Source organism: Achromobacter ruhlandii (assembly GCF_902859695.1).
Classification (GTDB): domain Bacteria; phylum Pseudomonadota; class Gammaproteobacteria; order Burkholderiales; family Burkholderiaceae_B; genus Achromobacter; species Achromobacter ruhlandii.
The window spans coordinates 1-49069 of the sequence record NZ_CADIJL010000043.1 but is presented as its reverse complement, the minus strand read 5'-3'; the positions used below and the strand labels follow the sequence as shown (position 1 = coordinate 49069).

Annotated in this window: 48 protein-coding genes and 1 pseudogene; 26 read left to right on the top strand and 23 right to left on the bottom strand. The window is 69.1% G+C overall.

The window, feature by feature from the left end; translation table 11 throughout:
* The 5 genes from HV742_RS29185 to HV742_RS29165 all read left to right on the top strand — a co-directional run.
* Positions 1–654 (top strand): c-type cytochrome (locus tag HV742_RS29185; RefSeq protein WP_175147055.1); only part of this gene is annotated, 654 nt, incomplete at its 5' end.
* Between the two features lie 534 nt (positions 655–1188).
* Entirely contained in the window at positions 1189–1563 is a 375-nt protein-coding gene (locus HV742_RS29180) for a hypothetical protein (protein ID WP_175147054.1), read from the top strand.
* Positions 1564–1781: 218 nt separating this feature from the next.
* The gene (locus tag HV742_RS29175; protein ID WP_049073608.1) at positions 1782–2495 is read left to right on the top strand and encodes an MgtC/SapB family protein; all 714 of its coding nucleotides are present in this window, start codon (positions 1782–1784) and stop codon (positions 2493–2495) included.
* 79 nt (positions 2496–2574) lie between these two features.
* On the top strand, positions 2575–2979 hold the full coding sequence (locus HV742_RS29170; protein ID WP_175147053.1) for a DUF2946 family protein: 405 nt from the start codon (positions 2575–2577) through the stop codon (positions 2977–2979).
* Positions 2980–3028: 49 nt separating this feature from the next.
* Positions 3029–5188, top strand: coding sequence for a TonB-dependent receptor (locus HV742_RS29165; RefSeq protein WP_175147052.1), 2160 nt, complete (start codon positions 3029–3031; stop codon positions 5186–5188).
* 1 nt (position 5189) lies between these two features.
* Here HV742_RS29165 and HV742_RS29160 read toward each other — a convergent pair whose 3' ends face one another.
* From HV742_RS29160 to HV742_RS29150, 3 genes are all read right to left on the bottom strand, one after another.
* Positions 5190–6287: a DUF748 domain-containing protein gene (locus HV742_RS29160; RefSeq protein ID WP_175147051.1), complete on the bottom strand. Its 1098-nt coding sequence runs from the start codon at positions 6285–6287 to the stop codon at positions 5190–5192.
* A 290-nt stretch (positions 6288–6577) separates the two neighbouring features.
* A complete protein-coding gene (locus HV742_RS29155; RefSeq protein ID WP_054419605.1) occupies positions 6578–6760 on the bottom strand; it encodes a hypothetical protein in 183 nt (60 codons plus the stop codon).
* Positions 6761–6939: 179 nt separating this feature from the next.
* Positions 6940–7845 (bottom strand): EAL domain-containing protein, encoded by a 906-nt coding sequence (locus tag HV742_RS29150; RefSeq protein ID WP_054419603.1) that lies wholly within the window; start codon positions 7843–7845, stop codon positions 6940–6942.
* Between the two features lie 342 nt (positions 7846–8187).
* Between HV742_RS29150 and HV742_RS29145 the strand changes: the two genes are divergently transcribed.
* Together HV742_RS29145 and HV742_RS29140 are read left to right on the top strand one after the other, a co-directional pair.
* Positions 8188–10299: an FUSC family protein gene (locus HV742_RS29145; protein ID WP_175147050.1), complete on the top strand. Its 2112-nt coding sequence runs from the start codon at positions 8188–8190 to the stop codon at positions 10297–10299.
* 116 nt (positions 10300–10415) lie between these two features.
* Positions 10416–11252 carry a universal stress protein gene (locus HV742_RS29140; RefSeq protein WP_049077784.1) on the top strand — a complete coding sequence of 279 codons (837 nt, stop codon included), beginning with the start codon at positions 10416–10418 and terminating at the stop codon, positions 11250–11252.
* A gap of 10 nt (positions 11253–11262) precedes the next feature.
* Here HV742_RS29140 and HV742_RS29135 read toward each other — a convergent pair whose 3' ends face one another.
* A complete protein-coding gene (locus tag HV742_RS29135; RefSeq protein WP_175147049.1) occupies positions 11263–12204 on the bottom strand; it encodes a 2-hydroxyacid dehydrogenase in 942 nt (313 codons plus the stop codon).
* Between the two features lie 110 nt (positions 12205–12314).
* Here HV742_RS29135 and HV742_RS29130 point away from each other — a divergent pair, with 110 nt between their 5' ends.
* Positions 12315–13493: a PepSY-associated TM helix domain-containing protein gene (locus tag HV742_RS29130; RefSeq protein WP_049073602.1), complete on the top strand. Its 1179-nt coding sequence runs from the start codon at positions 12315–12317 to the stop codon at positions 13491–13493.
* Between the two features lie 30 nt (positions 13494–13523).
* On the opposite strand, the gene HV742_RS29125 is transcribed toward HV742_RS29130, so the two are convergent.
* From HV742_RS29125 to HV742_RS29115, 3 genes are all read right to left on the bottom strand, one after another.
* Positions 13524–13676 carry a DUF3309 family protein gene (locus HV742_RS29125; RefSeq protein ID WP_049073601.1) on the bottom strand — a complete coding sequence of 51 codons (153 nt, stop codon included), beginning with the start codon at positions 13674–13676 and terminating at the stop codon, positions 13524–13526.
* A 44-nt stretch (positions 13677–13720) separates the two neighbouring features.
* On the bottom strand, positions 13721–13882 hold the full coding sequence (locus HV742_RS29120; RefSeq protein WP_167352789.1) for a hypothetical protein: 162 nt from the start codon (positions 13880–13882) through the stop codon (positions 13721–13723).
* Positions 13883–14004: 122 nt separating this feature from the next.
* Positions 14005–14553: a type 1 glutamine amidotransferase domain-containing protein gene (locus tag HV742_RS29115; protein WP_049073600.1), complete on the bottom strand. Its 549-nt coding sequence runs from the start codon at positions 14551–14553 to the stop codon at positions 14005–14007.
* A gap of 130 nt (positions 14554–14683) precedes the next feature.
* On the opposite strand from HV742_RS29115, the gene HV742_RS29110 reads away from it, so the two are divergent.
* Entirely contained in the window at positions 14684–15715 is a 1032-nt protein-coding gene (locus HV742_RS29110; RefSeq protein ID WP_175147048.1) for a DNA topoisomerase IB, read from the top strand.
* Positions 15716–15733: 18 nt separating this feature from the next.
* Here the strand turns inward: HV742_RS29110 and HV742_RS29105 are convergent, their stop codons facing one another.
* On the bottom strand, positions 15734–15991 hold the full coding sequence (locus HV742_RS29105; RefSeq protein WP_063568946.1) for a hypothetical protein: 258 nt from the start codon (positions 15989–15991) through the stop codon (positions 15734–15736).
* 259 nt (positions 15992–16250) lie between these two features.
* Between HV742_RS29105 and HV742_RS29100 the strand changes: the two genes are divergently transcribed.
* Together HV742_RS29100 and HV742_RS29095 are read left to right on the top strand one after the other, a co-directional pair.
* Positions 16251–16592 carry an ElaB/YgaM/YqjD family protein gene (locus tag HV742_RS29100; RefSeq protein WP_049073597.1) on the top strand — a complete coding sequence of 114 codons (342 nt, stop codon included), beginning with the start codon at positions 16251–16253 and terminating at the stop codon, positions 16590–16592.
* Positions 16593–16700: 108 nt separating this feature from the next.
* Entirely contained in the window at positions 16701–17585 is an 885-nt protein-coding gene (locus tag HV742_RS29095; RefSeq protein WP_175147047.1) for an SDR family oxidoreductase, read from the top strand.
* 25 nt (positions 17586–17610) lie between these two features.
* On the opposite strand, the gene HV742_RS29090 is transcribed toward HV742_RS29095, so the two are convergent.
* A complete protein-coding gene (locus HV742_RS29090; protein WP_068950144.1) occupies positions 17611–18231 on the bottom strand; it encodes a DUF4142 domain-containing protein in 621 nt (206 codons plus the stop codon).
* Positions 18232–18259: 28 nt separating this feature from the next.
* Positions 18260–18853, bottom strand: a complete 594-nt coding sequence (locus tag HV742_RS29085) for a hypothetical protein (RefSeq protein WP_175147046.1) — start codon at positions 18851–18853, stop codon at positions 18260–18262.
* Positions 18854–18979: 126 nt separating this feature from the next.
* Between HV742_RS29085 and HV742_RS29080 the strand changes: the two genes are divergently transcribed.
* Positions 18980–19267, top strand: a complete 288-nt coding sequence (locus tag HV742_RS29080; RefSeq protein ID WP_049073593.1) for a DUF378 domain-containing protein — start codon at positions 18980–18982, stop codon at positions 19265–19267.
* 61 nt (positions 19268–19328) lie between these two features.
* On the opposite strand, the gene HV742_RS29075 is transcribed toward HV742_RS29080, so the two are convergent.
* Positions 19329–19607 (bottom strand): hypothetical protein, encoded by a 279-nt coding sequence (locus HV742_RS29075; protein ID WP_175147045.1) that lies wholly within the window; start codon positions 19605–19607, stop codon positions 19329–19331.
* 153 nt (positions 19608–19760) lie between these two features.
* Here HV742_RS29075 and HV742_RS29070 point away from each other — a divergent pair, with 153 nt between their 5' ends.
* Complete coding sequence (locus HV742_RS29070) at positions 19761–20156, top strand: hypothetical protein (protein WP_082878715.1); 396 nt, start codon at positions 19761–19763, stop codon at positions 20154–20156.
* 22 nt (positions 20157–20178) lie between these two features.
* Here the strand turns inward: HV742_RS29070 and HV742_RS29065 are convergent, their stop codons facing one another.
* Positions 20179–21549: a sigma-54-dependent transcriptional regulator gene (locus tag HV742_RS29065; RefSeq protein ID WP_068950142.1), complete on the bottom strand. Its 1371-nt coding sequence runs from the start codon at positions 21547–21549 to the stop codon at positions 20179–20181.
* 174 nt (positions 21550–21723) lie between these two features.
* On the opposite strand from HV742_RS29065, the gene HV742_RS29060 reads away from it, so the two are divergent.
* Positions 21724–22671 carry a sigma-54 interaction domain-containing protein gene (locus tag HV742_RS29060; RefSeq protein WP_257791506.1) on the top strand — a complete coding sequence of 316 codons (948 nt, stop codon included), beginning with the start codon at positions 21724–21726 and terminating at the stop codon, positions 22669–22671.
* Between the two features lie 327 nt (positions 22672–22998).
* Positions 22999–24438 carry an RNA polymerase factor sigma-54 gene (locus tag HV742_RS29055; protein ID WP_175147044.1) on the top strand — a complete coding sequence of 480 codons (1440 nt, stop codon included), beginning with the start codon at positions 22999–23001 and terminating at the stop codon, positions 24436–24438.
* Positions 24439–24518: 80 nt separating this feature from the next.
* Here HV742_RS29055 and HV742_RS29050 read toward each other — a convergent pair whose 3' ends face one another.
* The 3 genes from HV742_RS29050 to HV742_RS29040 form a co-directional block, all read right to left on the bottom strand.
* Positions 24519–24872: a hypothetical protein gene (locus HV742_RS29050; protein WP_175147043.1), complete on the bottom strand. Its 354-nt coding sequence runs from the start codon at positions 24870–24872 to the stop codon at positions 24519–24521.
* 125 nt (positions 24873–24997) lie between these two features.
* A complete protein-coding gene (locus HV742_RS29045) occupies positions 24998–28009 on the bottom strand; it encodes a PAS domain S-box protein (protein WP_175147042.1) in 3012 nt (1003 codons plus the stop codon).
* A gap of 132 nt (positions 28010–28141) precedes the next feature.
* Positions 28142–28858, bottom strand: coding sequence for a DUF2325 domain-containing protein (locus HV742_RS29040; protein WP_175147041.1), 717 nt, complete (start codon positions 28856–28858; stop codon positions 28142–28144).
* Between the two features lie 293 nt (positions 28859–29151).
* Here HV742_RS29040 and HV742_RS29035 point away from each other — a divergent pair, with 293 nt between their 5' ends.
* Positions 29152–29454: a flagellar transcriptional regulator FlhD gene (locus HV742_RS29035; protein ID WP_175147040.1), complete on the top strand. Its 303-nt coding sequence runs from the start codon at positions 29152–29154 to the stop codon at positions 29452–29454.
* On the opposite strand, the gene HV742_RS29030 is transcribed toward HV742_RS29035, so the two are convergent.
* Positions 29455–29877: a VOC family protein gene (locus HV742_RS29030; RefSeq protein ID WP_175147039.1), complete on the bottom strand. Its 423-nt coding sequence runs from the start codon at positions 29875–29877 to the stop codon at positions 29455–29457.
* A gap of 31 nt (positions 29878–29908) precedes the next feature.
* The gene (locus tag HV742_RS29025; RefSeq protein ID WP_175147038.1) at positions 29909–31195 is read right to left on the bottom strand and encodes an MFS transporter; all 1287 of its coding nucleotides are present in this window, start codon (positions 31193–31195) and stop codon (positions 29909–29911) included.
* A gap of 105 nt (positions 31196–31300) precedes the next feature.
* Here HV742_RS29025 and HV742_RS29020 point away from each other — a divergent pair, with 105 nt between their 5' ends.
* Positions 31301–32203 (top strand): LysR family transcriptional regulator, encoded by a 903-nt coding sequence (locus HV742_RS29020; RefSeq protein ID WP_049073583.1) that lies wholly within the window; start codon positions 31301–31303, stop codon positions 32201–32203.
* 169 nt (positions 32204–32372) lie between these two features.
* A complete protein-coding gene (locus HV742_RS29015; RefSeq protein ID WP_254601292.1) occupies positions 32373–34019 on the top strand; it encodes a mucoidy inhibitor MuiA family protein in 1647 nt (548 codons plus the stop codon).
* A 25-nt stretch (positions 34020–34044) separates the two neighbouring features.
* Here the strand turns inward: HV742_RS29015 and HV742_RS29010 are convergent, their stop codons facing one another.
* Positions 34045–35226 carry an EAL domain-containing response regulator gene (locus HV742_RS29010; protein ID WP_496350042.1) on the bottom strand — a complete coding sequence of 394 codons (1182 nt, stop codon included), beginning with the start codon at positions 35224–35226 and terminating at the stop codon, positions 34045–34047.
* Positions 35227–35469: 243 nt separating this feature from the next.
* Between HV742_RS29010 and HV742_RS29005 the strand changes: the two genes are divergently transcribed.
* On the top strand, positions 35470–36597 hold the full coding sequence (locus HV742_RS29005; protein ID WP_049073580.1) for a 3-deoxy-7-phosphoheptulonate synthase: 1128 nt from the start codon (positions 35470–35472) through the stop codon (positions 36595–36597).
* 64 nt (positions 36598–36661) lie between these two features.
* Here the strand turns inward: HV742_RS29005 and HV742_RS29000 are convergent, their stop codons facing one another.
* Positions 36662–37897, bottom strand: coding sequence for an NAD(P)/FAD-dependent oxidoreductase (locus tag HV742_RS29000; protein WP_068950138.1), 1236 nt, complete (start codon positions 37895–37897; stop codon positions 36662–36664).
* A 127-nt stretch (positions 37898–38024) separates the two neighbouring features.
* Here HV742_RS29000 and HV742_RS28995 point away from each other — a divergent pair, with 127 nt between their 5' ends.
* From HV742_RS28995 to asd, 7 genes are all read left to right on the top strand, one after another.
* Positions 38025–38627 (top strand): GNAT family N-acetyltransferase, encoded by a 603-nt coding sequence (locus tag HV742_RS28995; RefSeq protein ID WP_049073578.1) that lies wholly within the window; start codon positions 38025–38027, stop codon positions 38625–38627.
* Between the two features lie 127 nt (positions 38628–38754).
* Entirely contained in the window at positions 38755–39255 is a 501-nt protein-coding gene (locus HV742_RS28990; protein WP_049073577.1) for a hypothetical protein, read from the top strand.
* 378 nt (positions 39256–39633) lie between these two features.
* A complete protein-coding gene (locus HV742_RS28985; RefSeq protein WP_175147036.1) occupies positions 39634–40353 on the top strand; it encodes a response regulator transcription factor in 720 nt (239 codons plus the stop codon).
* A gap of 10 nt (positions 40354–40363) precedes the next feature.
* The gene (locus HV742_RS28980; RefSeq protein ID WP_175147035.1) at positions 40364–41248 is read left to right on the top strand and encodes an HpcH/HpaI aldolase/citrate lyase family protein; all 885 of its coding nucleotides are present in this window, start codon (positions 40364–40366) and stop codon (positions 41246–41248) included.
* Positions 41249–41508: 260 nt separating this feature from the next.
* Complete coding sequence (locus HV742_RS28975) at positions 41509–43143, top strand: ATP-binding cassette domain-containing protein (RefSeq protein ID WP_054419566.1); 1635 nt, start codon at positions 41509–41511, stop codon at positions 43141–43143.
* 108 nt (positions 43144–43251) lie between these two features.
* A complete protein-coding gene (locus tag HV742_RS28970; protein WP_175147034.1) occupies positions 43252–44220 on the top strand; it encodes a cupin domain-containing protein in 969 nt (322 codons plus the stop codon).
* 170 nt (positions 44221–44390) lie between these two features.
* On the top strand, positions 44391–45257 hold the full coding sequence (asd, locus tag HV742_RS28965) for an archaetidylserine decarboxylase (protein WP_049073572.1): 867 nt from the start codon (positions 44391–44393) through the stop codon (positions 45255–45257).
* On the opposite strand, the gene HV742_RS28960 is transcribed toward asd, so the two are convergent.
* The 4 genes and pseudogenes from HV742_RS28960 to HV742_RS28945 form a co-directional block, all read right to left on the bottom strand.
* Positions 45254–45829 carry a DUF3304 domain-containing protein gene (locus HV742_RS28960; protein WP_157810515.1) on the bottom strand — a complete coding sequence of 192 codons (576 nt, stop codon included), beginning with the start codon at positions 45827–45829 and terminating at the stop codon, positions 45254–45256. The genes asd and HV742_RS28960 overlap by 4 nt on opposite strands.
* Before the next feature lie 8 nt (positions 45830–45837).
* Positions 45838–47997 carry a T6SS phospholipase effector Tle1-like catalytic domain-containing protein gene (locus HV742_RS28955; protein ID WP_175147033.1) on the bottom strand — a complete coding sequence of 720 codons (2160 nt, stop codon included), beginning with the start codon at positions 47995–47997 and terminating at the stop codon, positions 45838–45840.
* Positions 47994–48860, bottom strand: coding sequence for a DUF4123 domain-containing protein (locus HV742_RS28950; protein ID WP_175147032.1), 867 nt, complete (start codon positions 48858–48860; stop codon positions 47994–47996). Before HV742_RS28950 ends, HV742_RS28955 begins: the two co-directional genes overlap by 4 nt.
* A pseudogene (locus HV742_RS28945) lies at positions 48853–49069 on the bottom strand (DUF2345 domain-containing protein); the annotation flags it as partial. The pseudogene HV742_RS28945 and the gene HV742_RS28950, both read right to left, overlap by 8 nt.

Sequence of the window (49069 nt, the reverse complement as noted above, 5' to 3'; positions counted from 1 at the left end):
ACGCCGGCCGCCGCCGCGCCCGTGCCCGGCCGCAGCGCCCAGGACTTCAGCGCCTCGCGGCCCGCCTGGGAAGGCTATCTGCAAGGCGCCGACCCCGCGCTGGGCAAGCAGCTCGCGGCCAGCGGCAAGCCGGCCGCCGGCGTGCAGGCGTGCGTCGCCTGTCACGGGCAGGCGGGCATCACGCCCACCGGCGGCATCTTCCCCAACCTGGCGGGGCTGACGCCGGAGTACATCGCCAAGCAACTGGCCGATTTCCGCCAGGGCACGCGCAAGCAGGCACTGATGAACACCGTCGCCCAAGGCCTGAGCGAGCAGGAAATCGGCCAATTGGCCGCCTACTACGGCTCCCTGGCCGGCCCGCCGCTGCACGTGGGCGAGACCGGCGGCGAGGCCGCCCGCAAGCTCGACCAGATCGGCGACGGCGCCCGCGCCCTGCCCGCCTGCGCCAACTGCCACGGCCTGCGCGGCCTGGGCGAAGGGCCGCTGCTGCCGCGCCTGGCGGGCCAGTCCAAGGAGTACTTCGCCGACCAGATCAACGCCTTCCGCAATGGTTCGCGCCAGAACGACGACGTGGGCGTGATGCGCGCCTTCGCGCAGCGCCTGACCGACAGCGAGGTCGAGGCCCTGGGCCAGTACTACGCCGGCCCGCGCTGAACGCCGCCCGCCCGGCCAACGTATTGGCCGGGCGGTTTTTTTGCCGCCGGGCCGCCCCAAGGCAAAAGGCGCCCCCTTGGGGGGCAGCGACCCGCGCAGCGGCGGAGCGTGGGGGCCTCCCTTTCCGCCAGGCCGCCCCAAGGCAAAAACGCCCCCTTGGGGGGCAGCGACCCACGCAGCGGCGGAGCGTGGGGGCCTTTCCTTGCGTCCTGTAATTTGTTCTTGGTGTTTTCCCTGATGCCTTTCTATAATTGCGGCACCTTCAACCACCCCGAGATCATTGTGGACAACGACGGATGTAGTCGATACACGACTGCTTGCGCCGCTTGACGCAGGATCCGCAGAGTTTTCTGCCGAGTCCTGCGTAAAGCCAGGACACGGCCATCCGGCTCCGGCAGCCCCGCTGCCCCGCCCCGGGCCTTACCCGATACCCGCTTTGCCGACGCGAACCGCGCGCCTTGTTGCGCCCGTGCCGTGCCGGATCGGCGGCGCATGCATGTGGACTTTTCCACCGTACTCCCCCTGGAGACGATCATGCGCATCAAGAAATTCCTCCCCTTCCTGGATGGCGCCGCCACCGTGCGCGGCGCCGGCGCGGCCCCGGTTGCCACCGCCCGCCCCGCCATCCCCACCTATCAGTTCACCATCGTCAGCGTCGCCGACACGCTCAACGCGCTGCGCAAACAGCTCTACCACGAGCTGCAGGCCCTGGACCTGCGCGTGCTGAACGTGCGCGTCTCGCGCCCGGATACCGGCGCGCTCGCCAGCACCACGGTCACGCTGCAGTGCCCGCCGCAAGTGCGCGGCCTGCTCAGCGCCATCGCCCTGCGGCTGGGCCAGAGCCCCGACGTGCGCCGCGTGCACTGGGAAAACGAAGACGGCGCCCGCATCGCGGTACTGCCGGCCTGACCGACGGAAAGGAGGCTGTCATGAAAGACCCGTACAAATGCCTGCTCGTCGCCCGGGTGGCGGCCTTGCTGCTGCTGTGGGTGCTGGCGTTCATCCTGACGGCGGCCTCGGTCTGGCAATTGCCCTGACGGCCGATCCGCCCCTGGCGGCGCCGCGTCCGGGCCAAGACCCGGCCGCCGGCGCGCCCCGCACAACACGCTGAACCCGAGAACAACAAGATGAAGAACTTCGAAAACATCCAGCTGCTGACGCTGGCCAATACCCTGATCAGCCTGGCCACGGCCTTCGTGCTCGGGTCCATCGTCGGCTTCGAGCGCCAGTACCGCCAACGCACCGCCGGACTGCGCACCAATGCACTGGTGGCGGTGGGCGCGGCCATCTTCGTCGACATGGCATTCCGCGTCGGCGGCCCCGACGGCGGCGCGCGCGTGATTTCCTATGTGGTGTCCGGCGTCGGCTTCCTGGGGGCCGGCGCCATCATGCGCGAGGGCGGCAGCATCCGCGGCCTGAACACCGCCGCCACGTTGTGGGGCTCGGCCGCCATCGGCGCCTGCGCCGGCGCCTCGCTGATCCTGGAGGCCCTGGCGGCGACGGCCTTCGTGCTCGCGGCCAATACGCTGCTGCGGCCGGTGGTCAGCTACATCAACCGCCAGCCGGTCGACGCGCAGACCACGGAAGTCACCACCGTGATCCACGTCATCGCCCACGTCGACCAGCGCCAGGCCGCCATGACCGTTCTCGAAGACGTGCTGGAGACCGAACAGTTGCCCCTGTCTGAATTGAAGATCGACCAGTTCGGCGAGCACGAGGTCGAGATCGAGGCGGCGCTGAGCGAGGCCTCGGTGGACGAGCTCGACCTGGACCGCGTGACCGCGCGCATCGCCGCCGCGCCGGGCGTGCGCACCGCCTTCTGGGCCGCGCGCACGGTATAGGCCGGCGCGCCGCCCACCCCCGGCCACCTCGGCGACGGGTTCCGTCCGGCGCCGATAGGCCCTAGAATGGGCGCCGATCATGCGCCGTCCCTTCCCCTTGCCCGCCCGCGACGCCGCCCGCCTCTGGCTGGTGCTGGCCTTGTTCGCGCTCAAGGCGCTGGTGCCGCCGGGCTTCATGCCCGCGACCCAGCAAAGCGGCACGCTGATCCAGTTGTGCTCGGCCGCCGGCCCCGTCTGGGTGGCCGGTCCCGCCAGGCACAGCGACGCCCCGGACGAACGCCATGCGGCGCAGGCAGCGGCCTGCCCCATGGGCGCGATGCTGGCGGCGGTGGCCCTGCCGCCGTCGCTCGCGCCCCTGCTCGCCCTGGGCGCGGTCATGGCCCATCCGCTGGCCGCGCGCGCCCCGCCGGCCGTCGCCGACGGTTTCCCGCCCGGCCCGCCGCTGGGGGCCCGCGCCCCGCCCCCCTTCCCGGTATCCCGCTGATCTCTGTGCCGCGCCCGCGCGCGGCTCCCTTGGCTTACCGAGAATATCCATGTTTCCTTCTTACGCCAGGACGCGCCGCGTCCTGCCGCGGCGCGCGGCCGTCTGGACCGCGCTCGCCTTCGCTCCCGCCCTGCACGCCCAGTCCGTTCCCGCCTCCGCCGCGCCCGCCGGCGTCGCCACCTTGCCCGCCATCGCCGTCTCCGGCGCCACCCCGCCGGCCACGCTGCTGGACCAGGCCAGCACCGGCACGCTGCTGGGCCTGGCGCCGCTGGACACCCCGGCCAGCATCGACATCCTGAGCAACGAACAACTGCGCGAGCGCGGCGCCGTCACCGTCACCGACGCCATCACGCAGGCGGCCGGCATCAGCACCCTGCGCCATCCCGGCAATGGCGGCTCGTCGCTGTCCTCGCGCGGCTTCACCGACTCCAATTCGGTGGCGATGCTGTACGACGGCGTGCGCCAGTTCGGCGGCGTCGGCCAGACCTTCATCTACGATCCCTGGGCCGTGGACCGCATTGAAGTCCTGCGCGGACCGGCCTCGGTGCTGTATGGCGAAGGCGCCATCGGCGGCGTGGTCAACGTGATTCCCAAGAAGCCCACCCGCGGCCCGATCGAGAACGAGATCCAGGCCACCGTCGGCAGCCACGACACGCAGCGGCTGGGCTTCGGCAGCGGCGGCGCGCTGGATGACAAATGGTCGTACCGGCTCGACCTGAGCGGCAACCACGGCGACTCGGGCATCAGCCTGGGCGACGCACGCGACCTGGCCGTCACGGCGGCGCTGCGCCTGGACGTGTCGCCCGAACTGAACTTCACGCTGACCCAGGCCTACGCCTGGCAAGAGCCGACGCGCTACTTCGGCACGCCGCTGGTCGATGGCGATATCGACTACCGCCTGCGCGGCAAGAACTACAACGTGGCCGACAGCAAGATCATCTACCGCGACAGCCGCACCGAGCTGAAAGCGGAATGGACGCCCAACCCCGCCACCCGCGTGCGCAGCCGCCTTTACTACATCGGCAGCGACCGCGACTACCGTGACGCCGAAAACTACACCTGGCAGCCCGCCAGCGGCCTGATCCAGCGCAGCGCCTACACCGACATCCGCCATGACCAGGAACAGGTCGGCAACGTCACCGACGCCAGCTTCGATGGCCGCCTGTTCGGCCTGGCCAACAAGGTGGCCGTGGGCGTCGAGCTGAACCGCGCCTCCCTCAAGCACACCAACAACTCGCCCTACTCGGGCACCTCGCTGGTCGATCCCCAAGACGTCGATCATGGCCGTTTCATCAACGTGGCCGGCACCACGCCGCGCTACCGCAACACCGCCGAGCAGTACGCGCTGTTCGCCGAGAACCGCCTGATGCTGACCAGCCGCTGGTCGGTGCTGGGCGGCGTGCGTTACGACCACATCGACCTGAAGCGGCGCGACCTGGTGGCGGACCGGACCGCGTTCGACACCACCTTCAACAACGTCGGCAGGCGCATCGGCACGGTCTACGAACTATTGCCGACGCTGTCCGTCTACGGCCAGTACGCCGAAGCCGCCGACCCCATCGGCAGCCTGTTGTTGCTGTCGCCCGCCAACAAGGACTTCGAGCTGTCCAAGGGCCGCCAGGTCGAGGTGGGCGTCAAGCAGACCTTCTGGGACAACAAGGGCCAGTGGACCCTGGCGGCGTATCACATCCGCAAAAACAACCTGGTGACGCGCGACCCGAACGACCCGTCGCTGCGCATCCAGGTGGGCGAGCAATCCTCGCGCGGCCTGGAGGCGACGCTGGCGGTCGAGCTGACGCCGGCGTGGCGTATCGACCTGAACGCCGCCGTGCTGCGGGCCCGCTATGACGACTTCAGCGAATCGGTCAACGGCGCGGCCGTGTCGCGCGCCGGCAATGTGCCCACCGACGTGCCGCAACGGCTGGCCAATGCCTGGGTCAGCTGGAAATTCGCGCCGCAATGGACGGCCAGCGCCGGGCTGCGTTATGTCGGCAAGCGCTACGCGGATGCCGCCAACCGGCTGGAAATGGCGGGGTACACCACCACCAACCTGGCCCTGCAATGGGAGCCGCGCCGCGACCTGACCCTGGCCTTGCGGGCATTCAACCTGTTCGACCGCAAATACGCCGAAACCGCCTACTACAACCAGACCCAATGGTTGCTGGGCGAAGGCCGGCGCGTCGAACTGAGCGCCAACTACCGCTTCTGATTCATTGGGTGAACAGATCGGAGATCGCGTCGCCCAGGTCTTTCACCGCGCCGGCCACGCCGCTGGCCGCGCCTTCGGCCCCCACGCCGATGGCGTGGCCGAAGCCGCGCGCGATATGGGCGGCGAATCCGCGCGAGGCCGAGAACTTGGGATTGTCGAGGCCGCCGGCAAGCTTGAATTCCATGCGCAGCGTGCCATGGCGGTCTTCCAGCGCCGCCAGCACTGCCTTGCGCGGCAGGGAGAACAGCGAGCCGTCGCCGCTGAACTTCAGGTCGCGCAGGGCCACCGTTCCCGAGGCGTTCAATTGCCGCTTGGCGATGGTGGTGCGCATGTCCAGGTCCATGGCGCCGCCCGCGAGCGAACCCGCGCCGTTCTCGGCCAGGTACGGGGCGGCGTAGCGGATATCCATGTTGCGCACCGCCACGGTCATGTCGGCATCGCTGCCGCCGACTTCGAGCGAGCCGGTGGCCAACACCGTGGCCGTGCCGACGCGGTTCTCGCGCACCGTGCCCTTGAACGTCATGTCGCTGCGCTGGCCATCGGCCGGCAATGCCAGGGGCCGCAGGCTGGCGGAGACGTTGTCGAACGGAATGCGATGGGGCGGCCGGGCGATGGCGGCATCGACGAATTCGAGACGGCCGCCGTCCAGAATGAGTTCATCGGCGCGAAACGGCGAGCGCGCGCCGGCTTCACCGCCATCGGCCTGGCGCAGTGCCGCTTGCAACGCGGGGGCAATCTGCATGTCGCCATCAGCGCCGCGCAGGACCGTGAAATCGAAATCCTCGACGGTGATGCGGCGGAACACGGCTTCGCGGCCCAACAGCGAGCGCCATTCCGGTTCGGCCACCACGCGCCGCGCGCTGGCCGGCTCCATGCCCTCGGCGCCGGTGATTTTCACGTCGCTCAACACCACTTCCTTGAATCCCAGGCTCACGTGTCCCACTTGCGCGCGCGGACCCAACAGGGCGGCGATACGCCGTTCCGCGACGTACTTGCCCGCGAATGCCAGCGCCGCCAGCAAGACAACGACCAGCACCAGGATCGCCGGCAACTTGCGTGCGAACGGACGCCGGCGAGACGCGGCGGGAGGGTTGACCATGGTGAGTCCCGAGAGAGAGAGTGGCCGGCGCGCGGTCACGCGCCAGGGGCCGCGCGTCCGAGCGGTAGCGCAGCGGGCCCTGCCTCGCACCATAGCGAGCGCAAAGCCCCGGCGCAAGCCATATGGCCTGACCGGTGCGCAGCCACCAGGACCGGCGCGCGCCAGGAACGTCGCGGGCGCGCATGCGACGATGCCCGCGCGGGGGGATCCGCGCGGGCATCGCCGCCACTCACCCCGCCCCTGCCGGCGCCGAGGCCGGAAAGGGGGCTGGGCGCGAGGCCGTCAACGCATCAGCGCTGCGTCTGCGGACGCTGGGCCTGCCCCGGCTGCTGGCCGGGATTGCGGTCCTTGTCCATCTGTTGGCCGCCGTGGCCGGGTTGTTGCTGACCCGGCTGGTTGCGATCCTTCGGGCTTTCCTGGGATTGCTGTTTTTGCGGCTGCTTTTGCTGATCGGGCTGATTCGGGTTTGCCATGGCAAGTCTCCTGATAAGCGGAACCATTCCGCAAGGAATGCCTTAGCAACCGCCGTGCCCGGGCCTGCGCTCGCCCGGGCGGCCGCGCGCGGCCGGCGGGCGGACCGTCCCGTCACCGGTAAATTCAGGACATGAAGGGTAGAAAGCGCCGCCCGCCGCGGGTGGCGGAGAGCCGGCCCTTACTGCGTAGTGACGTGGGCCGGCAGGCCGGTCTCCGCGTCCTGCGGATCGAAGGCATCCAGCCAGGCCGAGGCGTAACTGGCCGGCGCCGCCAGCGGTTCGCCGCGGTCGCGCTGGACCCGCAGGCGCATCAGCAGATCGTCCAGCGGCATGGGCCGACCCAGCGCGTAGCCCTGGCCGTAGCGGCAGCCCGCCGCGCGCAAGGCGGGGATATCCGCGACGTTCTCGACGCCTTCGGCCACCACGCGCCAGCCCATCCGGGTAGCCAGTTCGGCCGCGGTGCGCAAGACCTCGAACGCCACCGCGCTGCGGCGCATGCGGGTGACGAAATACTGGTCGATCTTGACTTCCGAGAGGGGAATGGCCGACAGCAATTTCAGGGACGCGTGACCGGTGCCGAAGTCGTCCAGGCTGACCTCGCACCCGGCCTCTTCCAGTTTCGCCAGCGTGGCGCGCAGGACGTCGAGCTCCTTGATCGGCTGATCCTCGGTCAGTTCGACGCGCAGCAGCGAGGCCGGCAGTTCGGCCGCATGGATGCGCGCCAGCAGGAAATCGACCGCGCGCTCATCCGACAGCGTCGAGGCCGGCGCATTGATGGCCACTGGAATCGCCATGCCGGCACGGCGCATGGTCTGCAGCATGTCGATGACGCGCTGCGCGACCCGCTCGAACAGGGTGCGATCCAACCCGAGCCGGTTGACGGTGGGAATGAACTCGGCGGGCATCACGATGCCCAGCCTGGGGTGTTGCCAGCGCGCAAGCGCCTCGGCCGATACGATGCGGCCGGTCATCAGGTCCACCTGCGGTTGCAGCAGCACGCGCAGGCCGTCTTTGCCGGTAATCATGGCGGCGACTTCATCGTCGCTCACCACCGAGCTTGTGGAAGCCTCGTGGGTTGGCGTCATGTCTTCGCTCCTGGCGTGCCCCGATTTACGGCCTGCGCTGTCCGGGCGCAGAGCGAGGCACAATGGACATGAGTATTCACATGCGGCCGCAAGAAAAAATGCATACTGCCTTGTGCACTACCCAGCTATTTGATCGCCAATGTTTTTTTATGCGATTTTGCGCATTTACTCCAGGCATTTATTCACCCTTGCGGCGCCAAAGTCACATATATGTAACCAGTAGTATTTATCGACGCGATTCCGCGAAAACCGCAATATTCGGACGCTAAAAAAAAATCGCCCGGTTTTCGCCTTGTCGACATGGTAGCGTTGCGACTTTTCCGCCCGTAGCCCCTTTTTCGCGTGACTACCCTGCTCTCCCGCTGGCGCCTTTCGCTGCGCCACGTCCTCTGGCTGGACGCCCTGCAAGCCGCCGCCATCAGCGCCGCGCCCGTCATTCTTGCCGTGCTGGCGCACGAGCCCCGCCTGGGCTGGACCGCCATCGCCGCCTTCTGGGCCTGCTTCGGCGACCCCGGCGGGCCGTTGCGCCAGCGCGCCGGCGCGATGCTGGCGCTGGGCCTGATCGGCGCCCTGTTCTGCTTGCTGGCCAGCGCCAGCGCCAATCACCTGTGGCTGCTGCTGCCGCTGACCTTCGCCTGCTGCACCTTCGGCGGCCTGTTGCGCGTGCTGGGGCCGGCCGCCGCCATCGTCGGCACCCTGCTGTCGGCCGGCTTCGTGGTGGCGGCGGAATTGCCGGCCCCGACCCTGGCGGCCAGCCTGTCGTATACGCTGTTTTTCGTGGCCGGCGCGCTCTGGGCGATCCTGATGACCGCGCTGGTGTGGCGCCGCCGCCCCTGGAAAGACGCGACCCACGCGGTGGCGCACTGCTACCGCGGGCTGGCCGATTTCGCCGACGCCCTGGCGCGCATGTACTCAGGCCTGGCGCCTGCCGCCGGCCCCCAGGCCTGGAGCGCCGTCACCCGGCCGCAGCGCAGCGGCGTGCGCGCCGCCCTGGAGGCCGCCCGCGTGCGTATCCGCGAGGTCCAGGACGCGCGGCCGTCGCGACGCGCGCGCGCGCAGCAATTGTTCTACCTGCTCGATAGCGCCGAAGACAGCTTCATCGCGCTGGTCGCGGCGGCCGACCTGCTCGAATCGAACGCGCCGCGCTGGCTCGGCCGCGCGGCCGGCGCCAACCTGTCGCACGCCTTGCACCGTTACGCCAGCGTGGCCAACGCCATCGCCAGCACCTCGGACGTCAGCGATGCGCGGCAGGCCGACTGCCTGCGCGAACGCCTGACGCACTTCGCCGCGGGCCTGCACGAATTGCGCGGCGCCGCCCTGGCCCATGCGCCCGACCTGGCCACCATGGTGCCGGTGCTGGACCGGCTGCAGCAGACCGCCCAGGCCGTCGGGCACGCGCTGTTCGACGAGGGCGCCGCCCCGGCCGCGCCGGCCCAGGCCACGCGCGTCGATTCTCCCATCCGGGCCGCCTGGCGCAGCCTGCGGCAGAACCTGCGATTCGAATCCGACGCCTTCCGCCACGCCCTGCGCGTCGGCATCGGCGCCACCATCGCGGTCGCGCTGTCGAAGACCTTTGCGGTCAACCACGGCTACTGGATGTCGCTGACGCTGGTGTTCATCCTGCAGCCCTACTTCGCCACCACCTGGCAGCGCACCATCGAGCGCGTGCTCGGCAGCGTCGCCGGCGCCATCGGCGCCTCGCTGCTGGGGCTGCTGCTGAGCACGCCGCTGTCGGTGGCGCTGGCGGTGCTGCCGATCGCGCTGGGCACCTTTGCCGCCCGCACCATCCACTACGCGCTGTTCACCTTTTTCCTGACCTCGCAGTTCGTGCTGGTCAGCCATATCCAGCAACCGGATATCTATGAACCCATGCTGGCGGCGCTGCGCGCGTTCAACAGCGTGCTGGGCGGCGTGCTGGCGCTGCTGGTGGGATTCCTGGTGTGGCCGGAAAAGGAACCGCGCCAGCTGGCGGGCGCGCTCAGCCGCGCACTGGAGCGGCATGCCGCCTACGCGCTGGCGCTGGCACGCGCCAAGAGCGGCGCCGGGGAAGACCTGGACATCGTCGGATTGCGCCGCCAGGCCTGCCTGTCGGCCGACAACGCGGAGGCCTCGCTGCAGCGCCTGCAGCAGAATCCGGTGCACCGCGACCGCAACGTGGACACCGCCGTGAACCTGCTGAACGCCATGCGCCGGGTCACCGCGGCCGGCACGGTGCTGGAGATCCAGCCCGCCCTGTCGCCGGACAGCGCGGCGGCGCCGGCCTTGCGCGACTATGGCCTGGCCCTGGCGCACGCGCTGCATCCGCAGGAGCCCGCGCCGGCGACCGACATCCGTCAGTGGGCGGTGCCGCCGGCGCTTGCCGCCGCCGCGCCCGAGCTGGCCGGGCCATTGGCGCGCATCGCGCAACAGGCGCGCCAGGTGCGCCAGTTACGCGACCGGGTGCAACAGGCCTGAAATGGCCGCGGGCTTGCGGCGACCCCGCCAAACCGCGGGGCGCTTGACGCGCATCAAGGGCGCCAGGCCTGGAACGCGCAACGATGGAGGCCTACCGCGCACAAAAGGAGGCCGCCATGTATCGCCGCATTTCCGTCCACCTGGACCACGGATTCGATTGCCCCCGCCGTACCCGCGTGGCGCTGGCCCTGGCCAGGCGCCACCAGGCCGAACTGGTCGGCATCTACGCCAGCTCGGCGCCGCCACAGTACTACTACGGCGAATCGGTGATGCTGTCGCGCACGCTCAACGTCATCCGCGACCTGCAGGCGCAGAATCGCAGCGCGGTGCAGAACGCCTTCCTGGAGGCGGCCGCCGCCCTCGACGTGCCGGCCTCGGTGCGCGCGGGCGAGGGTTCTCCCAGCGCCTGCGTGGCGCGGTTCGGCCGCACCAGCGACGTGCTGGTCGTGAGCCAGGAAAACCCCGAGGACGTGGAGGCCGCGCACGAGGTCGAGTTCGTCGAACAGACGCTGCTGACCGCCGGCCGGCCCGTGCTGGTGGTGCCTTCCAGCGGCGATTTCCCGACGCTCGGGGAGCGCGTGCTGTACTGCTGGGACGGCAGCCGCGAAGCCGCCCGCGCGCTGGCCGACGCGGCCCCGCTGCTGCGCACGGCCTCGCACCTGGTGGTGCTGACCATGGACGAAGGCGCCGCCTCGCGCAAGGAGGCCTCGGTGCCATTCGAAGACCTGGCCACCTATTGCATCGCCCAGGGCATGCCGGCGCCCGACCACGTGCGCCGCGACATCAAGGGGGTGGGCGTGGGCAGCACCATCCTGAACGCCGCGGCCGACCACAGCGCCGACCTGATCGTCATGGGCGCCTACGGCCACAGCAAACTGCGCGAATGGGCGATGGGCGGCGCCACCGCCTCGATCCTCAAGAGCATGACCGTGCCGATCATGTTCTCGCACTAAGGCCGGTTTTTCAGCCCTGCGGCACCGGCGTCAGCACCGACCTGCCGGAAAAATGCGCGGTGGCGTTGTCCAGGAACAGCGCCACCGTTGCCGCCACCGCCTCGGGCGAGCGGCCCGCGCTGTGCGGGGTCAACACCACGTTGTCCAGGCCGAGCAGCGCCGGCGGCACCACCGGCTCGCCCTCCACCACATCCAGACCGGCCCCGGCGATGCGGCGCTCCGCCAGCGCCGCGATCAGCGCGTCGGTATCGACCACGCTGCCGCGCGCGATGTTCACCAGATAGCCCTGCGGTCCGAGCGCTTCCAGCACCGGCGCGTCCACCAGGTGGCGCGTGCCGGCGCCGCCGGGCGTGGCCACCACCAGGAAATCGCTGGCGTCGGCCAGGGCGCGCGGGCTGTCGTAATACGCGTAGCCGCAATCGGCGCGCGGACGACGGTTGTAATAGCCCACCGTCATGCCAAAGCCGTTGGCGCCGCGCCGGGCGATCTCCAGGCCGATGGTGCCCAGCCCCAGGATGCCCAGGCGCTTGCCCGAAATCTGCGGCCCCATGAAACCGCTCCAGTGCCCCTGCCGCACCCAGGCATCGGCCTGCGGCAGATGGCGGGCCGCGCCCAGCAGCAGCGCCATGGCGTGATCGGCCACCGATGTGGCGTTGGCGCCCGGACCGTGCGTCACATGCAGGCCGCGCGCGCGGGCGGCGGCCACGTCGATGTTCTCGAAGCCGACGCCCAGCGAACAGATCAGCTCCAGCTTCGGCAGGGCCGCCATTTCGTCGGCATGAAAGCCGGTGGCGCCGCGCGTCAGCACCACGCGGATCTCGTTGGCATGGTAGCGGATCGCCTGGGCGCGGGCGGCGGGAGTGGTGGCAAGGATGCAGCGAAAGCCGCGGTCTTCGATCGCGGGCAGGAAATCGTGCACGCTGTCTATCAGTATCAGGAGGGGGATCGTCATGTTGCTGCGGACCGGATGCGGGAAAATGCGAGGCGCCAAAAAATACGCCGGCCGATCTTACGCCTCGGTACAATTGCGCGCCACCCGCCTCGCCCGCCGTCGACCATTCCATGAAAGCCAAGTTCCGCAAGTCCCTGCGCACCGCCGTGTCATTCCTGCACCGGTGGACGGGCCTGGTCCTGGGCCTGGTGCTGGTGCTGGCGGGATTGAGCGGCAGCCTGCTGGCCTTCGACCACGAGCTTGACGGCTGGCTGAACGCCCCGATGCTGCGCAACACGGCCGGACACTGCGCCGCGCCGTTGCCGCCCTCTGCCGCGGCCCGCGCCGTGCAACAGGCCTGGCCGGGCGCCACGGTCGGCGCCATCACGCTGCCGCAGGCGCCACGCGACAGCTACCGGGTGCAGTTCAAGCACGCGGAGACCACGGCCAATGAAGCGGGCGTGGACGCCTGCACCGGCCTGCTGCTGGCCAGCCGCGACCGCGACGCCGTCACGCTCGACCGCGCCCATCTCATGCCCTTGTTGTTGCGCTGGCACATGACCCTGCTGCAGGGCAAGACCGGTCGCGAAGTGCTGGGCTGGCTGGCGCTGGCCTGGGTGGCCCTGCTGCTCGGCGGCATCTACCTGGCCTGGCCGCGGCCGGGGCATTGGCGCCGTTCGCTGTCGGTGACGCGCGGCGTCAGCGCCTTCCGCACCAGCTACGAACTGCACCGCGCGGCCGGCCTGATCACCGCGCTGTTGCTGCTCGTGGTGGCCGGCACCGGCTTTTTCATGGGCCTGCCGCAACTGGGCCGGCAACTGGTCGCCAGCGTCGCGACCGTGCCGCCCGACGCGCGCGCCGCGGCCCTGGCGCCGCTGGCGCCCGGCGAAGCGGAAATCGGTTGGGATGGCGCCGCCGCGAAGGCGCGCGAACTGTCGCCGGCCGATGCCACCCTGGTGATGCTGCGACGCGATCCGGCGCGCGGCGTCTATCAGGCACGCATGCGCCGCGCCGACGACTGGCAGCCCGTCGGCACGCTGCGCTGGTTCATCGATATGCGCAACGGCGCGCGCCTGTCTGGCGCCGATCCCTTGTCCGGCACGCCCGCGCAGCGTTTCCTTGCGCTGATGTTCCCGCTGCATTCCGGCAGCCTGTACGGCTTGCCGACCCGCATCCTGACGGCCGTCCTGGGGCTGCTGCCGCTGCTGTTCTTCGTGACCGGGGTGATCTTCTGGATCAACCGGCGGCGCCTGCAGCATCGCGGGCGCGAAGCGGCACAGGCCCGCGCGCGAAGCGCGCGCCAGGCCTGAGCGTCGCCGCCTGCCCGGGATGAAGCGCCGCTACAGCCGTCCTGTCAGTAGCAGCACGATCAACACGATCAGCACGATCCCCAGCAGGCCGCTGGGGTAATAGCCCCAGCCGCGACTGTATGGCCACGCGGGCACGGCGCCGACGAGCAGCAGGATGAGGATGATCAGCAAAATGGTCGACATGATGACTCCTATTGTTCTTGATCGCGGGACGGTGTCGCCCCTTTTCAATGGACCTTTGTCACTTTTTCCTTGAAGGGCGGATCCAGCGGCGGCAGGTCCACCTCCGGTTCATCGGTGTCCGGATCGACCGGCAGGTCGCCGGGCGGCGAGCCCGGCGGAATCGGTTCCGGTTTGGGCGGGACATGCAGGTACAGATGCGCTGACATGGCGTTCTCCTGTAATGGCACTGCCTTTCGCGCGGCCGGGAGATTCCGGCTTCGCGCCCCTGCGCGCCATGGCGCCGAGGGGAATTTCGTGCGGGGGCGGCTGCGTCGCGGCCCGCTACACATTAGGGGCGCGCCAGCGCAAACACGCGCAACAGCTCGCGGTTGAAGGCGGGAATGTCATCCGGCTTGCGGCTGCTGATCCAGCGGCCATCAACCACCACTTCCTCGTCCACCCATTCGGCGCCGGCATTGCGCAGATCGTCCTGCAGCGAAGGCCAGCTGGTCATCTTGCGTCCCCTGACCAGGTCCGCCGAAATCAACAGCCAGGCGCCGTGACAGATCACCGCCAGGGGCTTGCCGGCCTCGTGCATGGCCCGCACGAAGGCGCGGGCTTCGGGGTGCAAGCGGATCTCGTCGGCATTGATCACGCCGCCGGGCAGCAGGACGGCGTCGAACAGTTCCTCGCGGGCCTCGGCGAAGATCAGGTCGGCCTCGACCCGCTCGCCCTTGTCGTGATGGCGCATGCCCTGCACCGGCCCGCGCCTTGCGGACACGATCGCCACGCGCGCGCCTTGCGCTCGCAGGGCGTCGCGCGGCTCGGTCAGCTCCACCTGCTCGAAGCCATCCACCACCAGGATGGCGACATTGAAGTCCTGCAGTGTCTTGGTCATGCAAAGCTCCCTGGTTACGTCAACAAGCCCCTCAGCAAGCGGCGTTCCCGCCGCAAGCCCGGCGAACGCCGCCAGGTCGGACTGACGGGCACGGCGCTTGCTCCGGGCCCGGCGACTGTCAGGAGAGGCAATGGCGAACCACGGTCAGGAGGCGGCGGCGCGCGACGTCGACGGGAATCTGGTCTACCTGGACGACACCCGGCCCGGCTACACCCGGGCGCGGGTAAACGGCACGACGTTTCACTATTTCGATACCGACGGCAAGCGCATCACGCACGCCGCCACGCTGGCGCGCATCCGCGCCCTGGCGATTCCGCCCGCTTACCAGGAGGTCTGGATCAGCCCGCTGGCGCACAGCCACCTGCAGGCCACCGGCCGAGATGCGCGCGGCCGCAAGCAGTATCGCTACCACGCCGACTGGGCGCGCCAGCGCGACGCCACCAAATACCAGAGCCTCGCCGAATTCGGCGCCCGGCTGCCGCGCATCCGCCGCCAGGCGGAACGCGACCTGCGCGCCGCCGGCCTGCCCCAGGCCAAGGTCATCGCCGTGGTGGTGCGCCTGCTCGAAGACACGCTGATCCGCATCGGCGCGCGTGAATATGCCCGCGCCAACCGTTCCTACGGCCTGACCACGCTGACGCGGCGCCACGCCACGCTGCGCGGCGACCAGTTGCGCCTGCGCTTCCGCGGCAAGAGTGGCGTGGCGCACGACGTGACGGTGCGAGACCGGCGCATCGCCCGTGTGGCCAAGCGCTGCCTGGACATCCCCGGGCAGGAATTGTTCCAGTACCTGGACGAGCGCGGCGAGCCCCACGGGGTCGATTCGGAAACGGTCAACGCCTATCTGCGCGCGGCCGGCGCCGGCGATTTCACCGCCAAGCACTACCGCACCTGGGCCGGCTCGGTCCTGGCCTACGCGGCCTTGCAGGGACGGCCTTACCAGGACGAACGGCAGGCGCGCCAGGAGGTGGTGGACGTGATCCGGCAGGTCGCGCGGCGCCTGGCCAACACGCCGGCCGTGTGCCGCGCCTGCTACGTGCACCCTGCGATCATCGAGACCTATCTGGCGGGCCGGCTGCCGCCACGGGCGGCCGCGCCGGCGGGGCCGCGCGGCCTGAGCGCCGACGAACGCCGGTTGCTGGCCTTCCTGCGCGACGCATGACGGCCAGGGACGCCGCGGCTACAGGATGGAAGAGCGGGCGTTCTTGGCGCGCGGCTGCGGCTTGGCGTTGTCGGCCCAGTTCGACTCGGTGCCATCGTCCGCCACCCGGCGGCCATCGCGCGCGGCCTCGTCGGGCGTGGCGGCGGTGGGCTTGGGCGGCTGACGGGGCACGTCGACGGGCGCGCGCGGCGGCAGGAGCTTGCCGCCCTCGGGCCTTTCGCTGGCCGTCGCGGATGGATGGGCAGGCTTGGGGTCGGGCCGTTTGCTGGCGGTCATGGCGTTTTCCGTTTGGTTGGGATGACACCATCCATGCTACGGCGCCGCCGCCCGCGCGAAAATCGATCCACCGCCCAAATTGCAAGCGGATGTGGCATTGCGCGCAGGGGCGGCCATTCCTGGGTAAAACGAACATTCACAACGAGATGCAATGCAAGACCCCGCGACGGGCCGATGCATGCCAGCCTTTTCCCATGCGCCGCGCCCGCAGCGGATCGCGGCCATGTTTTCGCCAACGCAGACTCCAGGAGGTACCCACATGGCCAATAACCATACTCCCCTGCCCTCGGACTTCCCCGAGAACGGTCCCGATGAACGCGGCCTGCGCCGCCGTCGTCGCCATCCGGAAAGCTGGATCGACGACCTGGAGGCCACGCTGAGCGATGCTTCCGCCACCGACCTGGAAGCGCTCAAGGCGCGCCTGGCCGAGCAGTTGCGCGACACGCGCCACAGCCTGCGTGAAGCGTCCGACAGCGCCCAGGACATGGTGCGCGAGACCATCGACTGCACCGAGCAGTACATCCATGCGCGTCCCTGGCAGGCCATTGGCCTGGTGGCTGGCGCCGCGTTCCTGTTCGGCGTGGTGGTGGGCCGGCAGTAATCCCCTGTCGGCCGCGCGCGATGCGGCGGGCGCCGCTTCGCGCGCGGGCATAGCAGTTGCTCGCGTCTGCCTGCGACGCATCCGCGTCGGTGACACAGGGAGATACGCATGTCCAAACCCAACCCGCCCACCGGAGCACGCCCCCATCCGGCGCCGCCCATGCCCGGCCAGCATCTGCAAAAACCTGGCGATGAGGGCGCGATGGCGTTGCCGCCGCAGTACCAGGCGCCCAATTACCGGGGCAGCGACAAGCTGGCCGGCATGGCCGCCATCGTCACGGGCGGAGATTCCGGCATCGGCCGCGCGGTCAGCGTGTTGTTCGCGCGCGAAGGCGCCGATGTCGCCATCGTCTATCTGAACGAACATGAAGATGCCCGTGAAACCGAGCGCGCGGTCCGCGCCGAGGGCCGCCGCTGCCTGCTCATTGCTGGCGACGTGCGCGACTCTGCCTTCTGCGACCAGGCGGTGGCCCAGGCGGCGCAGGCGTTTGGCCGACTCGACGTGCTGGTGAACAATGCCGCGTTCCAGGATCACGACGATGGCCTGCAGGCCATCAGCGATGAAAAATGGGACAAGACGCTGCGCACCAACATCTATGGTTATTTCTACATGGCGCGCGCGGTATTGCCACACCTGCGCGCCGGCGCCAGCATCATCAACACCGGCTCGGTCACCGGCCTGCGCGGCAGCGCCGGCCTGCTCGACTACTCCACCAGCAAGGGCGCCATCCATGCCTTCACCCGCTCGCTGGCGTCGAATCTGGCGGGCCAGGGCATCCGCGTCAACGCGGTGGCGCCCGGCCCGGTGTGGACGCCCTTGAATCCGGCTGATCGCGACGCCGAGGAAATCAAGTCGTTTGGCCAGGATACCGAACTGGGCCGGCCGGCCCAGCCGGAGGAAATCTCGCCGGCCTATGTGTTCCTGGCCGCGCCCGCCTGCTCCAGCTACATCACCGGCATCGTGCTGCCCATCACCGGCAGCGCCGGCGACTAAGGCGGCCGCCGCCGCTTCCCTACTTCTACTTCTGCGGAGCCACCGAAGCGGGCGCGTTGCGCTCGGCCGGAGACACCGCCGGCGGCTCGCCGCGCGTGGCCGGCGGAACCTGGGTCGGATTGGCCGCGGGGTCGCGCTTGAGCGCGCGCGCCAGCGCCAGGTGGTCGGCCAGCGCGGGCTGGTGGCGGGCGGCAAATGCCCGGATCTGGGCATCGGCGGCCTGGGTGGCCGCCGTGCGGTACAGCATTTCCGCCTGGACGTGCGCGGCCAGTGCGACCTGGTCGATGTAAAGCGCATCGAAGGCCGTGCCGGTCTTGCCCGCCAGGGCTTCCAGCGTGCGCTGGTCCGACGGCTCGGGCTTGGAAGGCAGCGGCACCTGCTTGTCCCCCGCCAGGCGCCTGAGATCGGCATCCAGCTCCTGGTGGCGCGCCTGCATCTTGCCCGCGAAGGTGCGCACCTCGGTGCTGCCTGCGCGTTTCTCGGCGGCTTGCGCGGCCAGCACCTGAAACGCATTGGCGGCGGCGGCGGCCTGCAGGAAATGGCTGTCCGCCGCGCTTGGCTGCGCGGCGCGGGCCGCCAGCGGCGCGGCCAGCAAAGCGAGCAGGCAGGCCGCCAACAGGCCGCGCCACAGCGTTTTCTTGTTCATGTCTGTCTCCCATCCCGCCCTGTCGGGGTCATTGCGCGCCGGAAGGCGCCTCGACGTGGCGCGGCGGCTTCAGGGGATCGAAGTCCTCCCACTTGCCATCCAGCCAACGGCCCTGGGCCCGCTCGATGTCGTGCCCGCCGGCATCGCGCAGGACCTGCCTGGCCGCGGCTTCACGGTCGGGCGGCACGGGCAGCGCCAGCATCACCCCGGCCTGCCGCAGCGGCGGGTGCGCGTCAGGGGCGGCGGGGACCCTCGACCGCGGCCTGCCCCGGCCCCGGCCCGCCACCCGCAAGGCGCCCGCCAGCGCGCCGATATAGGCGCCGGCGCCGGCGGCCACCACGATCACCAGCGTGGCCGCGCCAGCCCACAACGCCACCAGCCCGCCGACCAGGGCGAACAGCAAGCCCAGCAGCGACGCGCCCGCCAGGGCACCCAGGTGCGCGCCGCGCGCATCCGGGTCGGCGGCGCGGTCCCCGCCGAGCGGGAATCGGGCATGCTCGCCAGCGGTGTTGATGTAGAACGTGTGGATGTCGTCTTCGGAGAAGCCTTCGAGGCGCAGGCGCTGGGTGGCCTGCGTGGCTTCGTCGAACGTCTGGAAGCGCGCTGCGACAATCAGGGACATGACAATCTCCTATCGGCTTGGCCCGCCATCGGCCCTGCTCAACGGGCAGCAACTGCCATGCCCGCACGTGCCTCAAGGCACGGGGCTTGCTGAGGATTCAATGAGAACCGGGCCCCGGGAGGGAACATGCTGACCTATGACGAAGAAACCGAGATTGCCGTGCCGGCCAGCCCACCCTCCCTCGCGCCCCTGGGGCCGGAGGACCGGGTTGGCCTGCGCCCGCTCGATTGGGCGGCGCTGGTCGTGCTGGTTGCCGGCGGCCTGAACAGCGGCCTGATCGCCGCCGTCAACCTCGACGTGTTCGCGCTGATGCTGCCCGGCTTCGCGGGCGGCCGCATGGTCTATGGATTGGTCGGACTGGCGGCGCTGCATTGCGTCGTGCTGTTGTTCCGCCTCGCGGGCGACGAGACCTGAACCGGGCCGGCGAGCTTTAGCAAAAACACCCCGGCTCCGGACGGGTCCGCGCCAACGTGCGCTAGCGTCCCGCCGCGGGTTTGCGCGTGCCCGGATACTGGCCACCCTCTTCATACTCGGGGCCTTTCGGGTGCGGTCGATCGTCGGCGCCACGCCGAGGCTTGGCGGCGCGCTCGCGCTGCGGCTCATCCGCCCCGAACTTGCCGCTCTGGTACGCCGCGGCGGTATCGCTGCGCGGCGCGTTGGCCTGGCCGCCCGGTTCCGCGGTCGACTTCGCGGTTTCGTCGGCCGGCCGCCTGACGTTCGCGCGGGATTCGTGGGTGTCGGTCTTGTTGGTCATGTCGTCTCTCCCTGGGCATGGGCGCCGGCGGCGGCCCGTCTTCACGATGCGGCGCGGTCCGCCGCAATTGGCGTGCCCGATCGCCGGGCACGCCAATTGCTCCGGGCAAGCGTGTGACCATCCTCCGGTCACGCCAATCCAAAGGAGTCAGCCATGAATCTGTCCAAGATCCGCCTGTCCATGACGCTCGTTCCCGCTGCCGCCGTCTGCCTGGCGGCGCTCGCCCTGCCCGTTTCCGCGCAGACGTCCTCCGGCGCCGCGCCGGTGCGCAGCAATGAGCAGATCAACGATCAGTACAAAATGGACAAGAAGCAATGCGACGCCATGAAGGGCAACCAGAAAGATGTTTGCCAGAAACAGGCGGAGGCCAATCGCGACAAGGCCAAGGCAGACGCCAAGGCGGGCAAGGAAAAGGCCGAGGCCAACCATGACGCGGCCAAGGCCCGCAACGACGCCGATTACAAGGTGGGCAAGGAGAAGTGCGACGCCATGTCGGGCAATGCCAAGGACGCCTGCATGGCCGACCTGAAGACGCGCTACGGCAAGTAACCGGCCGGCGGCGGGTTTCCGGTCAGGGCGCGGCGTCCTGCCGCGCCTCGCCGGGCAGCACGTAGCCTGCCGCCGCGTACTCCTCGAGCCGGTTGTAGAGCGTCTTGGGGCTGATGCCGAGCACCGCCGCGGCCTGCTTCTTGACGCCCTTGCAGCGCTGCAGCGTCGCCAGGATCAAACGCCGGTCCGCTTCCGCCAGGGTTTCGCCGACAGGCAGGCTGACCTGTCCGCCGGCAATGTCGCCACTCGGCGACACCTGCGGCGCCAGCAGTTCGGCGTCCAGCTCATCGCCCTCGGCCATGATGAAGGCGCGGCGCACGAAATTCTTCAGTTCGCGGACATTGCCCGGCCACTCATACTGCGACAACGTCTGCGCCGCCCCGGGGGCGAAAGCCTTTGACCGTCCCGTCTCTTCGTTCTGCGCCTGCAGGAAGCGTTCGGCCAGGAACAGAACATCCTCGCCACGCTCGCGCAGCGGCGGCAGTTGCAGCGGAAATACATTGAGCCGGTAATAAAGATCCTCGCGCAGCTTGCCTTCCTGTACCGCCTGTTCAGGGTTGCGGTTGGTGGCGGCGACGATGCGGATGTCGCAGGCGATCTCTCGATTGGTGCCGACCCGCATGAACCGGCCGGTCTCCAGCACCCGCAACAGCTTGACCTGCAGGTCAAGCGGCATCTCGGTGACTTCATCCAGGAACAGCGTGCCGCCGTCGGCGCGCTCGAAGTAGCCCTTGTGCTGGCGGTCGGCGCCCGTGAAGCTGCCCCGTTCGTGGCCGAACATCTCGCTTTCGATCAGGTGTGGCGAGATCGCGCCGCAGTTCACGGCGATGAACGGCCGCTGGCGGCGCGCGCTCAATTCATGGATGGCGTGCGCGGCCAGTTCCTTGCCGGTGCCGCTTTCGCCGATCAGCAACACGGTGACGTCGGTGGGCGCCACGCGCCCGATCTGGCGATACAGCTCGCGCATGGGCGCCGAGGTGCCGTACATCTTGCCAAACCGCCCCGGTTCCTCGAACGGCAGGCCGGCGGGCTCGCCGCCGGAGTTGGACACGATGCGCGCCATGATCTCGTTCAGGCGCTCCATGCAGATCGGCTTGACCAGATAGTCGGTCGCGCCCAGGCGCAGGGCCTGCACCGCATTGTCCAGCGTACCGTGGCCGGTCATCACCACGACCTCGGCGCTGGCGGCCGCCACGTTCTTGAAAATGTCCATGCCGCTGCCTTCGGGCAGGCGCACGTCCGTCAGCACCAGGTCGGGCGCCTGGCGCTCGAGCTGGATCATGGCATCCTTGACGCTGGCGGCCAGCGCCACCGAGAAGCCGCTATCGCGGCCAATCTCGGCCAGGGTCTCACGGATCGCATCGTCGTCGTCGACGATCAGCAAGTGGGGCATGACATCTCCAGAACCGAGGGAACGAGCAGGGGCGCCCGTGCCTCTACGGCCACGCTTGAGCATAGCGAAGCTGGCGCGTTTTGACGTAAACATTCGATACGATGCACTAAAGATTGCGATTACTTGCAACTCGTCGCATCCGTGTCGCGCCACTCCCCCTACGATGACAACACTATGAATGTCTCAGGCTTGTCTTCCGTAATGCAAAAGCTGGCCACCCAGGTGCGCCTGGCCGCCGAGACCGACGCCAGCGTCTTCATCGTGGGAGAAAGCGGCGCGGGCAAGGAGGTGGTGGCGCGCGCCATCCACGAGGCCAGCGACCGCGCCAACCAGCCCTTTATCGCCGTCAACTGCGGCGCCATCAGCGGTTCGCTGGCCCACGCCGAACTGTTCGGCCACGAAAAAGGCAGCTTCACTGGCGCGGTGGCGCAGAACGCGGGCTACTTCGAGTCCGCCAGCGGCGGCACGCTGTTCCTGGACGAAGTCACCGAAATGCCGCCCGACATGCAGGTGCACTTCCTGCGAGTGCTGGAAACCGGCACTTACCAGCGGGTGGGCGGCACCGACCTGTTGCGGGCCAATGTGCGCATCCTGTGCGCCAGCAATCGCGACCCGGCCGCCTCGGTGGCCGACGGCCGCCTGCGCCAGGACTTCCTGCACCGCCTGCTGGTGATCCCGCTGCGCGTGCCGCCCTTGCGCGAGCGCGACGGCGACGCGACGGTGCTGGCGCGGCATTTCCTGGATGAATTGAACGGCCGCCACGCGACGCGCAAGACCATTTCGACCCGCATGCTGCAGGCCATCGCCCGCCATGACTGGCCGGGCAACGTGCGCGAACTGCGCAACGCGGTGCAACGCGCCTACATCCTGTGCGACGACGAGCTGGATGCCGAGCTGCCCCGCGCCCGCGCCGCGCCACGCGCCGAGTTCAAGGACGGCGCCCTGACCTTTCCCGTCGGCACGGCGCTGGGCAATGCGCAGCGCGACTTCATCCTGGCGACGTTGGCCCATCACGGCGGTGACAAGCGCCTGACGGCCGAGACCCTTGGGGTCAGCCTGAAAACCCTCTACAACCGGCTGGACGTCTACGAGAAAGACGCCGGCGGCCCGGCCGTCGCCTGACGGCCCGTGGCGGCCCGGCCGGGGGCAAGACCGCGCGCCAACGGCCCCGCCTGCCTGGGATCACTCGCCTGGGATCACTCGCCTGGGATCACTCGCCTGGGATCACTCGCCTGGGGTCACTCGCCTGGGATCACTCGCCCGGCATCACTCTCCTGCCAATACTCTCCCGGCAATATTTACCGCCGCCTTGTAATCCCGTCCGCCGCGCCGGGGCGACCGCCGCCTTCGCCGCCCCGCAATGCGTGGCGGGCATGGATTTTGCATGAGTACAAGGATGTGCCGCCTTTCCGGCGGCCGCCCCTGCGGGAGAATTTCTTGGGACACCCGATGCAAGAATTGCGCCTGCGGCAGCAGATGACGCTGGCGCCGAGGCTGCAGCAATCGGTCAAGCTGCTGCAGATGTCGGCGCTGGAGTTCACCACCGCGGTGGAACTGGCGCTGGCCAGCAATCCCTTCCTGGAGGAAGCGGAAGAGCAAGCCGCGGGCCCGGCCGATATCGCCGAAGGCCGCCCCGACATGGACAGCGCCAACCCCGCCGCCGAGGCGGCGCCCGCCCCCTCTTCGTCCACCCCGACCGAAGAGGCGCCGGCCGCCGCGTCCGAATACGGCGGTGACTACCCGTCTCCCGCCCGCGCCGACGGCGAAGACCGCGACCTGGGTCAATGGGCCAGCGCACCGGTCTCGATGCGGGAAAAGCTGTCGCTGGAGTTGGGCAGCTACCGGCTGGGCGCGCGTGACCGCCTGCTGGCGGAATTCATTATCGATTCGCTGGACGAGGATGGCTACCTGCGCACCCCGACCGCCAGCCTGTGCGACGATCTGAGCCCGGACTTCTCGCCGCCGCCCGACGACGCCGAATGGCTGACGGCGCTGCGACTGGTACAGCAGCTGGACGCGCCCGGCCTGGGCGCGCGAGACCTGCAGGAATGCCTGGCATTGCAGCTGGAAGCCGCGCCGGGACTGAGCGCTTCGCTGCGTGCGCTGGCGCTGCGCATCGTGCGCGAACAGATCGACCGGCTCGCCAAGAATGACAGCGCCGGCCTGCGACGCGCCCTCAATTGCTCGGATGACGAACTGCGCGACGCCTGCGCGTTGATCCGTGGCCTCGATCCCAAGCCCGGCCGCCGCTACGACGCCCAGGCGCCGGTCTACGTGGTGCCCGACGTGTTCGTCGACAAATGGCGTTCGCGCTGGCGCGTGGTGCCCAACCGGGGCGCCATGCCCCAGGCCCGCCTGCACCAGGTATACGCCGACCTGTTCCGGCGCGCGCGGCTGGACGACCGTAGCCCGATGGCGCAGGAACTGCAGGAGGCGCGTTGGCTGGTGCGCAACGTCGAACAGCGCTACACCACCATCCAGCGCGTGGCCGAGGCCATCGTCAAGCGCCAGCAGACGTTCTTCGAATATGGCGAAGTGGCGCTGCGGCCCCTGATGCTCAAGGAAGTCGCCGACGACCTGGACATGCACGAATCCACCGTCTCGCGCGCCACCGTCAGCAAGTACATGGTCACGCCGCGGGGCGTCTTCGAATTCCGCCACTTCTTCTCGCGCGAACTGCCCACCGATTCCGGCGGCACCTGCTCGGCCGCCGCGGTGCGGGCGCTGATCAAGGAACTGATCGAGGCCGAGGATCCCGCGATGCCCCTGTCCGACGTGGCGCTGGCCCAGCAATTGGCCAACAACGGCATCGTGCTGGCGCGTCGCACTGTCTCGAAGTACCGGGGCCAGCTGCGCCTGCCGCCGGCGGAATTGCGACGCGAACACTGAGCCCAAAAAAACAACTCCCTCCGGCGGCACAGGGAACGTCCGCCGGAGGGAGCGCAGGAGCGGGCGTCAGCCCGCGCCGATCACTTGCTGCCGCCCGTGTTGGGATAGCCCGGAGGCGGCGTGGCGCCGGCCGCCGGCGTGCGCGGCACATTGTCGTTGGCTTCTTTGTGACGGTTGGACATCTCGCCACTGCGCTTGTCCGACGACGGCGCATTGTGCTTGTCCAGATTGGGCGGCGTGCTCGGCATATTCGGCGCCGCATTGGGCGCCGGCGCGGCCTGGCCCGGCGGCACCGGACGGTTGGGTTGCACCGCCGTGCCATCATTGGGCGTCGTCGACGGAGCGGTGGGACTGGCGGATTGGGCCCAGGCGGCGCCGCTTCCGCCCAGGCTGGCGGCGACTACGATGGCATAGGTCAAGGCACGGATTTTCATGGGTACACTCCTTGTTGAGGTTGCCCTGCCATGACAGCAATCGCCGTGCCCGCGTCGCCTCGCCCCGCGCGCCCCGCCGCGCATCGGCAATATTTACCGCCCTTTGCAACCGGGGGCCAATCGGATCAGGACCGCGGCGCCGCGACCCGCGCGTCGTCGATGCCGATGCCGGCGGGCTCCAGCATCCGCAGCACGCGCTCGGCCAATGTGTCGAGCGCGAATGGCTTGACGATCAATTCCATGCCGCTGTCCAGGAAGCCCGAGCCGCGCGCCGCGCTTTCCGCATAGCCGGTCATCAACAGCACTTTCAGGCCAGGATGAATGGCGCGCGCGGCGTCCGCCAACTGGCGGCCGTTCAGGCCCGGCAGGCCGACGTCGGTCACCAGCAGATCGAGAGCGCCGACCGTGCGCAAGCGTTCCAGCCCGGCGTCGCCGTCGCTGGCCGTGAGCACCCGCATGCCCTGTTCGGCCAGGAACTCGCAGACCATCTCGCGCACATTGGCGTCGTCCTCCACGACCAGCACCACCGCCTCGCGCGCCGGCTCCGCGCGCGCGCCGGACGGCGGCGTGAGCACGGCGGTGCTGGCGGGCACCCCTTCATAGCGCGGCAGGAAGATCCTGACCGAGGTTCCTTGGCCAACCCGGCTGTCCAGCGTCACAACGCCGCCCGCCTGCTTGGCAAAGCCATAGATCATCGACAGGCCCAGGCCGGTGCCCTCGCCCAGCGGCTTGGTGGTGAAGAAGGGATCGAAGGCATGCGCCAGCACGTCGGGCGTCATGCCGCAGCCCGCGTCGGTCACGCGCACTTCCACGAAGGCGCCCGCCTGCACGCCCGGATACGGCCGCAGGAAGGCCGGATCCAGGCGCGCGTTCAGGGCCGCGATGGTCAACAGGCCGCCGTCGGGCATGGCATCGCAGGCGTTGATCACCAGGTTCAGCAAGGCATTCTCGAACTGGTTGCGGTCGCAGCGCACCGGCCACAATTCCGCCTCCAGGTCGAAGGCCAGCGACACGCCCTCGCCGGTGTAGCGATGGAACAGATCGATCATGGACTGCAGCGTGCTGGCGACTGAGAAAGGCTGCGGGTCGATCGGCTGGCGCCGCGAAAACGTCAAGAGACGCTGCGTCAGGTGCGCCGCGCGATTGGCCGAATCCATTGCCACGCCGACGAAGCGCACGGCCTGTTCCGGCACGCCCGCGGCCAGCTTGCGTTGGATCAGGTATAGCGCCCCGGTGATCCCTTGCAGCATGTTGTTGAAGTCATGCGCAATGCCTCCCGTCAGGCGCCCGACCGCCTCCATCTTCTGCGCCTGCCGCAAGGCGTTCTCGGTTTCCAGCAGTGTCTCGGCCTGCGACTTCAGGTCGGTGTCGTCGCGCCCGGCCATGTACAGGCTGTCCTGCGCCCACGACATGCTCCAGGTGATCCAGGCATAGCTGCCATCGCGCTTGAGGATGCGGTTCTCCAGGTGCCGCACGCCCTGCGGGCCTTCGGCGCGGCGGGCCTGCGCCAGGGCCTCGCGGGTGGCTTCGTAGTCGTCCGGATGGATCTGCTGACGCAGTCCCATGGCCAGGAACTGCTCCTGCGTCCAACCCAGGATCGCGCGCACGGCGGGATTGACGCTGGCATAGCGTCCCTTCGCGTCGACCACCGCCAGCAATTCGGGCGACAGGCGCCAGATGCGGTCGCGCTCGGCGATCGCGTGCTCGACCCGCTGTTCCAGCATGCGAGCGTACTGCGAACGCTCGACCGCGCCGCACAGGCGCTCGGCCACTTCTTCGATGCAGGCCACGTCACCGCGCTTGAGCCGGGAGCCGGCCGCCGGCCGCACCACCAGCGCCCCGTCCGGGCGGCCCCAGCGGGCCGTCGGCACCACGATCGCCGAAGGCAGGATGTCGCCATTGGCCCGTCCCAGCAACGGCTCCAGAAAGATCGTGCGGGCTTCCGACAGCGTCTCGCGGATGCGGCCCAGCAAGTCGGCATCCAGATCTTCGCCGCCGCCATTGCCCTGCGCCTGCCAACACGAGGAAACCTGCGGCCCGCTGTCCCCGCCTGGCCAATCCACCACCGCGACCAGGCCCAGCGCCAGATGCTGGCCCAGGCTTTCGCATGCCAGTTGTTCGATCGCCGCCTGCTGCTGCAATTCGCGCATGCGGTCGCCCAGCGCCAGCACGAAGTTCTTGCGGTGCTGGCCTTCCCACAATTCCGCCTCGGCGGTCTTGCGCGCCGTGACATCGAGGAACAGCGCCATCATCTGGTTTTCGCCTTCGCGCCGCGCGCGCGCCTCGTACCAGGCCGGCTGCGGCGATGGCACCGCGAATTCGAACTGCGCCGGCTCGCCGGTTTCGACCACCTGCGCGAACGTGTCAAGGATCTGGTCAGGCACCCCGGGAATCATCTCGCGCAGGGTGTGGCCGAGCGTATCGCCCTCCTTCATGCCACTTTGCCGCTCGAACGCGGGATTGACCTCGATGAACCGGAAATCGACGATGCGGCCCCGCGCGTCACGCAGGGCTTCGCTCAGGAAGAAGGCTTCCTGCATGCCGTCGAACATGGCGCGCCAGCGTTCGCCGCTGCGGCGCAGCGCCACTTCTGTCAGGTGGCGTTCGATCGCCAGCGCGGCGCTGCGCGTGACCACCGCGATGGCGTCGATATCGTCGGCCGACGGCGTGCGCGGCGCGCCGTAGTAATTCGAGAACACCCCAAGCAGGCGCCCATCGGGGGCCTTGATCGGCGTTGACCAGCAGGCCCGCAGGCCGTGCGACAGCGCCAGGTCGCGCCACGACGCCCAGGCCGGATGACTGGCAATGTCTTCGACGTAGACGGGACTGCCGGAATCCGCCGCCCTGCCCCACGAGGCCATGTCCGGGCCGATCGGCGCACGGTCGACAGCGCTATTGAAATCGTGCGGCAGGCTGGGCGCCGCGCCATGGCGCAGGACCTTGCCGCTGTCATCGACCAGCGCGATCGAGGCGCGCAGTTCGACGCTGGACTGGGCTTCTATGGCGTGCAGCATATGGCCCAGCACCTCGGCCAGCGGCACGCCGGCGGCAATGCGTTGCAACATCACGCGCTCGTCTTCGAGCCGCGCAAGCGTATCGGTCCAGGGGTGGGGTACACGGTCTCGCTGGGTCAGCATGGAATCTCCTGCAGGCTTCCCAGACTGTATTGCGGGCGCGGCGCGACAGCCGCAACCCTCGGTAACTCGGCATTACACCTTGCCGCCGGTTCCGAGGCCGTCCCGGGCTGACAGGCGTCGCCTGCCCGGAACTCAGCGCGGCACGTCGACGCTTTCGCGCGCCAGCCCCAACGCCGTCAGCGCCTCGGGCTTGTCCACCAGCACGCACTGCTTGCCGGTGCGGGTGCAGTGGTCCTTGACGCGCCAATAGGCGCCGTGACTGACGCAGCCGGTCTGGCAGATCACCAGGTCGGCCGCCACCAGGCTGGCTTCGAGCGTGTCGCCGTCGCTGCTTTCGCCGCCGCAATGGCCGAGGTAGCGTCCGCCAGCCATTTCCACCACCTTGCGCGTCAGCATCAGGGCCATGGCGTCCTCGCCCACGCACAACACCGATTTCTCGCGCAGCGTGGCCGCGGCGACGACGGCGGGCGCAACGGCCGGTTCGGCCGCGGAATCGAGCGGACGGTCGCGCGCCTGGACGGCGGCGCGGTCCTGCCACGCCAGGCGCTCGCGCATCAGGCCCTGCACCCGCTCCATCAACTGCGCCACGCGCCGCGCCAGCGCCACGCGCCTGGGCAGGCCGGGGATCGCGCCTTCGAGCGCGGCGCGGTCTTCACGCGCCCAGGCCAGCGCCGTATCGCGTTGGATCACCGCGGCGCGCAACTTGAATACCTCGGTTTCCAGGCACTGGATGCGTTGCGCCTGCGCGCTCAGGAGCCGGCTGCAGCGCGCCTGGGCCTGGCCGTAGGCGGCCAGCAGGGCCGCGTGCTCTCGGTGCAGTGAATTGGGGGCCTGGAAAGCTAGGGACATCGTGGGCCTCTCGGGATGGCGGGCAACGCGGCGCCCGCACGCGCGGGCACCGTTCGGCATGCGAGGCATTATAAATGAGAATGCGTCTGGTTACTTATGTATCGATATGCCCCGCCGAGGCTCCGGGAAATCCATTACTGACGGCCCCGGATCGCTTAAATATGGTCGACAGACCATACCGGCACACAAGCCCGCCCGGGCTTGATCAGACGCCCATTCAGGACGCTCGCGCCTTGCCTGTTCCTGGCCCGGCAGCCGCCTGGCCGCGGATTCAATGAAGTGAGGGGCACCCGATGCCGCAACCCACCGAACTTCTGCGCGATATCCACGAAACCAATCTCATGTATCTGCTGCTGCTGCAGCGGATGGCTCGCACCGGCAACCTGCCGGCGCTGGCCGGCATGCAGATATCGGCCCAGGCCTGCCGCTGGCTGGCCGACCTGAAACCCGACGACCTGGCAAGGCTGTCCCGATGCAGCGTGGTGCTGGCCCAGTTGACCCTGGACCCGCGCCTGCTGCTGGCGGCGCTCAGCCAGGGCATCGATGCGACCCTGGCGACCGAGGCGACGGCGCCGGCCTTCCGGACCCCGGCCTAGCTAGCTTCCGATGGCGGCGTGGCCGGCCCGCTCTCGGGCCGTATGGCAGACCACGCACAGCTTGTTGCCGTCGGGGTCGCGGAAATACGCGCCGTAGTAATCGGCGTGATAGCGCGGCCGCAGCCCCGGGGGGCCTTCGCAGCGGCCGCCGTGTGCCAGCGCCAACGCATGGCAGCGGTCCACGGTGGCGCGGTCAGCGGCCAGGAACGCTGTCATCTGGCCATTGCCCGACGTGGCGGGCGCGCCATCGAGTGGCGCGCCGATCACCAGCAGCGGTCGACCGCCGCCCGCCGGCTGCCAACCGGCCCAGGGCCGCTCGCGCTCGAAAAAGCGCGGCTCAAGCCCCAGCGCATCCGCCAGAGCGGAATAAAAGGCGTAGGCGCGATCGAAATCGCCGACGCCAAGGCAGACATGCGAGAACATCAGCGGCCTCCGCAGTGAATCACAGCCCCGATTATGACGCGCCCCGCCCCACCGCCGACGCCTGCGGCGGGCGCGCGGTGCGCCAGTACAGCGCCGCGCTGATCGCCAGCGCCAAGGCCAGCAGGCTGCCGGCCATCGCCGCCACGCCGGGCCAGCCGCCACCAGTCCAGAACTGGCCGCCCAGCGCCCCCAGCACACTGGAGCCAACGTAGTACACCAGCAGGTAGAGCGAGGCCGCCAGCGCCTTGTAGCCGCGCGACATCTGGCCGACCCAGCCGCTGGCCACCGCGTGCGCGGCGAAAAAGCCGAAGGTGAACACCACGATGCCGCCGATCAGCACGGGCAAGGCCTCCGACAGCGTCAGCAACAGCCCCGCCAGCGCCAGGCCGGTGGCCGCCGCCAGCATCGCGCCGCGTCCGTGCCGGTCCGCCAGGCGGCCGAAATAGGTCGAGGCGAAGATGCCCACCAGATACACCACGAAGATGAAGCCGATGAAGGTCTGGCTCAGCGAGAACGGCGGCGCCAGCAGGCGGAAGCCGACGTAGTTGTAGACCGTGACGAATGCGCCCATCAGCAGGCCGCCCATGGCGAACAGGCCGCACAGCGGGCCGTTGCGCAAGTGGGCGCCGATGCCCGCGCGCACGTCGCCCGCCACCCCGGCCCAGCCACGCGAGCGCCGCGGCGTGAAACGGCGCGACGCCGGCAGCAGCCACACAAACAGCAGCGCCGCGGCGATGCCCAGCAGGCCCAGCGTGCCGAGCGCCGCGCGCCAGCCGAAATGATCCGACACCAGGCCGGTGATCACCCGCCCCGACAGCCCGCCGAAGGCACTGCCGCTGATGTAGAGCCCCATCACGAAGCCGAGCGTGTCGGGCTCCACCTCTTCGGCCAGATAGGCCATGGCCACGGCCGGCACCCCGCCCATGGCCACGCCCTGCAAGGCCCGCAGCACCAGCAGGCTGTGCCAGTCGGGCGCCACCGCCGCCGCCGTGCCCAGCACGGCCGAGGCGAACAGCGATAGCGCCATGATGCGCTTGCGCGGGAGCGCCTGCGAGAACAACCCCACCAGGAAGATCGCCACGGCCAGCAGGCCGGTACAGAGCGACAGCACCAGGCTGCTCTGCGCCGGCGACACGCCGAAGCCGTGTGTGAACAGCGGCATCAACGGCTGCACGCAGTACAGCAGCGAAAAGGTGGAAAAGCCCGCGGCGAACAAGGCCCATTGGGCGCGACGCAACGCTGGCGTGCCGCGCGCCAGGTAGTCGGCCTGCGGCGCGGCGGTCGGGGCGGAGGGGGAAACGGCTGAGGCGGAAGACATCGGGATTCTCGAAAAAGCGGCGGGCAATGGCCCGTGCGACCAAGGTAGACTTTTCCCCTGCATATGTCCAATATATGAAACCGGCACTCGCTATATTTATTAACGATGGAACTGAGACACCTGCGCTATTTCACCGTGGTCGCCGACGAGCTGCATTTCACCCGCGCCGCCGCGCGGCTGGGCATCGGCCAGCCGCCGCTCAGCCAGCAGATCCAGCAGCTGGAGCGCGAGATCGGCACGCCGCTGTTCCTGCGCCTGCCGCGCGGCGTCGAATTGACAGAGGCCGGCGCCCAGTTCCTGGAGGACGCGCGCGCCATCCTGGCCAGCGCCGACCGCGCCATCGATACCGCGCGCCGTCTCGGGCGCGGCGAACATGGCGCCATCACCGTGGGATTCACCGCGTCGGCCGTGTTCCATCCGTATCTGCCGCGCGCCATCCGCGCTTTCCGCGACCGCTATCCCGACGTGCGCATCAGCCTGACCGAAAGCAATACCGTCAGCCTGCTGCGCGGGCTGCGCGAAAACCAGGTGGACGTGGCGTTCGTGCGGCCGCCCTACGTGCTGGACCCGGAGTTCGAAACCGAACGCGTGCTGGACGAGCCGATGCTTATCGCCCTGCCCCCCGACCATCCGCTCAGCCGCAAGCGCAGCGTGCCCATCGCGGCGCTGGCCGACCAGGATTTCGTGCTCTATCCCCGCCCCATCGGCGCCGGCCTGTACGATGCGATCCAGAACGCCTGCCTGCGCGCCGGTTTCTCGCCCCGCGTGATCCAGGAGGCGCCGCAGATGGCCTCCATCGTCAGCCTGGTGGCCGCCGGCGTCGGCATCTCGATCGTGCCCGCGGCCATGCGCCACATGGGCGCCCAGGGCATCGAGTACCGGCCCATCAAGGGCGACGCGCCGCATGCCCTGCTGGATATGGCCTACCGCCGCCACGACCGATCCATCGCCGCGCGCAACGCGGTCCAGATGCTGCGCGCGCTGGCCCATCCGGAAGCGGCGGGATGACAGGTGCAAGCCCCGGCCCCGAGCGGGAAAAGGGCCTGGTATCGGCCTGTCGCGTTTGTCACCTTCTGTAAACCCGACGGCTGCCGCCGCCTGTAAATTGTCGCGCTATCGCCTCGCCACTCCCCCGCGAAAGGGGGACGGCCGGCGCAACCCGCTCAAAGGTGCACACGTGCAACGTACTCTCCTGGCTGTGGCCATCGCCACGCTTCCCGGTCTGGCCGCGGCCGCCGGACTGGCCTCCTCCATCAACGCCGTCACGGTCTACCAGGATCGCGCCGTGGTCACCCGCGCCGCCAGCAGCGAACTGGCGGCCGGCGAGCACGAACTGGTGCTGGAAAAGCTGCCGGCCAGCCTGCAGGAGAACTCGCTGCAGGTCTCGGCCAAAAGCAGCGGCCAGGCCACCTTGCTGGACGTGCGGGTGCGCGACGCTTTCCAGGCCGATACGGCCAACGACCGCGTCAAGCAGCTGGAAGAACAGATCCGCAAGCTCCAAGGCCAGCAATCCGCGCTCGAGGACGAGGCGGCGGTGCTGGACAACCAGCGCGAACTGGTGGCGATGATGCAGCGAGGCGCCACCGAACCGGCCAAGGACGGCCCGCGCCCGACGCTGGAAGAACTGAAGGCGATCCAGTCGCTCAGCGCCGACACGCTCAGCCGCGTGCTGGCCGGCCTGCGGCATGTCGCCGAGCAGCGCGAGGACCTGGAGCGCCAGTTGTCGGCCGCGCAGGGCGAATTGGGCCGGTTGCAGGGCCAGATCAATCGCCGCACCAAGACCGTGACGCTGCGCGTCAACCTGGCGCGCGCCGGCAAGCTCGACCTGAACGTTTCGTACGCGGTGGCCGGGGCGCGCTGGACGCCCGCCTACGACGCGCGCCTGCGCCCCGCCGATCGCAGCGTCGACCTGGGCTACTTCGGCGTCATCCGCCAGAACAGCGGCGAGGACTGGAACAACGTCAAGCTGACGCTGTCGACCGCACGCCCGGCCCTGGGCGGCGGCGCGCCCAAGCTGACTCCGTGGATCATCGACGTGGCGGCCCCGCCGTCACCCATCATGCCGATGCCGGCAGCGGCGCCAGCGCCGGTCGCACGCAGCGATTCGCGTGTGCGCATGAGCCCGAAAGCCAGCGCCGAAATGGCAGCCGGCGACGCGGCGTATGCGCTGGAGGACGTGAAGGAATCGACCGCCGCCGTGCAGGCCGAGGCCACCAGCGCTTCGTTCCAGATCCGCGCGCCGGCCACGCTGCCGTCGGACAACAGCGCGCAGCGCGTCGCCATCACCACCGCCAAGCTGCCCGCCACGCTGCAATACCAATCGACGCCGGCGCTGCGCGAGGCCGCTTTCCTGACCGCCCTGGCCAGCAACGGCACCGACTACCCGTTCCTGGCGGGCACGCTCAACACCTTCCTGGATGACGCCTTCGTCGCCGCCTCTTCCATGAAGACGGTGATGCCCGGCGAAAAACTCGAACTGGCGCTGGGCGCGGACGACGGCATCTCGATCAAGCGCCAGCTGGTCAATCGCTTTACCGAAAGCACCGGCTTCTCCGGCAACGGCAAGCGCGTGACCTACGAGTACAAGATCACCGTCAAGAACAACAAGACCACCAAGGAGCAGGTCACCTTCAAGGACCGCCTGCCGATCTCGCGCAACGAGAAGATCGAGGTCAAGCTGCTGTCGCCCGCCGAGCGCGACATCAAGCGCGAGGATGACGGCGTGCTGGTCTGGAATTGGGACATGGAACCCGGCAAGTCGCGCGACGTGGTGCTGAAGTTCTCGATCGACTATCCGGGCAATATCGACGTGTCCGGCATCTGACGCATCGCCCTGCCGCCGGCTGGCCTCACTGCCGGCGGCAGAAGGCGATGAACTCGTCCGGCGATAGCGGCATCGAGATGCCGTAGCCTTGCGCCACGGTGCACCCCAGCTCGCGCAGCAGCTGGATATCGCGTTCCTGCTCGACCCCTTCGGCCACCACGCGCCGGCCCAGCGCGCGGCCCATTTCGATGGCCGCGGCCACCACCGCGCGCGACGCCGGCTCGCGATGCATGTGGACGATGAAATCGCGGTCGATCTTCAACTCGGTGAACGGCATCGCCGAGAACAGGCGCATCGAGGCGATGCCCGCGCCGAAGTCGTCCATGGCCAGCTCGAATCCCCGCACCCGCAACAGGTTCAGCGCCGACGACAAGGCCAGCCAGTCGGTCACCGGCTCGTCCTCGGTCAGCTCCACTTTGACCAGGCGCGCCGGCAGGCCGGCCCGGGCCACGCGCTGCTCCAGGTCGCCCGGCAGGCCGGGCGCGCACAGCGTCGAGGCCGACGCGTTGATGGCGATCGGGACCGCGATGCCCTCCGCATGCATGCGCACCTGGACTTCGATCACACAATCCGCGACGCGGTTGAACAGAATCTGGTCCATGCCCAGCCGATGCGCCGCCGGGACGAAATCGACGGCGGGGATGGCGCCCAGCTTCGGATGATGCCAACGCGACAGCGCCTCGGCCGCCACCGCGCGCCGCGAGTCCAGGTCCACCTGCGGTTGCAGGACCACGCTCATGCCCTCGCCCGACGTCAGCGCATGGCCGAGTACGGCCTCGATTTCGTCGCGCCGCACGACCGTCTGGCGCGGCGAGGCCGTGTCGTCGTCCAGGCTGTGCAGGGCCGCCTTGATGGCATGCTGCATGGCCGAGCGCGACACCGGCTTGGACAGGGCCTGCGCCGACGGGCAGCCGCCCTGCAACGCCAGCCGCACGTGCGACTGCAGCAGTTCATCGGAAAGGCTGCTGATCCAGATGATGGGCGGCATGCGCTTGAGGCGGCCGGCGTCCACCATCTGGCGCAATTCGTTGGGCAGGCGGGTGCCGTCGCCCTCGCCCATGACAATGTCGCTGATCACCACGTCATAGGATTGACGCGCCAGCGCGCCCACCGCCTCGGTGCTGCTGCCCACGCCCGCCACCCGCCGGTAGCCCAGCGCCAGCAGCAGGTTCTGCAGGTAGGCCCGTTCCACGGGGTGGTCTTCCACGAGAAGGATCCGTCGACTGGCACCGGCATCGGTTTTGGGCATCGTGCGCGTCCTCGGGGTGTCGGCATGTAGCTCAATGCTAAGGCATGTTCCCCCGACTGTACGCCACCCAGGACGGGCTAGGCCCGATTTCGGCGGGGCTGCCGCCGATCGGCCTAGGGCCCGGGGGACATCGCCCGGACGGACGAGGCGCGCCGGTGCGATAATGGCGGTCTTTCCCGAATCCATGGCACGGAGCTTCCCTTGACCCGCATTGACGATCCCCTGCACGACCGCGAGGTCGGCGCGGCCGACGCCACCCAGGACAACACCCGCACGGACGATACCCGCATCAGCGCGGTGCGGCCCCTGATTTCGCCCGCCCTGCTGCAGGACGAACTGCCCGTCTCGGCCGAGATCCAGACGCTGGTCGAAGACAGCCGCGCCCGCATCGCCGACGTGCTGCATGGCCGCGACGACCGCCTGGTGCTGGTGGTCGGCCCCTGCTCCATCCACGACCATGGCCAGGCCATGGAATACGCGCGCCAGCTGCGCGCCGCCGCCGACCAGTACCGCGACGACCTGCTGATCGTGATGCGCGTGTATTTCGAGAAGCCGCGCACCACCGTGGGCTGGAAGGGCTACATCAACGACCCGCGCCTGGACGGCAGCTTCCGCATCAACGAAGGCCTGCGCCGCGCCCGCGAACTGCTGCTGGACATCAGCGGCCTGGGCCTGCCGATCGCCACCGAATTCCTCGACCTGCTCAGCCCGCAGTACATCGCCGACCTGATCGCCTGGGGCGCCATCGGCGCGCGCACCACCGAAAGCCCCAGCCACCGCCAGCTCAGCTCCGGCCTGAGCTGCCCGCTGGGTTTCAAGAACGGCACCGACGGCGGCGTGCAGATCGCGGCCGACGCCATCGTCGCCGCCAGCGCCAGGCACGCCTTCATGGGCATGACCAAGATGGGCATGGCCGCCATCTTCGAAACCCGCGGCAATGCGGACACCCACGTGATCCTGCGCGGCGGCAAGCAAGGCCCCAACTACGACGCGGCCAGCGTCGACGCCTGTTGCGCGGTGCTGCGCGCCGCCGGCCAGCGCGAGCAGGTCATGATCGACTGCTCGCACGCCAACTCCAACAAATCGCACCTGCGCCAGGTCGACGTGGCGCGCGACATCGCCGCCCAGTTGTCCCAGGGCGACACGCGCATCACCGGCGTGATGATCGAGAGCCATCTCGAAGAAGGCCGCCAGGACCTCAAACCCGGCCAGCCGCTGCGCCATGGCGTGTCGATCACCGACGCCTGCCTGGGCTGGGCCCAGACCCTGCCGGTGCTCGACATGCTGGCCCAGGCGGTGCGCCAGCGCCGCGCCAGGAACGGCGCCTGATGCCGTTCCCCGCCGCCGGCCGCCTGCCCGGGACGCCGGCGCGCACCGCTCCCCGGCGGTTCAGCTAGCGGTTCAGCGCATAAGGCGCCGGATCCATGTCCGGCGTCTCTCCCGTCACCAGGCAGGCCAGCAGCCTGCCCGTCACCGGCCCCAGCGTGAAGCCATGATGCGCGTGGCCAAAAGCCAGCCACAGGCCGGGATGGCGCGGCGCCGGGCCGATCACGGGACGCATGTCCGGCATGCACGGCCGGCAGCCCATCCACGGCGTTCTCTCGACCGCCGCGCCCAGTGGCAGCAACTGCCCGGCAAGCGCTCGCGTGCGCGCCACCTGCACCGGCGATGGCGGCGCGTCGCGCGCGGCGAACTCGGCGCCCGTGGTCAGGCGCAGGCCCAGCGTCATGGGCGACACCACGAAACCGCTGTCGATATCGGCCACCGGCCGCGACAACGCCGCGCCGTCCTCCAGCGCGAAATGCTGGTGGTAGCCGCGCTTGACCGCCATCGGCACGCGGTAGCCCAGCGGCCGCAGCACGTCGGGCGACCACGGCCCCAACGCCACCACCGCCTCGCGCGCCTCGATCGGCCCGGTCACGCCGCGCACGCGCCAGCCGCCGGCCACCGCCTCGAGGCTGCGCGCATCGCCCCGCGCCAGCGTGCCGCCACGCCGCTGGAACAGCGCCGCGTAGCCGCGCGCCACCGCGCCCGGATCCGACACGTTGACCGGATCGCGCCAGTGGATCGCGCCCACCAGGCGCGGCGACAGCGACGGTTCCAGGGCCGCCAGCGCCTGGCGGTCCAGCACCTGGTAGTCCAATCCATAATCCCCCAGCGCGGCGGCGTCGGCCGCGGCGCGGTCCAGGCTCTGCTGGCTGCGCATGCCGTCGATCCAGCCGTTGCGGCGGAACAGGTGGCCGATGCCGGCGGCGTCCTTGAGCGCGTCGTGTTCCGCCACGCTGCGCTCGATCAGCGGCAACATGGCGGCGGCCGCGCGCGCCAGGCGCGAAGGCGCCGAATGCCACCAATAGCGCAACAACCACGGCGCGATGCGCGGCAGGAAGCGCGGGTGGTAGCGCACGTCCGGGGCGCGGTTGCCGGCGTAGCGCAACAGGCTGCGCCAATCGCGCGGAAAGGCATAGGGAATGACGCTGGCGCGTTCGATCAGCCCGGCGTTGCCGTAGCTGGTTTCCTCGCCCGGGCCGCGCCGGTCCAGCAGCGTCACCGAGCGCCCGCGCGCCTGCAGGTGCAGCGCCGCGCTCACCCCGATGATGCCCGCGCCCAGGACGACCACGTCTGTTTTCATGCGCCGCATTCTGCGCCCGCGGATCGGGTTCGGCAAGCACCCGAGGCGGGCGTAGAATCTGTCGGCGCCCAAGGCCGGCCGATGGCGGCCCGCGCCCGACCGCGGCGCACTCGCGGAGCCTCGTCCCATGCCTGCCCTCGCCCCCCTGCAACCCGTCACCCTGGAAGGCGCGATCGTACGCCTGGAACCCTTGTCGGCGGCCCACGCCGGCCCGCTGGCCGAGGTCGGCCTGCATCCCGAACTGTGGCGGCTGCAACCCGAGCCGGTCGACAGCGCCGACGACATGCGCCGCTATGTCGAGCGCGCGCTGGCCGGCCAGGCGGCGGGCGCCTGCCTGCCCTTTGCCATCGTGCGGCGCGATGACGGCCAGGTAATCGGCACCACGCGTTATATGGATATCGCGTTGGCACACAGGCGGCTGGAGATCGGCGCCACCTGGCTCACCCCCGCCAGCCAGCGCAGCGGCGCCAACACCGAGGCGAAATTCCTTTTATTGCAGCACGCCTTTGAAACAATTGGTATCATGCGAGTCGTGTTCAAGACGGAGGCGGCCAATCTGCAATCGCGCCAGGCCATTCTCCGCATCGGCGGCGTCGAGGAAGGCGTGTTCCGCAAACACTTGATCGCGCAGTCCGGACGCACCCGCGACATGGTCTATTTCGCCATCCTCGACGAGGATTGGCCCACCGCCAAGGCGCGCCTGCTGGCGCGGCTGCGGCGCGCGCCCTGATCCGGCGCGGCGTTCGTTCTTTTTGTTTTCATCATGGCCGGCGCTCAAGTTCCCGCAACTGGAGGCCGTTAATGCGGTATCCGGGGCAAGCCCGCCATCGGCCCGCCCCGCTCATTTCAAGTCAGGTATGGATCGTTCTCCCCTCGCCCCGCCCGCGCCGGTCGGGCACAAGCGCCCCAGCATCTTCATCTACACCGAAGAACAACGGGGCAACCAACTGGTCGAATCGCCGGTCATCGGCATGCTGTCGGACGTGTCGGGCTCCGACAAGCTCGTCGTGGCGCAGGATCCCTTCAGCGGCATCAAGTTCATCTATCGCGTCGACCACGAAAGCAGCAACCTTGATGCCGCGGCGATCACCGAGCAGGACGAGTCCGCTTTCAATGGCAAGAACTCGGTCCAGATCAACGCCATCTCCTACAAGTTGGGAACCGCCGAGAACGCGATGAAGCTGCTGCGGGGCAAGAGCCAATGGATCCAGGACAAGGGCGCGGTGCTGTCGGTGCTGTTGCAGAACGCGGCAGCGCGCAAGACGCGCTTCGCCCCGCCCCGCATCGAGCGCGACCGCGTGCGCAAGGTGCCGCCGGGCGTGCCGGTGGAGTATTTGGAGACCGCGCCGGCGCCCTGATATCCGGCAAACGGTGCACAACTTTCGAAGCAATTTCTTATCCACAGTTTCTGTGGATAAGAAATCGGCAGACACACGATTGCTGGCCTTCGTGGCGCCATGACAGAGGCTGATCAATTTTTGATCAGGCCGCCATCCGTCACCCGCGGAGCGGCTGGCCGATTTCCTGGCATCACGCATTGCCGCGCCGCCGCAACGGCGATAATGATATTCTCCGCGAAAGCGCCGCGAGGGGATCACACTGCGGATGCAGCGTCCGGCCCCGCGCTTGCGCCAGGCGGACTCCTCCACACCAATAAGAAGCCTTAGCATGAAAGGAGCGGAAAGCGTGTTTGCCCTTGGAGCGCCTCGCGCGCAACCGCCAGCTCGTCCGGCCCCGTGACCATCATCATCGTCGACGATCACGGGGACTGGCGCGACACCATTGCCGAATTCATCCATGACCTCGGCCTGGGCGAGGCCATCCTCACAGCCGGCTCGCTGTCCGAACTGGATCAACTGCTGCTCAACGTCACGCCCGGCATCCTCGTGCTGGACGCCATGCTGCCCGATGGCGACGGCCTGGCGCGGGTCTCGCACCTGCGCACCACCTACCCCTCGATGGGCATCATCATGCTCACCGGCCGCCTCTTGAGCGAAGACAAGGTATCCGGATTGAGCCTGGGCGCCGACCACTACCTGACCAAGCCAGTCAACCTGGCCGAACTGGGCGCGACCCTGGTGGCGCTGTCGCGGCGCCTGCGCGTCGTGCCGGCCGCCGATCCGGCCGCGCCGGCGGCGGAAATCTGGCGCTTCGATCCCGCCCGCCGCCTGCTGGTGTCGCCCAAACGCATCCAGGTGGACATCACCGATACCGAAAGCCGCCTGATCGGCGCGCTGGTCCAGGCCGCGCCGCTGCCCTTGTCGCGCGGCCGGCTGGTCGAGGCCCTGGGGGCCAGCGCCGAGGCCTACGACACCCATCGGCTGGATGCCCACATGCACCGCCTGCGCCGCAAGCTGCGCGCGCAAGCCGGCGGCGACATGGGCATCCGCACCGTCTATGGTGTCGGCTACGTCTGCACCATGCCAGTGCAGATCGTCGGCAACACCAAGCATTGAACCGATTGCCATGGCCCTGACCGTTCCCCGTCCTCGCCGTTCCGTCCTCTACATACCCGGCGCCAACGCGCGCGCGCTCGACAAGGCCCGTGGCCTCGATGCCGACACGCTGATCCTCGACCTGGAAGACGCCGTCGCGCCCGATGCCAAGGCGCTGGCGCGCGATCAGGTGGCGGCGGCGCTGCGCGCCGGCGGCTATGGCGGGCGCGAATGCGTGGTGCGCATCAACGCGCTGGACACTGCCTGGGGCCTGGACGACGTGCGCGCCATCGCGCGCGCGGGCGCCGACGCGGTGCTGCTGCCCAAGGTGCAGTCCGCGGCCGAGCTCGAATCGCTGGCGCGGGCGCTGGACGCGGCCGGCGCGCCCGCCGCGCTGCCCTTGTGGGCGATGGCCGAAACGCCGCTGGGCTTTCTGCGGCTGGACGCCATCGCCGGCGGTCATCCGCGGCTGGCCGCCATCGTGGTAGGCACCTCCGATCTGGTCAAGGACCTGCACGCGCGCCACACGCCCGAGCGCCACGAAACCCTGCTGGCGCGCTCGATGGCGGTGCTGGCGGCGCGCGCCCACGGCCTGGCGGTGCTGGACGGCGTACACCTGGACCTGGACGACGAGGCCGGCCTTGCCGCCGCCTGCCGCCAGGGACGCGACCAGGGCTTCGACGGCAAGACACTGATCCACCCCAGGCAGATCGCCGCCGCCAACGCGGCCTTCGCGCCCACCGAAAGCGAACTGGCCAGCGCGCGCAAGCGCCTGGACGCCTGGCGCGAGGCGCAGGCGGCCGGCCAGGGCGTGGCCGTGGTGGATGGCGCGCTGGTCGAAAACCTGCACGCGCGCGAGGCCGAGCGCCTGCTGGCGCTGGCCGCCGCCATCGCGGCGCGATCGGCCCCCGGCTGAACGTCGCCGCGCGCGGACGCCGGCCGGATCGCGGCGCGAGGCGGGCAGTGACGCGCGCGTCCAGCTACAATAGCGGCCGCGATCGGTTGGGCATCCGCCCCATCCGCCTGCCGCGCCCGGCGCGGTCCGCGTGTCGCGCCGCCGGCGCGTCGCCTCTCCGGTTCCTCTTTTTTGGCCGCAACCTGTGGCGGGAGCCTTGTCGCGCGTACGTCGCGCATCCCTTCGCGCGCCCCTGTCGCGCCACCCCAGCCACACGATTCATGATCCGCTTCCAACAAGTTTCACTCATGCGCGGCGTCAAGCCCTTGTTCGACAAGGTCGACCTGCTGCTGAACCCCGGCGACAAGATCGGCCTGATCGGCGCCAATGGCGCCGGCAAGTCGAGCCTGTTCGGCCTGCTGCGCGGCACGCTGCACGCCGACCAGGGCGACCTGGACTATCCCGCCAGCTGGCGCATGGCTTACGTGGCGCAGGAAACGCCGGCCCTGGACCGCCCCGCCATCGAGTACGCCATTGACGGCGATGTCACGCTGCGCAAGCTCGAAGCCGAACTGGCCGCGCTGGAAGCGGAGCCCGAGAGCGCCGAGAACGGCCTGCGCATGGCCGACATCTACGCCGCGCTGGCCGACGCCGACGCCTACACCGTGCATTCGCGCGCCGAACAGCTGCTGACCGGCCTGGGCTTCACGCAGGCGCAGATGCAGCTGCCGCTGACCAGTTTCTCGGGCGGCTGGCGCATGCGCCTGAACCTGGCCCAGGCCCTGATGTGCCCGTCCGACCTGCTGCTGCTGGACGAACCCACCAACCACCTGGATCTGGACGCCATCATCTGGCTGGAAGACTGGCTCAAGCGCTATCCGGGCACGCTCATCGTGATCTCGCACGACCGCGACTTCCTGGACGGCGTGGTCAACGTCATCGTCCACATCGACGAGCGCAAGCTCAAGCGCTACTCGGGCAACTACTCGTCGTTCGAGCGCCAGCGCGCCGCCCAGCTGGAACTGGCGCAGGGCATGATGGAAAAGCAGATGCGCCAGCGCGCGCACCTGCAGTCGTTCATCGACCGCTTCAAGGCCCAGGCCAGCAAGGCGCGCCAGGCGCAGAGCCGCATCAAGGCGCTGGCCCGCATGGAAGAAGTGGCGCCGCTGCGCGCCGCCGCCGAGTTCTCGTTCGAATTCCGCGAACCGCTGCGCGCGCCCAATCCGCTCCTGACGATGGACAAGGTCAGCGCCGGCTACCGCAACACCGACGAGGATAGTGGCGTCACGTCCGACAAGATCATCGTGTCGGGCATCGACTTCTCGCTGCAGGCGGGCCAGCGCCTGGGCCTGCTGGGCATCAACGGCGCCGGCAAGTCGACCTTCATCAAGACCATCGCCGGCGAGCTGCAATCGCTGGCGGGCGAGACGCAGTTCAACAAGGGTCTGTCGATCGGCTACTTCGCCCAGCACCAGGTCGAGATGCTGCGCCATGACGAATCGCCGCTGTGGCACATGACCAAGATCGCGCCCACGGTGCGCGAGCAGGAACTGCGCAATTTCCTGGGCAGCTTCAATTTCAACGGCGCCATGGCCACCAGTTCGATCGCGCCGTTCTCGGGCGGCGAGAAAGCGCGCCTGGCGCTGGCGCTGATCGTCTGGCAGCGCCCCAACCTGCTGCTGCTGGACGAGCCCACCAACCACCTGGACCTGGAAACCCGCGAGGCGCTGACCACCGCGCTGGCGCAGTTCGAAGGCACGCTGGTGCTGGTGTCGCACGACCGCCACCTGCTGCGCGCCACCACCGACCAGTTCATCATCGTGGCCGACGGCCGCTTCAGTCCGTTCGACGGCGACCTGGACGACTACAAGGACTGGCTCTACAAGACCAAGCTGTCGGCCAAGGCCGCGGCCTGACCGCGCGCGCCGAACCGGCATAGAATCTCAGGCATGTCCCGCCGCGCCGGCGGCGGCGCTCAGTGGGGCGGCCCTTGCGGGCGGCCCGCCCTCCTTCCCTGGGAGCCCATGGACAGTCTCAGCCAGCTTCTGTCGGCCGTCGAACCCGCGGGCACGGTGGACCTGCTGTGCCGCTACGGCGGCCGTTGGCGCGCCGATCATCCGCAGGCGCCGGCCGGCCACGTGCCTTATCACGTCATTCTGCAAGGCGAAGGCGTGGCCCGCGTCGGCCGCGACGAACTGGCGCTGCGGACCGGCGACATCCTGCTGCTGCCGCACGGCGCCTCGCACCTGCTGCGCGGCATCGACGAGCGCGCGCCGACCGCCGCCGCGCCGCCCGACATCCGCCACAACGGCGTCCTGACCGAACTGACCCAGGAGGGCGCGGGTCCGGGCCTGGAAATGCTGTGCGGCGTGTTCACGCTGGGCCGCGCCGGCAGCCTGCTGCTGATGGCGCTGCCGCAGGCGATGGTGCTGCGCGCCGCCACCCTGGGCGACAACACCGCGCTGGCCGCGCTGCTGGCGCTGATGCGGGCCGAGGCCGGACAGCCCCGGCTGGGCGGCGCGGCCATCATCAACCAGCTATCGACCGCCCTCTTCACGCTGGTGCTGCGCGCGCTGGTGCACGACGGCCGGCAGACGCGCGGCCTGCTGGCGCTGATGGCCGATCCCAGGCTGGCGCCGGCCGTGCAATCCATGCTGCGGTCCCCCTGCGAACCGTGGACACTGGCGACGCTGGCCCAACGCTGCCATTTGTCGCGCGCGACCTTCGCCCGCCAGTTCGTGCGCGCCAGCGGCCTGACACCGCTGCGTCTGCTGACCGCGATTCGCATGGAGCATGCGGCGCGCCAGCTGGAGCGGCTGAAGGAATCCGTGGCGCGCGTTGCCGCCGGCATCGGCTACCAATCGGAGGCCGCCTTTGCCCGCGCCTTCAAGCAGCACTTCGGGGTTGGGCCGGGCACGTATCGGCGCCATGGCGCCGCGCCGGCAGGCGCGCCCGCCGCCATTGCCGACCCGCCGGCCCGGGCGCGCGCCTAGCGGGGCAAGATAGCGGTCGGCGCCGTGGTCCATTGGCGGCCGGACGCGTTACAATCCCGCGAATTGCACGTCCGGGCGCGATCTTCGACGCCACCTTCAACGGCACCCCGGGCGCGACAACCTCCAACCACGTCCCGCTGCAGGCGGGACGCGTTTTTTAGCGCTCCTAGATGCCGATCAAAGACCAACTTTTCCTCGCCAGCCAGTACCTTGCGCCGCATCACCTGGTGTCGCGTTTCTTCGGATACGCCTCGGACTGCCGGGAACCCGCGGTCAAGAACTGGATGATCTCGCGCTTCGTGCGCAAGTATGGCGTGGACATGCGCGAAGCCGAGCAGGAAGACGCGCTGGCCTATGATTGCTTCAACGATTTTTTCACCCGCGCCCTCAAGCCGGACGCCCGGCCGCTGGACGATGAACCCGGCGGCGTGCTGTGCCCGGCGGACGGCGCCATCAGCCAGATGGGCGCCATCGAGCATGGCCGCATCTTCCAGGCCAAGGGCCACAGCTATGGCCTGGCCGACCTGCTGGGCGGCGACAGCGAGCGCGCCGCGCCGTTCCAGGGCGGCGAATTCGCCACCATCTACCTGTCGCCCAAGGACTACCACCGTGTGCACATGCCGGTGGCAGGCACATTGCGCGAAATGATCCACGTGCCGGGCCGCCTGTTCTCGGTCAATCCGCTGACGGCGCGCAACGTGCCGCGCCTGTTCGCCCGCAACGAACGCGTGGTCTGCATTTTCGACACCGAGCACGGCCCCATGGCCCTGGTGCTGGTCGGCGCCATGATCGTCGCCTCGATCGAAACCGTCTGGGCCGGGCTGGTCACGCCGTACAAGCGGCGCGTCAAGGCCGTGCGCTACGACGACGCGGCGCGCGCGCCGATCCAGCTCGCCAAGGGCGCCGAGATGGGCCGCTTCAAGCTGGGCTCGACCGCCATCGTGCTGTTTGGCCCGGGCAAGGTGCGCTGGGCCGATACGCCCTCGGTGCGCGGCCCGGTGCGCATGGGCGAATTGCTGGCGTTGCCACGCGGCTAGCGCGGCGGCGCCACGGCCGGTTGCGGCGGGTTCTTTTCGACGAAGCGCCGCAGATCGGCCGCTGTCTCCTGGCCAGGCGGCGGCAACCCCTGCAGGAACCCTTCGGCGCCCGGGCGCGCCGCGGACGGTTGCAGATACACTTCGCCGCCGGGCAGGAACACCGCCCAGATGTAGCCGTCGTGGAATGGCTCGAAAGGCAGGATGGGCGCATCGCGGCTGATCATCTGCTTCTCACCGCGCTCAAACATGGTGTCCGTGCGCCATTCAACCCGCATCGTCATGCCCGGCTTCCACTGCGTAGGGATTGACACGCAGCAGGTGCCCGACGTGTAGGCGTGCCCCCGGACGCCGGCGGCCCAGCCTTGATTGATATACACGGGCGCCACGCCTTCACTCAGGTAATTGATGATACCGAGCCGCACACCCAGCGTCTCGGGAATGGGCTCGGCGTGGGCCCTTGCGCAAGTGGCCGCCAGCAACGGGGCCAGCAGAAAAAGACCCAGGATCAGGCGGCCGCCTGATCGAAGCCGGTCAGCAAGCATGAACAGGCCGGAGCGCGGATTCGTTGACATTCGCATGGCTAAAACCGGGGCAAGGCGTTGAAATTCATTGGCATGTTCTGCAAGGCCCGCTGCGTTTCCTCGCGTTCCTTCTGCGCTTCGCGTTGTGCCCGCACCTGGGGATTGGCGTAGACCGACCGCCAACGCAGATAGCCCCACTGCCAATAGAACTCCCGCCCGTCCGATTGCAGCACCAGATCATTCGCATTGGCACGGTAGCGCGCCAATTCGGCCTGTTCCTGTTTGTTGGGCCGCGCGATCAGGGCCAGGTCCGGCCGGCCGATGGCGACATATTCTTCCGCCTCTTTCTCGCGCTTTTCCAGCTGCTTGATACGGTCCTGTTGAATCGCGATCCAGACATCATCGTCCTTGCCCAGTGGCTTGAACCAGGCCCGGGAATCATGCACGAAGTTATCCAGCAAATCGATTACCGCGGCGGCGGGCCTGCCCGGCAGGTTCCAGACCGTGCGAAGCTGCTCGAGCCACATCTTCTCCTTGTTCCCCCGCAGCATCATCATGATGCCGTCATAAATGCGGGCCCCTTCGCCACCCGGAGCGGACATGGTCATCGGCGTCGTGGCGCGCTCCAAGGCATTGTCCATGGTCAGCTTGCGAACTTCCAGCAGGAGTTCATCATTGGCCCTTACCAGGTCTTCGTAGTCCTGCGGGTAGTTTGCCCTGGCCCGCAGCGCGCTGGGCGTGGCGCCGATCCACTCGGGACCGCGCTCGGCGCGCAGACGCCGCCAGCGCAAATACTGCACATAGTGGTTGTACAGGATGCGCGTGGAAGATGTCTGCTTCAGTGAAATTTCGCGGGTTGCCTCCACGTAGGCATTAAAAGCCGCCCGCAGTTCGGCCGACACCTGGAATTGGCTTTGGAATTCGGCGGGGGCAAGGTGCAGCCGCAACGGAACACCCGCCTGCACCGCCTCTCGATACATATCGCACAATGGAATCTGAGACAGCTTGTCGCTGTCCTTGGTGCCGCGTCCTTGCTCCCCCGGCTTGTAGCCGCCGCCGACGTCCGAGTGCACGCCCGGGTAGACGATTTCCTCGTAGTTCGCCCCATCGATCAGATCCAGCGGAAAGGACCCGCGCACCTCGTGCGCGCCGACCATATGGACGCAGCGCGATACTGCGTTGGGGATCTCCATGTCCTTCTTGCGCGCCCAGGCGCCGTGTCCGTCCCACACCTGCTCGCTCACGCTCTGCGCGATGCCGGCGGACGCGACCGTGTCGAAAATTCCCATGAAATCAAGGTCCACCTTGATGCCCGCCAGGCGCAGCACGCCATCGCCGCGGGGGGAATAGAACGATATGCCCTCCGGTGGATCGCAGGCGTCCTTGAGCCAGTTGGCGAACACCCGCGCCTCGGCCGCGCCTCGCGAAAAGCCGAAGATGGAGACCCGAATGCGCTCGATCTTCGGATTGGTGTCCAGGTAGCCGGTCAGCAGCGTCCGCAGATCCCGGTTGCGCCTTGACAGCACCGTGTAGCGGGCCACGTCCTTCGGTTCGGTGTTGTTGACCTTGCGCACCCGCAAAAGGGTATCCACGAAACCTTGCGTGCGCCGGGCCAGCACATCGGCCGTATCGCCTGGCTTCATTCCGGTATACGCGGCCAGCGGGATCTTGGCCGCCTTCGCCAGCTCTTCGATCTGCAGGCCTGACAACGATATGTCCGCGCTCATTTCCCGCACCAGCGTCGTCGCGCGCTGGCCCAGCGCATCGGTCAACGTCCTATTGGGTACGAAATGGCTATACAGATTATTCTGGAACTCCAGCAAGGCCCAGTTGATGCGCGCTTCCCCTCCCCAGCCGGCGGCGGCGCCGGCCTGCGCATGGGCCCCCGTGCCCGGGTCGCCCACCTTTTCGACGCAAGGCGTGCCCACCCCTTCGACATAGGTACGGAAACGGTGTTGCCGCGCGCTGTAGCTGGGATCGATCGTGTCGTCGAACACGGAATACAGGCGCGCCACATTGGTCTGCGTGTGATTGCCGGCCTTCTCCGACATATACATGTTGTTGCGCGTGCCATCGAAGAAGAAGCCGAAAAACAATTCGATCGAACAATCGGTGCCGGCCTTTTCACCCATGCGCTGGCAGGCCTTGCGTTGTTCGCGGAAATCCAGCTCCGAGGGAATCGGACGACAAGGCCCGGCGAATCGGAATTTGAAGGTCATGAGGACAGCTCCGTACTGGAATCGGCAAGCGCCGGTAGCGTGCTGACCGGCGCCAGCATGCCGTGGCGCCGCAACCGGGCGAAACCATGGCGGTACGCCAGCGCTTCGTTGTCCAGCCCGCGGCGCGCCAGGCGCCGCACGCCCTCCAGGATGCATTGGTACGCCGCCGATGGCGGGCAGGTCAACGCGCCGAACAACGGCGCGCGCAGTTGCACAAAGCGCAAGATGGCGTCCGGCAGCGCCAGCCATTGCAGATGGCGCTGCTGGTCCGCGGCGATCACATAAGGCTCGGCGCCGGCCTCCGGATCGAAGCGTTGATCACCGTCGACCCCCCGCCAGGCGCCCGAGCGATCCACGTATGACCAGCGTTCGATGCCCGCCAGCAAGCGGTGGCGTTGCGCCGGGGCGAATACTTCCAGGAGTGCGGCGAAGGAGCGTGTGTCGGCCAGACGCAGCAGATATGCCTTGCCCTCGGCGTTCACCGCCTCGATCTGCCGACCCAGGTGATCCGCCAATTGGTCGAACGACGCCGACGTGGTCAGCAGGCTCAGCATCGGCTTGCCCCGCGTCAGCTGCAAGAGTTTGTCGCACAACGGCGCGCGCAACGCCGGCACCCAGGGCAGCCGCAACAGGTACGGCGCCACCTGGTCCAGGCCTTCGCCCTGGTAGCGGCCGGCGTAAAGCGAGCGGTAGTCATCCGCATCCAGCCAGCGCGCCAGCCGTTCGGGCAGGCGCGCGGAGAAGACCGCGTCGAGCAAGACATATCGCTGCGGCCCGTCCGGGTGGTTCCAGGCCGCGTCGTACAGGGCGTGCGCCACCTCGGGCGCGGCCGGATCGATCCAGGTATCGCGATCCTCAAGCATTCTTCACCGTCATGGCGGAACCGCCCGCGGCCGCTTCCACCGCGCAACTGACGCAGACGCTCTGCGGAAACTGCGGGAAAGGATAAGGCAACTGGTCCGGCCCGGCGAACTGCTTGTTGCCGGTCTTGACGTCGATGCGGCCCGGCGCGGTGACGGTGATGTTGCCGCCTTCGAGCACGATGCTGGCGCCGGCCGCCGTGGCGATGCGG

Coding starts and splice junctions, on each gene's coding strand:
- HV742_RS29180 (WP_175147054.1), top strand. CDS start 1,189: ATGCGCATCAAGAAATTCCTCCCCTTCCTGGATGGCGCCGCCACCGTG.
- HV742_RS29175 (WP_049073608.1), top strand. CDS start 1,782: ATGAAGAACTTCGAAAACATCCAGCTGCTGACGCTGGCCAATACCCTG.
- HV742_RS29170 (WP_175147053.1), top strand. CDS start 2,575: ATGCGCCGTCCCTTCCCCTTGCCCGCCCGCGACGCCGCCCGCCTCTGG.
- HV742_RS29165 (WP_175147052.1), top strand. CDS start 3,029: ATGTTTCCTTCTTACGCCAGGACGCGCCGCGTCCTGCCGCGGCGCGCG.
- HV742_RS29160 (WP_175147051.1), bottom strand. CDS start 6,287: ATGGTCAACCCTCCCGCCGCGTCTCGCCGGCGTCCGTTCGCACGCAAG.
- HV742_RS29155 (WP_054419605.1), bottom strand. CDS start 6,760: ATGGCAAACCCGAATCAGCCCGATCAGCAAAAGCAGCCGCAAAAACAG.
- HV742_RS29150 (WP_054419603.1), bottom strand. CDS start 7,845: ATGACGCCAACCCACGAGGCTTCCACAAGCTCGGTGGTGAGCGACGAT.
- HV742_RS29140 (WP_049077784.1), top strand. CDS start 10,416: ATGTATCGCCGCATTTCCGTCCACCTGGACCACGGATTCGATTGCCCC.
- HV742_RS29135 (WP_175147049.1), bottom strand. CDS start 12,204: ATGACGATCCCCCTCCTGATACTGATAGACAGCGTGCACGATTTCCTG.
- HV742_RS29130 (WP_049073602.1), top strand. CDS start 12,315: ATGAAAGCCAAGTTCCGCAAGTCCCTGCGCACCGCCGTGTCATTCCTG.
- HV742_RS29125 (WP_049073601.1), bottom strand. CDS start 13,676: ATGTCGACCATTTTGCTGATCATCCTCATCCTGCTGCTCGTCGGCGCC.
- HV742_RS29120 (WP_167352789.1), bottom strand. CDS start 13,882: ATGTCAGCGCATCTGTACCTGCATGTCCCGCCCAAACCGGAACCGATT.
- HV742_RS29115 (WP_049073600.1), bottom strand. CDS start 14,553: ATGACCAAGACACTGCAGGACTTCAATGTCGCCATCCTGGTGGTGGAT.
- HV742_RS29110 (WP_175147048.1), top strand. CDS start 14,684: ATGGCGAACCACGGTCAGGAGGCGGCGGCGCGCGACGTCGACGGGAAT.
- HV742_RS29105 (WP_063568946.1), bottom strand. CDS start 15,991: ATGACCGCCAGCAAACGGCCCGACCCCAAGCCTGCCCATCCATCCGCG.
- HV742_RS29100 (WP_049073597.1), top strand. CDS start 16,251: ATGGCCAATAACCATACTCCCCTGCCCTCGGACTTCCCCGAGAACGGT.
- HV742_RS29095 (WP_175147047.1), top strand. CDS start 16,701: ATGTCCAAACCCAACCCGCCCACCGGAGCACGCCCCCATCCGGCGCCG.
- HV742_RS29090 (WP_068950144.1), bottom strand. CDS start 18,231: ATGAACAAGAAAACGCTGTGGCGCGGCCTGTTGGCGGCCTGCCTGCTC.
- HV742_RS29085 (WP_175147046.1), bottom strand. CDS start 18,853: ATGTCCCTGATTGTCGCAGCGCGCTTCCAGACGTTCGACGAAGCCACG.
- HV742_RS29080 (WP_049073593.1), top strand. CDS start 18,980: ATGCTGACCTATGACGAAGAAACCGAGATTGCCGTGCCGGCCAGCCCA.
- HV742_RS29075 (WP_175147045.1), bottom strand. CDS start 19,607: ATGACCAACAAGACCGACACCCACGAATCCCGCGCGAACGTCAGGCGG.
- HV742_RS29070 (WP_082878715.1), top strand. CDS start 19,761: ATGAATCTGTCCAAGATCCGCCTGTCCATGACGCTCGTTCCCGCTGCC.
- HV742_RS29065 (WP_068950142.1), bottom strand. CDS start 21,549: ATGCCCCACTTGCTGATCGTCGACGACGACGATGCGATCCGTGAGACC.
- HV742_RS29060 (WP_257791506.1), top strand. CDS start 21,724: ATGAATGTCTCAGGCTTGTCTTCCGTAATGCAAAAGCTGGCCACCCAG.
- HV742_RS29055 (WP_175147044.1), top strand. CDS start 22,999: ATGCAAGAATTGCGCCTGCGGCAGCAGATGACGCTGGCGCCGAGGCTG.
- HV742_RS29050 (WP_175147043.1), bottom strand. CDS start 24,872: ATGAAAATCCGTGCCTTGACCTATGCCATCGTAGTCGCCGCCAGCCTG.
- HV742_RS29045 (WP_175147042.1), bottom strand. CDS start 28,009: ATGCTGACCCAGCGAGACCGTGTACCCCACCCCTGGACCGATACGCTT.
- HV742_RS29040 (WP_175147041.1), bottom strand. CDS start 28,858: ATGTCCCTAGCTTTCCAGGCCCCCAATTCACTGCACCGAGAGCACGCG.
- HV742_RS29035 (WP_175147040.1), top strand. CDS start 29,152: ATGCCGCAACCCACCGAACTTCTGCGCGATATCCACGAAACCAATCTC.
- HV742_RS29030 (WP_175147039.1), bottom strand. CDS start 29,877: ATGTTCTCGCATGTCTGCCTTGGCGTCGGCGATTTCGATCGCGCCTAC.
- HV742_RS29025 (WP_175147038.1), bottom strand. CDS start 31,195: ATGTCTTCCGCCTCAGCCGTTTCCCCCTCCGCCCCGACCGCCGCGCCG.
- HV742_RS29020 (WP_049073583.1), top strand. CDS start 31,301: ATGGAACTGAGACACCTGCGCTATTTCACCGTGGTCGCCGACGAGCTG.
- HV742_RS29000 (WP_068950138.1), bottom strand. CDS start 37,897: ATGAAAACAGACGTGGTCGTCCTGGGCGCGGGCATCATCGGGGTGAGC.
- HV742_RS28995 (WP_049073578.1), top strand. CDS start 38,025: ATGCCTGCCCTCGCCCCCCTGCAACCCGTCACCCTGGAAGGCGCGATC.
- HV742_RS28990 (WP_049073577.1), top strand. CDS start 38,755: ATGGATCGTTCTCCCCTCGCCCCGCCCGCGCCGGTCGGGCACAAGCGC.
- HV742_RS28980 (WP_175147035.1), top strand. CDS start 40,364: ATGGCCCTGACCGTTCCCCGTCCTCGCCGTTCCGTCCTCTACATACCC.
- HV742_RS28975 (WP_054419566.1), top strand. CDS start 41,509: ATGATCCGCTTCCAACAAGTTTCACTCATGCGCGGCGTCAAGCCCTTG.
- HV742_RS28970 (WP_175147034.1), top strand. CDS start 43,252: ATGGACAGTCTCAGCCAGCTTCTGTCGGCCGTCGAACCCGCGGGCACG.
- asd (WP_049073572.1), top strand. CDS start 44,391: ATGCCGATCAAAGACCAACTTTTCCTCGCCAGCCAGTACCTTGCGCCG.
- HV742_RS28960 (WP_157810515.1), bottom strand. CDS start 45,829: ATGTCAACGAATCCGCGCTCCGGCCTGTTCATGCTTGCTGACCGGCTT.
- HV742_RS28955 (WP_175147033.1), bottom strand. CDS start 47,997: ATGACCTTCAAATTCCGATTCGCCGGGCCTTGTCGTCCGATTCCCTCG.
- HV742_RS28950 (WP_175147032.1), bottom strand. CDS start 48,860: ATGCTTGAGGATCGCGATACCTGGATCGATCCGGCCGCGCCCGAGGTG.